Genomic DNA, 42,303 nt, shown 5'->3' on the forward strand with positions numbered 1-42,303 from the left:
TCAGTCTGGCAAATTTCGGCTCACTACCTGCAATGCGTTCGGCCACGGCAACGGCCAGGTCGTTCGACGAGATCGCTGCGATAGCATCCAGCGCCTTGCCGACTGTGATCCTTCCACCTGCAGCTATACCCAAGTGCGTCGCCGGCTGGCGCGCCGCCCGGCGGGATATCGGCAAAGGGTCACTTGGTCGTAAGCGGCCGTCGGCAAGAGCTTCGAATGCGAGATACAGCGTCATCAGCTTGGTCAGTGAAGCGGGCCGTCTCGCTGCATCCGGCGCCTCCGAAAACAGAACGGTACCGGTTGAGGCATCGACCACAATCTCAGAGACGCGAGATCGGGCATATGCCGCCTGCACAGGTAGGCCGAATGCCAAGCTGGCAACGATAAAACAGATCTGCGAACGCCGTAGAGAACTGAAAACATGCCGAAGTTGGTATCCTCAATGAGCCTTGAGGATGCCAACTCTGACCTGACTGCTGCCTTAAGCGGCACGCTTCGAAAGGTGCCTCGGAGCGACCGCTACTCGAGGTCACTTTCTGTCACTGTTATCAGATTGGCCGTTGGCCGCAGCTCGGCGAGATCAGCGCAGATATCGAGAATTTCGTCGCTGAACCGCTCGAACAGTTCCAGGGCGTCATTGTCTGGTTCGTCGCCGCTCACTTCACGCAAAACGGCGTATTTCACGGCAAAATCGCGGTCGTCGCTGTCGATTTCGGCGGTAAACTCGACCTGCTTTTCGCGGTCGTTGTCGACCAGGCTGTCTTGATCAATCGTGAGACGGTTCGCCATGTATCACTGCTTCCTCGGTTGGCAGGCTCCCCTGCCCCAAGGTTACGTGGCGCGCAAACTTAGCAAAGGCTGATCCCGCGGTACGTTGCATCGTCTACGATGATTTTGGCAGTTCCCGGCCCGACGATCGTGTTCACCTTCCCCAGCGTCGTATCGATCGTGTCCCCTGGAAACATGATCTCGACCACATGGGATTTCGGGACCGGGAGGCCATCCGCGTCGATTACCATCGGCGCCGGTAGCAATTGAACACGAAAGGTAGGAATGTCGGAATTGGTCATGGTGCCTTCTCCGGCCTAATGGATCAGTGTCAATGCCCAGGGGCTGCAACGTAGAAACCGTTCCAGCATGGGGCAGGAGTAAACACAGTCGCCTTAGAAAACTGCGATCAAAGCCGGTAAGTCGGTCATGGACTTGGCACATGACCGCCGGGCTTATAGGCATGGGCGCGTTAATCATCGACGCAATCTCGAAAGTCAGGTTTCATGCAGGTCATCGTCCGCGACAACAACGTCGACCAGGCTCTTCGCGTTCTGAAAAAGAAGCTGCAGCGCGAAGGCGTCTACCGCGAGATGAAGCTGCGCCGCCATTTCGAGAAACCGTCGGAGAAGCGCGCTCGCGAACACGCAGCGGCCGTTAGCCGGGCGCGCAAGGCCGATCGCAAACGCGCCGAAAAGGATCAGTAAGCCTCAGGGTTTGGTTAGACCGTCACCGTGTGGGTGCGTGCTGTTTGCTCAGGCGGCGTACAACAGAGACGAGCTTCGCCATCGCGGGGTCACGGATCGGCTCGGCGAGCCGCATCTCCCTGCTTCGTCCGTCGATCGTCAGGCCAACCGTATACGTGCGCGCATCCGGCCTCGCTATATCAGTCGATGGCTCGCAACCGAAGAAGTCAGCCTGGTCGGCAAGGCTGGTGAGTTCCTGACGCTCGGGCGTTGCGAGGTCGCCGAACGAAATGGCCTGTTCCTTCGCAAGCCCTGGAAAATGGGCAAGGCCTCCCTCGATCCGTACCCGGGCTTCGCCCGTCACGGTCTCGTCGCAAGCCTTGCCCATCTGCATCAGATCACTCCAACCGTTGTCCATGCTTCGGCGACGGCTGTCGTCTCGGCACTGTCCGTACCGTGCAAACGCCGCGCGACGTCGATCGTGACGCGGGCAAAGCCGGCGAAGTCCGTGTTGGCCCGCGTATTGGGGTCCAGCAGCGCATTGTACCATATCCGACCGGCACGGTCCCATGCGTTTCTACCGATCGTCGTCGCGGCCAGGTAGAAGGCCCGGTTGGGGATACCGGAGTTGATATGAACCCCGCCATTGTCCTGATTGGTGCGGACGAAATTGTCCATGTGGCCGGGCTGCGGGTCCTTGCCGAGGACAGGATCGTCATAGGCCGTGCCGGGCTCCTTCATCGACCGCAGCGCGACGCCGTTGACCGCCGAAGTCAGCAGTCCGGCACCAATGAGCCAGTCCGCCTGGTCGGCTGTCTGGCCCAGCAGCTTCTGCTTCACCAGGCTGCCGAACACGTCAGAGATGCTCTCGTTGAGCGCGCCCGACTGGTTGAAGTAGGCAAGCCCTGCCTCCCTCTCGGTGACGCCGTGGGTAAGCTCGTGACCAATGACATCGAGCGCGATCGTGAAGCGGTTGAACAGCTCGCCATCACCATCGCCGAACACCATCTGAGCGCCGTCCCAGAAAGCGTTGTCATAGTCCTGGTCGTAATGGACTGTCGCATCGAGGGGCAGCCCGGCATCGTCGATCGAGTTGCGCTGATAGGCTTCCCAGAACAACGCGAACGTTGCACCCAAGCCATCATACGCCTCGTCGACTACGATATCGCCTGTTGGTCCCTCCCCTTCGCGCCGCACGACCACAGAACCAGGCGCTTCAGGTTCGCCGCCAGCGTCTCGGATCGTTCGGAGCGGACTGGGGACAAGGATGTTGCCCGCAGCCGACCGCCGTCGGGCAAGATCTCCGTTGACGGGGCCCGCCGTACTTGCCCGGACGATCCGGATGGTCGGGTCGATCATCAGGCTGTGCATCGCCATTGCGCGCAGCGCAGGTGAACCGTTCTCGGCGATCTTGGAGAGGATGTAGGGCGGCAGGATGCAGTGAAGCGAATGCCGATGCGTGGACATGCACATGATCGTGTCTCCTTATCAATTAGCGGCGGGAGTGGCGAAGCGCGAAGGGGACGAGCGCGACCCACATGATGGTGATGAAAGCGAGAAACTGGCTGGTCTGCGCCGGGCCGCCCGGGAGGTAGCCAAAGCCCCCCAGCGAGGCAGCGTAGAGCTCGAACGAAATAACCGACACGCCGATTGCCAGCACATCTGCATCTCCCCCTCTCTCCTCCTGCGTTCCGAACCAGCGCAACGCGATGACGAACAGCGTGATGATGACGATCAGGATCAAGCGAATGACGATGTCGTTGCCCGCGATGCCTATGGCGAGGGGGTAAAGCGTTACCGCCTCGACCGGGAATAGCTTCACTAGGCTGGTGTAATATGGCTCGGGCGTTGGATCGGGCTGGCGCCCGGGTCTTACCAACGGCGTTGATGATCGTCGAAGCCGCAGCGCGCCGCGCAGGGCTGGCCGAGCGGACGCCACCCCATCATTAGCAAACGCCGCAATCGCGCGCTGTACGGCTGCCGCGTACCGCGACACCTCTGCATCGCCTGGTGTAAGTGCCGCGCCGATCGCCGTCGCCTGTTCGCAGCGATCCAGGATCGTCGCGAACGCCGGTCGGTCCACGGCCTCGGGGCTGTGCAACGAAGCGAACCGATCGCGTTCGTTACCGAGAGCCGTGCGTAAGCCGAATATCGTATCGAAGAAGCGCGGGAGATAGCGGGGGTTCTCGGTCAGTCCCTGAAGCTGATCGATAAGCGCATCTGCAGCCTCCACGGCCTGGGTAAAGGTGGTCATCGGATCCTCCTCAGGCGGGGGTGGCGATCGACGCGATCAGTCCGAGCGCGCGGGTGATGCGATCGATGTTCAGTCGAGCCGCGGCACGGCGCTGCTGCGGCGATAAGCGACCGGCCAAGGCATCCCTCAGCCCGGTCTGGGCTTTCGCGGCGAGATCAATGGCGTCTGCGACTTCAGCCGCTCGTACGGGTCCCTGCTTCGCGGCCTCGCGGGCGGCAAAAACACGGATCGCAAGCTGCTCGCGCTGTTCGGCCGACAGATTGGTGCGGTTGCGAAGGTACAAGCATGGGGCCGTCGATCATGTCGGTCATTGTCCGACTCTCCTTGTTGATCCGACAGTCGATGTTCCATATATGTTCTTTGTAGGACAGCGCTATTTGCGGCCGTTACAGCCTAATATCTTCGGCCTCGGTAATCAGCACCCGGACAGCGTCGCCGGTCGCCTTCTCCTCGTTCGAGAATCCGTCGAACTCCCGCAACGACCCAAAGTCGAGGTTCGTCAGGCCTTCTATCGCGAGGACTGATCGCTGATAGGTCTTGAACGCTCCGAACAGGAGCGACTGCGCGTCTAGATCGACATCATGATCGATCAGATAGGCGGAGGCCGATGGACGACCGTCGTCATGGATGAAGGCCACGACCTTCCAATAAGCCAGCCGAATAGCGACGCCGCGGTAAACCGGATCATTGCCCCTGAAGACTGGCCCCGTAAAAACGGTCGCACGTTCGCCGACCCGGCGCGTGTTGCTGAGAATATAGTCCTCGAGGCTCAACCAGGATCGCTGATTGAAGACCGAGAGCTGTGGCGCGCAGTTGGTGAAATGGAAGGTATCGCGGTTGGCTACGCTGGCGGTCTGGCCCCAGTTGGGATCTTCGCGCCGCACAAGATGGCCGCGATCGAAATCGTTGTCGGCATATAGCTCATCCCCCGCCTGGGCTGCTTCGGGAATGCGTCCGTCGAACGCCCACGGATCACCGCCGCGCGGTACCGAGACGCTGGCGCTTCCATCGATATTGACGGCGGTGAACAGGGCTAGACGACGGCTTTTCGACATGACGACTGAGAAATGCTCGTAGTCCAAGCGACTACTATCGCTCTCGGGAACTGACAGAACGTCCTCGGCGATGGCCGTCGCGTCAGGAAGCGACACCCTAAATTCGGTAAGAAAGTCTTCGAGGTAACCCGCGCCCACGGAACGTGCCTGGTTCGGACGTCCTGACCCCCTCCGGTTCGAACGGCAGCAAGCCAGGGTTCGAACGCCCCAGTTGCTGAAGGTCCGCCAAGCGGGGTCGATATGACAGGTTGATCATGGTGATCCTCTTTCTTTCGCTTCCATCAGTGACCAGTATGCTTGCTCCGCGGCGTCGTTGTTACATCCGGATGGGACGGCTCAGGATCAAACGCATAAGGGCGCGAAGCGGCGAACTCGCGGCATCACGTGCGGCACCGCCCGGCTTTTCACAGCATCAACCCCTACCGGATCACGGCTCTGGGAGGCCGCGTTGTAGCCGCGTTGCCACGCAGCGCGCAGACGACTGCCGCGCCGGCCGCTGGGGCTATCGTTACCCATGACGAAGCAGCGCCATCCCGCTTTCTGGGCTTCCCACAAATCGTCAACCGGCTGCGGTGAAAGCAGCACCATAGCCTTCGGCGAGCGTGCCGCCTTCGGCCTCGATCCGGATCAGGTGGCCGCGGCGCGGCGCTGGACCGACATGGCGGGCGGTGAACTCCCCGAGCTTGCCAGTCAGACCTTTTATGGCCTTGCCCCAACGGATGTGGCCGGCACCCAGATTGTCCGTGCCGTCGTAGCCTCGGTCGAGCCAGCAGCGCAGGTGCGCACGCTGTTGCAGGAGCGAGTTTTGCGATCGCTCCATGTTCGCACACAGCGGCAGTGCGCTTGCGAAGGCGTCGACGATGCGAAGGTAGTCGCCCTGTACCGCGATCAGGACGTCGTCGAAATCGTGTCCACTGAGGATGGCGCGGAGGGCATCGCCGTGGCTAGGATCGGCGATCATTTCGTCGGCGCGGTAAGCCGCGATCGGCACCTTCGTCTCGACCGGGCAGCCATTCACGACGAAGCCGTCATGGCGGTCGATCGTGACTATCGTCATGGCCTCGGTGCCGGGTCGGGCGCGGATCTCATCAACGAGGCGCAGACTCGAGACGCGCATCAACCCTGGCGTCACCTCTTCGATCGTGGCGTCAGAGACAATCAGCAGACGCCTTGACCACCGCGTTGGGCGAGCATGATCGTTTCGCTTGGGCGAGCTGCTCGGCGCCGGTCGTGCCCTCGGCGGTAGCGGCGCTGCCGGACGTTGATTATCCCGGCGAATGGCGGCGAGGTTGCTGCGTCGCGCGGCGTCGAACAGGTCGGCCTGGTCACCGCCACCATCGGCAAAACCACGGTCATAGGCCTCGCGCTTGGCGTCCTGCCGTCGCGAGCCATCGGCGCAAAAGCGATGCTCCCAACCGGCATCGGCCGCGGTCCAGCCGCTCGCGTAGGCAACGGCCAGATCCCAGTCATAGCCGTAGCGATCCCGGCCATGCAGGATCGCAATCTCGCTATCGACAATCGTCCCTTCACGGGCGCGCGATTCCATGAAGGCGAAGTTCCGGGTCTGCCGTTCGGCCTCCGTCTTGGCGGCTATCGCGTCGTTCAATGGCTTCATCGCCGCGATACGTTCGCGTCCCCTTGCCATCCGGTCCTCCAGTGGCGCCGTGGGTGGCAAATCCGGAAAGGATCGCCAGATCAGGGCCAGCTCGGTTGCCTGTTCGACCGACTGGCCACGCGTCAGCCAGCAACGCATATCGGTGGAATCAAAATAGTCCGGCTCTACGGCCTCGGCGTCACGCGGTGACCGGACAAGGGGGAACGCTCCCGCCGGGACGATCCCGGTGGGCTGCGATTGCAGCATCAGCAATGGCTCAATCCTTCAGAGGATGGGCGGGATTACGCTTCGACCAGACGTTGGCGCGCGGCCTTCGCTTGTTGCGGAAAGGCCGCTGCGAGGTGGCCGTGAAGGATACCGAAGTCAGCGATCGGGAACGTCCCGTCGGCGTTCGGCCGCGTCGTCAGAAGCGCACCGATCACCAGCTCGACGTGGTCGAGGCGTTCGATCTTGGCGACCGAACCAGCGTAGATGACCGGGGGCGTAAATCCGGCCTCGAGCCATGACCCCAGACCTTCCTCTACCGCCTCGGCATATGCCTGAACGGCTTCGTCTTCCTCGTCCTCGATGTGGAGGGCAAGCGTCCGATAGACGCCAAAGTCATGTCGGTTCGTGTGCGGTCCAAGCTTGCAGCCGGCGGGCGGCATACCGTGCCGCGCTATGATCGCCAGCTTGTAGCCCAAGACCTCGAACGTGTTCACGGCCTCGAAGTCCGGCGTCTGGCCGAGTTGGGCGCAGTCCTCGTTGGCCGGTGCGCCACCAATATCGATAATGTAGGACATGGGGTATCTCCATCGATCCACTTGGATCAACCCAAACACCATCCCTCTTCCCTCTAACCGCCGCGAAGCGTGGTGCTCAAGATCGATAAAGGAACCGCTGCGCCGGTCCGTCGACAGACCCGAGCGTCTTGAGGCGGTCGGTCTCAAGCGTAGCGCCGAGCGTTTCCGGCAGGTTGGCATAGCGGCCAGCAATCTCGATCGCCGCTGCTGCGGTCGGTAGCTCGTCGGGCTCAGTACCCTGCCATTCGACCATGTCTTCCTCGCCTTTCATGGTCGGGTGAGGACGCAGGACCTGCACGAAGAACGTCGCCAGGGGACGATCCCAACCGATCGCTACGGTGGTGCCGGCGTTGCCGGTGAATGTATGACGGCTCATCGATTAATCCCCCAATCGGTCAGGAAGCGAGCGTAATCCACGCAAGCTGCCACGGGCGCGGATGCGGCGTAAAGCGGAGTACGCCAGGGACCTGTTCAGCATCACCAGCCAGCCGCTCGACCAGCCAGTCGATATAGAGGATGGCATCGGCCATATCCCCGTCGAGCAGGTCGTCGAGCATCGCCGACTGGCGCGCGTGATCCTCGGTGAGCATCGACCAGTCGAGCGCATCAAGGAAACGCTCCCGTCGCTCGATGAAGTGCGCAATGCGCGTGGCGTCGGCTCGTGCAACCGCGAGCGCGTCTTGGATGTGCATGGGCATCACTCCTTCAGGCGGCGATCAGGACCGGGGCGACAGGCGCGACCGGGCGGACTGCGATCGACAGATCACGGCGCAGGCGATCAGCGAAGCGGTCCGGCTTCAGCAGATCGGCCATCGGCGCGTAGTGGTTGGGCTGGCTCGTGCTATCGCAGACAGCCCGGTACGCTACCTCGCGACCCTCGTGACGTGCGCCGATCCTGACGGTGACGGCAAACTCGCCGGCCGCCAGCAGGACATGGCCAGATTGATCGCGTTCCCCCTGAAGCGACACTACCTCGAATGTCCCCGGTGCCAGGCCAATGCAGACGGCGAGGGCGTTCATCGCCTCGGTCGCTTCGATATGAAAACGCTCCTTGGCGCCGGCGTCATATTCCACGCCGCGGATTGCGAGCGCCAGCAGCGTCGGGAACCGCTTCAGGTCTTCGAGGCGGCGCCTGCAGGCGTGGCGAAGTACCTCGCGGGGCGCACGATTGGTCGACACGGTTGCCATGTGACGCGCCAGCAGGACGACAGCGGGGTCGCTGTTGGGATCGACGCCGGCATTGCGGCAGTCGTCGACCGCTTTTCCCATTGCGTGCAATGTCGCAACGACGGTGGTGAGGGCGCTCGGGTCCAGCGCTTGTTGGTGGCGGAAAGGCACATCGTAAATCATCGACGCATGCTCCGATTGAGGACCGTGCGCTCTTTCGGCGCACACTCTTCACCCCCCTCTCTTCTCCCGCGACACCCGGTTTGCGCTCGTATCGTCAGCCCATCAGGGCTGGGCGCTTGGGCACGTCTCGGGAAAGATGTTGCCGGATTTGGCAACATCTTTCCGGCCTTTAGTCGGCCCCCTACCCCCTCCGTTGACCAGAGGGGGTAGGGCGACGACGCTCCCGATCGTCACGGCACCAGTTCGACATCAAGAGCCGCAAAGGTGTTGATCGGGCGGGAGCTGTCGTAGCGTCCTGCATCACACAGGCCTTTGAAGTCCGGGCCTTCATACTGTGCAAAGCCCAGATGATCGCAGCCGGTGATGCGCTGCCCAGTGACGCCGACCTTGCCCTTGGGCACCCAGTCGGCCCAATCTCCGGACGCTGAGCGTACCCCGATCTCTCCGATCGCGGCCTCGTAGAGCGCTACCTTCTTCAGGACATAGCTATCGCTTGGGCTGATAACCTCGCCGGTGAAGGCACCGTATTGCATCGGCCGCCAGTGACGTGCCGTTTGATGGGCAAGGTTGCGCTCGATGTCGAACAGCGGGTCTTTTAGCGCTGCGAACTCGGTCTCGAACCCGATGACTACCAGCGACCAGTTTACGTCTTCCTCGTAGTAGATGCTGTCGAGGCGCAGGGGCTCGGGCATCGCAGCCTGACGCTCATCCGACAGGACGAAGCCACCATGCGAGGGGGTGGTAACGAACCAGATGCCTGGCAGGCGCTGGATCGCGGTATCGGGAGCGTCCCAGAGCGTATGCACGGGCACGAAGGTCGAAGTGAAAGCGGGCATGATCGTCTCCTTGATCGATGCCCTTCCCCTCCCCCTTCTCTCCCACGCGATTCAGCGCTCTCGGCTGCTTTTGCCCCGGGCCTCGCATGAGAGGCGTTCGCCGCGACGCCATTTTGCCGGCTCGATGAAGTAGCCGGCATGCACGCCGGCATGTCTGGCCTCGGCGTTTTCATAAGCGGCGAGATAACGCTGGGCACGCTCAGGGTCACTCTTCAGGTAGCTGGTCGCCGGCACGGCAAGGCCGGCAGCGATCATGCTCTCGCCAAGGTCCTGGCCTCCGATCTCGACCGTTCCAATCGGACGACCGTAGCTTTGCTTGCCCGTCAGGCGGATCGTACTGCTTCCCGATTTCAGCAGCTTCGACGCATAGTCCTGTGCCGCCTTGCCGCACGGCCAGCAGCCATCCGTATTTCGACACAATTGCCTCTTCTCGAAGGCATCGGCCCCAAAAATCCGGACGTCGAACGATACGGTGTCACCGTCGATCGCGCGACCGTCAGCTCGGATCATCGACGGGTCTTCGGCCTGGGACGCGGCCCCTCCGCAGGCGGCAAGGGCAAAAGCGAGGACAAGGGTCATGCGCATGCGCGTGCGTCCTGGATCAGGGCGTCGGTCGTCTCGAGGATCAGCCACGGCTGCAGCGGCTCGCCCGTAGCGACGATGTCGGTGTGAATTTCGTCAAGGCGCATCCATGCGGCGACCCTGACGGCGTTGGACCTGCTGCACAGCACACGGCGCAGCGGCGAGAGGGGAGTGTCGGCAGACATGGGGATATCCATTATGGTGGTGTCGCATACGCGGTAGGGGCCGCGAAGACGGTGCGGTGAACTTTGGTTTCGGGGACGACAGACCAGGCCAGGTCGCGGAAGTGCGAGATGCGGTAGTGGCCGTGCCCCTTGTCACTCCGGAAGGTGATCTTCTCGCCGCGTTTCACGACGATGAACTCGGTGCCGGTATGGCCGTCGCTGAACGAAACCGGGCGGGGAAGTTTGATCCGCATCCCGTTATCGATTTTGCGGGCGTGCAGCCTTAGCCGAGCGAGGCAACGGCGCCGCCAATCCAGCGCGCTCTCTTTGCTGGTTGGCGACAGGAGACGCAGAATCCGGGCAGGGCATCCGGCCTGGCAGGGGCCCATAGATTCCTCCATGTCCTTGTACGCAAATACGTATCCGTCTCTGGCCTTGGGGTTCCAGCGGACCAGACACACCAGTGCGATGACGTAGAGCGGCTCGTCGTCTGAAATAATCTCAGCTGCTGCGTACCAGACGCGGTTTCCGACGAACGCGCTGTCGATAACGCGCATGCCGCGCGTGCCGCCACCATCCAGCGCACGGCTGTAGGTGAACTGGTCGTCGAGATAGGCCTTGGGGTTCGGGTGGCCGGCCATGCCGGCGCTGGTCATCGAGAGCCAACCCATGTCGTGTTCTCCGGTTCATGCGGCGGCCGTGTTTCTGCTGCAGCCTCGGTCGAGAAGGCGCGAAGGTAGGAGAAGGCCTGTTCGGCCTTGGCGGCGGCGAGGAAGATCGCGGTCTTGTCGGCACGCAGCACCCCCAACCAGTTGGCGAGGTAGGAGGCGTGGCTATCGTGCAGCTCGGTCGAGAGACCGAGATCGCCGCAGATCATGGCCGAGCCAAGCTCAGCGACCAATTCTTCGACGCAATATGCGTTGTCGCCGAAGCGCTTCCCGAAGGTGCGATCGAGCCGGGAGGCATGGCCTGCCCAATGGACGGTCTCGTGTGCCCGAACCGATGCGTATGCGTCGCCTGACTTGAAGCTGCCGGTGTGCGGCATCTGGATATAGTCGAAGGTAGGGTGGAAGAAGGCGCGGTCACCGCCGTGACGGACCTTGGCCGGGATACCGGCAAAGAAGGCGTCGATGCGATCCTGCCGTTCGGAGATCAGCAAAGGGGTCGGTGCGACCTCGCGCGGGTAGTAATAGTCCGGCAGGCCAACGATTTCGTCGGCGTTGAAGACGACATAGGAACGCAGAAAGCGGATCATCTGGTCGGCGGTCGCCCCGAGCAGATTGGGCATTCCGGCCTTGCGGAAGGTCGAGGCATAGACGGAGAAAGACGGTCTGGCATCGCGGTTGATCTCGCCGCCCAGTTCGCGGGCCTGACGGGCGGTCATCCAGTAGCGGCTGCGATAGCCATAGGTGTCGGCGGTCGCCCAGAGCCATAGGGCGTTTATTCCGGTGTACGGAACGCCCTCGTGGCGCAGTGGCCTGCCGCCCTCGCCGGTAACCGACCAGGAGCGCTGCCACGGCAGGGTCCCGGCTTCGAGCCGTGCGATGATGGCGGCGGTGATGTCGGCCGCAATGTCGCGGGTTGTAGCGGTCATGACGCTGTCCTCGTTAGCGGTGAGGAAAGGCACTGCCGGCACCGCGAAGTCGCGGGCCGGCAGTGAGGCTGCTCAGAATTGAACCGTCGTACCGCTATTCGGCCGCGACGATCTCGTTCACATCGTCATCGTTCTGGTGATCGAGTTCGATCTGGGCGCTGCCGTTCGTTTCGACCCCGTCCGTCCCGACATCGTCTGGGCCGTCACCGACCAAAGCGGCAAGATCGTCCTCGCCGGTGTCGTCGCTGTCCGCCTCGATCAGGTCCGCGAGATCGCCCTGCCCGCCTTCGTCTTCGCTCTCACCCGCGACGACAGTGTCGCTGAAGCGCATCGCGGTCGGCACCCATTTCAGGGCAGCTTCCTTGACGTCGGTCTCGACGATCGCTTCGCCAGCGAAGAGCTTCTGGCAGGATGCCGAGATCTCGGTCTTCTTCTCGCTGGCGTGGCGGCTCGACAGCGCTGGGCCTCCGACCTCGTGAAGCAGCGAGATCAACGAACCCTTGGAAACCCGGTCGAAGAAGTTCTCCGACGTCGGACGCCACCAGCTGGCGACATCGACCTCGAGGATGCTGGCCATGCGGCCGTGGAGCGGGTTCTGGCGATTGGAGCCGTAGGACTCCTTGGCCTCCAGCGACGTCGCGACAATGTAGGCCAACCATGCGCTCTTCACCTCGTCGCCGAGCGCGCGGAATGCCTCGAACCGCATGACCTTATTGTCGGACTCGCCCCACGATTCATCGAGCCCGTCCCGTACCTCGGCGAGGTAGTCGCGCGCGCGCGATCCCGGCATGTTGGTCGACAGGATCGGATCCTGCGGGGCATGGGCGCTGATCGTCGTGCCGTCGTTCGTCGAGGTGCCGCGCCGTGCATCCACCATAGCGAACAGCATATAGTCCAGCGCCAGGCCGGGACTTCCGATCAAAGACGCCGCCAGGACATCGCGACGCTGCATCGCGAGTTGGTCGCTCAGGACCTGGCTGAGTGCCTTGCCGCCCGGCGCCGCGTTGTCGGGGTCGACCTCCTTGGGACTGCCTGCCGTCACCGGCGTGACCGCGCCTTCCTCAATCCGGAAGGTCGGCTCCGCCCGGACCCGTTCCGAGCCCTCGCCCTCGCCGTCGGCAACCCCGTCGTCCGTCTCGTCGGCCTCCCCGTTATCACCTTCGACCGGTTCCGGCTCGACCACCGTCACGCGGATCGGCGTTTCGCTGTAATAGGTCTCATCCAGGACCATGGTACCGGTCTGCGACAGCGTCAGAAACGCGCCGACCCGCGACACGAGTTCAGCGGGGAGCACCGAGGGGCGACGTTGCAGCGCTTCGAGTTCCTCGCCAAGCACATCATTCTCTGCGTCGCAAGCGGTGAACGCCTCTTCGGTGAGCTCGTCGTTCTCCATCTCCTGCTGCAGTTCGGCCATGCGCTGCTCGATCTCGTCTGCGCGCTGTGCCTCGGCCGGCGACATCGGCTGGACCGGCAGGGCGATGCGATGGAAGCTGCGGGCCGCATCCCAGGTGCTGTGGCTGGCGACAGGCCGGATCCAGGCAAGACCGCGTTCCTCGCCGATACGCTTCGCTTCCGCTTCCATCATCGCGGCCGCGAGGGTCTGGGCGATCTCGGGGTTGGTCCAACGCTCGCCGGCGTTGCTGAACAGGTCGCGGTCGACGACGCCGCCAGCGGCCTCGTAAGGCTCGACGCCGACCAGGAGCGCGATCGGATCGTTGGCCCGCATCGTGTCGTTGGCGATGACGCGGCGGATTGCATCCGCATTGTAGTGAACCATCGCGCTATAGGTCTGCCAGACGCGCAACTGACGCTCGTGACTGCCGGTCGAGGCGTAGGCCTTGGCCATGTCGAGGGTCAGCTCGCCGTTCGCGAGAGCAGAGAAGATCGGCTCGGCAAGATCGGCGAGGCGGAGGCGACCGTCGATGAAACGGCGGGTTACGCCAAAGCGCTTGGCCACAGCGTCGATATCGGTGCTACCGTTCAGGAAATGCTGGAAGGCGCGGCATTCTTCGGCCGGGCTGAGCTTCATGTGATGGAAGCTGACCGCGAGCGAGGTTTCGGTCAGTTCGGCATCGTCACCCTTCAGGACACGCACCGGCACGTCATACTCGTCGGGATTGATGATACCCCGAGCTACCAGCATGTTGAGCGCACGCCAGCGCCGGCCGCCATCGAACACCTCGAACGTCCCGCGTGGCCGCGTGACCGGCGTAACGAGCAGGTTCTGGAGGACGCCGCGGGCTTCGAGATCGGCTGCGAACGGCTCGATCTGCAGCGATTCATCGGGCGCGGTGCGGACGTTGCTGGCGGAGAGGCGGAGCTTCGAGAGTTTCACGGACTGGATCATGGGAAATTACCCTTCGTTTCTGAGCATCCGAATATTTTCGGACACCATCTCCCTTCCCCCTCCCCTCTCCTTGCCGTTTTGGGTTCCTCGGTGCAGCTCAATGGTATTGTTCGATTAAGTATTGCCTGTGATGCCTCAGCTACTATCTAGCGGCGATCCTCCAAGCGTTCTCATCTAATTACGGAGAAAAATTGATGACGAATGATATCAATGCGGTCGAACTTGCAACCGAATTGACCATTGCATGGCTGGGTAACCCAAATACGCGGACCACAGCAGACGACGTTCCTTCGTTTCTACAGTCGATGCATGCGGCTGTGGCGAAGCTGAGCGATGAACAGAGCGTAGAGGCTCCGGAAGCGTCTGCGCCAGAGTACACGCCTGCGGTAACCGCGCGAAAGTCGCTTGCCAGCAAGGATCACATCATCAGCATGATTGATGGCAAGCCTTACAAGACGCTGCGTCGTCACCTCGCTACGAATGGAATGACCCCGGCCGAGTACCGCGAACGGTATAATCTCAAGGCGGATTATCCCATGGTTGCGGAAACCTACAGCGAGAGCCGTCGCGCCATGGCCAAGAAGATCGGTCTGGGTCGTAAGCCGGGCCAGACGGCTCAAAAGGCCGCTGAACCTGCGCCTGCCAAGCCACGCCGTAACACGAAGCCCGCGGTAACCACTGACGCTGAATAGCCAGCTGTGAGCATCAGCGCATGGGAGAATACCATGCGCTGAGACCTTCAGCCGTTTCACGTCGATGGGGTCAGATCACGAACGTGAGTTGCGTGTACGCCGGGAGCGAACGGCAACGACGGGTGAGTGCGGTTCGTTCGGCCTGGGGAGGAAGGTAGCATAGACGCCGTCGAGTGACGTTGCTGGCTTTCTCGAAAAGGATCGAGAAATGGGAATCGACAGAAATTTCCGATAGAGTAGTCCGGCTACGGTTTAGTGCCGACGACGCAAGCACGGTTGCCGCCACGAACGCATCGCTCCTGCCACGCATCCCAATCGGCCTTTGCTATCCCGGCGCGAATGGCAGTGGCTTTTAAATCCTCCCAGTTATGGATCGTCGGGGAAGTGAGAAGCTGGCTTATGCACCGCCATCCGCTGTTTCCCTACTTGCTGTTCCAGCGCGACCAACAGGAGGGGGCCGTAGTTATAGCGGTAATTGTCGCCAATCTGTTCTGCGTCAGTGATTTGATCAAGGGCTTTGAATGGCACATTTTCACCTGCGATCCTGTTGGCAAGCGTTCTGATCCGGTGCTGTTCGGCGGGGAGGCCGGCAATGGCGCCAAGCGCCTTAAGCGACAAGAACTCGGCGGTCGATTCAAGGAGGAACCAGCGATACGGCCCGCTTGGATCAGTGACTGTTCCGAAATAGTAATGCCCGATTTCGTGAGCAAAATACCCTAGACGACGCTCCCTGGCTTCCCCGCGCGCCATCAGCGCGGTCGCGATAGGGTGAATACTCCCGCTGAATGCAATCGTAGGCCAGGTTGCAAAGCCCCATTCCGATCCTTCGCGATCCCGCTCCGCTTGATTCAGAGCGACCACGCGGACAATTGCCGGAGTGTCATGAATTTTCTGCCCGAGATAGGCACCGTAGAATGTCTCGATACGTCGATAGGTGTCGACCAGCGCGGCTGTTTCTTCCGACGATAGTCTTTCATTGACGATCGTTACATTTGGACTTCGCGTGAGCGGGACTGTTCCCGCGGTAAGCATGACCGGCCGGATAGTTGTACTAACGAACTTACCGGATATGCCGGTCACTGGATCACTGCCGTTCAGGTAGATAAAGGAGCATTCGGCGCAGGACACATTCAAGTCATGCTTGTGACGTCCTGCCTTACCTTGTTTTTTGGATCGAACGGTAATGGCAACCATGCTGATTGTTCCGTGGCGCGTACACTGTCCCCATTGAACGCAATGACACCCTTGAAATCGAGAGGGGCATCATGAGCCGGATATACGGGGAAAGCACCAACGTAATCGATGCAAACTGTCGATGACCCGGTCTTAAGATTGTAGACGCGTGCCTCACCATCCACTCCCGGATCGTACCAGCCGTCAAACTCGACGGCCTTTCCGGCTTCATCTGTGATCTTGGCGACGTTGAGACCGGCATTTAGAGAGAACGCTTCTCGAAACCCTGCCGCCCTGTCCGCGAGGCAGATTTTACCCGCCATCCGTCCGGACGAAAGGCTGACGGTAATCGTCCCCGACGTTTTCAGGGGCTGTGCCCGTACCGGCGCTGATGCGAAAATCGTAACGGCAAGAATTGCGGTCGATACGGCTGTTCCCCAGGTTATCCGTTTCAACCAGCTACTCCCCCTGCTTCCGGCGCGTTTTATGAACGCTTTCAGTTGCTTTTGTATAGGCCGCTATCGTCGGAAAGAAGGCGTTTCCTGCCGGTGTGGCGTTCTTGAGTAGGGAGCGGGGTCGAGGCGGTCGAGCTTCCCAAAAGGATCGAGAAATGGGAATCGACACAATGGCCGCGTATGGTCATCTGCTTGCCGCCTACAGCGAAAGCGCTAAAAACGCAGGCGGAATAAGAGGATGTCGATATGAAAAAAGCGAAAAGCATCTGGATTGGTGCTGCGGTAGTTTTAGCCATGCCCGCTTACGGAGCCGACAAACTGGATCGTCATTCGGGCGAGACGTTAGCTCGACAGGCTCCAATCGGGTTCAAATCTGTGTTTTCCGGCGATCGGAATGGTGCGTCCGTTCAGGAGTTTATTCCTAAAGCAGAAACCTTAAAAACCTCGACCTCGATGGTTACCGTACAAGTATTTAAGGCAAAGCCTGATTTGAGACCGGGTAAGTTTCTAGTTGAGTTTGGAGAAAATTACGCGGCGGTATGCCCTGCGCTTTCTCATACGAATGTCTTAAACGGATCTGCAAGTGGATACGACGTATCGTTGCTAGCCATTCAATGTCCTCGAAACCCGACATCAGGCAAGCCAGAAAATCTCTATATTCGTGCGATCAAAGGTGAGGATAGCCTCTATTCGGTACAATACGCCTATGACCACGCGCTCACCGCCGACGAAAAGGTTTCGCTAGGGAAATACCTAGAATCCGTGATTGTTTGCGATACTCGGAAACCGGAGCATCCTTGCCCTGCAAAGTGACGCGACTAACGGAGGTCGACGGGGGGAGGCGGTTCGAGACTGCCCGAGCGTTCCCAAAACCGAACGACCAGCGAGACGGCGGAGCCATTCTCGGAATCGATCGAATTTCGGGAATGTCTATTCGACCGCTTCTCGTAGTTCATTAGCCTTGACCAAAACCGTTTCGATAGCATCGAGCGCCTTGCCTGAAAGTGTCAGCAGATCGTCAAGATCGCCATCCCCATCGCCGACAACGAAGCCAATTTGAGTAAGGTGAATGAGCCAACGGGATAGTACAGTGGGTGGGATCTTATTTCGATCACCGACGGCGCGTGCGGCGATACGATGCCCATTGGCATCGGCGACAAACAGTTCCAGGAGCAGATCCCATCCTGGTTCAGCAAACAACTCAGGCGGTAGTATTTCGGCTCGTATACGTCGAAATTTCAATATGGCGCCTGCTGTTGCACTCGCGCGATCCCTCTTCTCCACGTGACTCTCCGATTTGCCGCCCCTTGTTGCCTGACAGAACGCGCGAAAATCAATCAGCCTTCCTTTAGCCCATACCGCTCAGAAAATTGCACCCGCGCAGCGTCTAGCGTGGCGGCAAGAACGAAGTTTCCCTCCTGATCGGCGAACGCGATAAGCGCGTCTAGGCTCCGAGCTAGTGCCAGTAAATCAGTCGCTGGTGGCATTTCTTCCATTCGAAACCTCCGCACCCGCCCGCTCGCGCAACGTCGCATACTCTGCCGCCATATTTAGGTGCAGGGTTTTCACAATGGGGTCAGTAGCCAGCGCCGCCATATCGAGTTCCTGCTGTGCCCGCATCAAGTAATACTGGTCATCCGTAATCGCTGCCATTGCCCACCCCCAGAAAGATTCAGCGAGCCGCTGCACTGTTTATGCCTCGAATAAACCCGTTACAAGAATTATCCATGTTCCATGGATACTATATTTTATTACATTTAATATAACCTTTGATATTCGGTATAAGCGAAACCTATGATAAGAACCGAGGATGATCCCAAGTAAGTTCATCACTTTTCAAGAGCGAAAAATGGGGCGACCGCTCACACCTGAGGAAGCAAGGTGTTTGAATGAAGCTCGGTACGCTTGTGCTGGCGGAAAGCGGGATACTGTAAAAGCAATGTGGTCGGCGCTGGACGAATGCGTGGTGTTAAACCGCCAATGAGGATTAGGGCGGCCGCCTTTTTGAACTTGACCATTCTCGAAAAACGAACGGCCAGCGAGACCACAAGGCGTTCTCAGAATCGATGGGTAAACGAGAACGCCTTTGAGCCTCACATCCTCTAAAGCAGGGATCCGGAACCCTCGGGATAGCTGGAGCTAAAGGACGTATATGCTCAACATATATGGCGGACGGATAAACGACCCCATAGCGATCGATCCGGTGGAACTCGCGGAGGCCTGCGCGAAGAGGGGACAGTTGGTCGTCCAATTCAGCAGGCCCGATGCCTACACCCCAGCCAAGCTGAGCCTTCTGAACGAAGCGTGCCGGCTTGCGCCGGATAGTCTTCAAGTTCGTTTTTACGGGCATTATCAAGGGGCGTTCGACGCCACGATGCTACGTCACCTACCTGAAGTGCGCGACCTAGGAGTCGACTGCCTTACTAAGATCCTCCAGGAGGAGGAAGTGGGTAAGCTTCCGCATCTAAAAAGACTAATATTTGGCGTGTTTGAATTCGATGAACCCGACTTTTTGCAAACAATTGAGCTCCATAAATTAGAGCGGCTGGTTTTAATAGAAAACCGTAAGCGGAATATCGACCTACATCCCTTATCGAAATGTGAATCGCTCAGGAATTTGTTCATCAACAGTCACTCGAAAGGCATACATGCAATTGCTGGCTTACCGCGTTTGCGGAAGTTGAGTTTGGGCGCCTATGCGAAAACGCATCCCTTAGACTTCGTAGGCGCAATTCCAAGCCTCGAAGAGTTAACGCTCGTTCTCGGTGGGCGGTTACATATTGATGATATGTCCAGCGCCACCCTTGAGATGCTGCAAGTTCTTCGCGTGAGAGGTTTGAGCACGCTGGGCGATCTATCACGCTTCAGCTTGCTGTCAGCCCTACGCGTGGAGGATCAGCTGCAACTTGTCGAGGTAGATTTGAATGGAGCGAATCTAGAGCGGCTATGGCTTGCTAATTGCAAAAGGTTAGTCGAGTTACCCGGATTGGAAAGACAGCACAGGCTTAAAGAGTTTCGTGCATCTGTCGTTGCGCTTGACATGAATTTACTACGCGATCGCGATTGGCCTCAGACCGCACGTTCTATCAACCTTTTTTCCGGCAGTCAGAAGTGGAATGACGACGCGATCGCTCGATTAAAAGATCGAGGATTAGGCGAAAAGGGTGCCATTTGGCTGTAATTTGATTTCGCGGCGAGTGAGGCAAACGAGTGATTAGCTTTCTCGAAAAGGACGGCAATCGAGACGGCATCGGCATTCCCAAAATCGATGCTATTTCGGGAAAGGAAAGGGCTATTGCGGCGGTTTGGCCAGCGGCACGCCGGTATATTGGGCCGAAGCCATCAGCCAGCGGGTGCCAATTCGCCGCTCCACATAGGTGACCCGCACGGTGTGCTTGACTGTTCCCCCGGTTGGAGTGGGGATCGTATAATCGACCGAACCGATGACGATTGCGGTATCGCCGTAACGGCGGACGTCCTGCGTGGCGAGCGACATGGGCGGAGCGGGGGTCGCCTTGTCCGCGGCATAGAAGCCTAGCACCGCTTGCCGTCGATCGATTTCACCACGGGGCGAAACCTCGACATAATCAGGCGTGAGCAAGGCATCGAGAGCCTTGGGTTCGAAGTGGCTGCGCGCGTCTGAGAATGCTTGGACCAAGGCATGATCGGGGCGTCCGAGGGTCCAACGTTCCGTGCTTCGCCTGGGACCGTAATCGCCGTAAGAATCAACGTAAAAACGGTCAGGTGTAGCCGCATGATTTTCCCCTTTAGAGTAAGATTGCCCCACGATTTGCCGGCAAGCAACCGATCGCTTTCTTGTTGAACGATCGAGATTGGTAAGCCGGCCTATGGTTGCGGTGGCCGCGCGCGCCGGTCTATCTAAAAGTAATGAACACTGATCTGTCGTTGGGCAATCGGCCCGATCTCGCCACAGAACGCCTATCCCTCCGGCGTCCTAACGATCGCGACGTGGACGCCATTGTAGGCGTAGTCGGGGATTGGGAAGTGGCGCGCCGCTTAGCGCGTGTTCCGCATCCGTATGGCCCGGCCGATGCCCGTTTTTTTCTAGATCATGTCGTACCTGCCGAATGGGTATGGGCTATCACTCTGCGAGGGTCCGACACGCTTCTGGGCGCGATCGGCCTGACGCCGGAGGAGGGCGTTGCCGCGGCTGAGTTGGGTTATTGGCTGTCGCCTGCTCATTGGGGGAACGGCATCACGACCGAAGCCGCAAGGGCCGTCGTTGCCTTTGGCCTTGAAAGTCTCGGTCTTCCCGTCCTCACGTCGGGCTACTTCGAGGATAATCCGCCTTCGGGCCGGGTGCTCAACAAGCTCGGCTTCGTTGAAACCGGGCGGGTCATGCGGCCTTGCCTCGCAGCGGGTGGCGAGGTCCCATTGATAAAGATGGAACTTGCGCACCCGCCGGGAGGATAACGACGGGAAAACGCTGCTGATGCAGCCTTCCTGATTGGGATGGTAAAGCGGGAACGCGCAGGCTTTCCCGAAATCGGTTTCGCGCACTGAAAAGGGAAAGGATCAACGTCTGTCCGCGGTGTCACAACCGTTCAGTTATGACACCTTCGACGTTTGAAAATACCGATATCGGGTTCGTCGGGTTCTTCTCGGAAGGCCGCGCCGGCGGCGACGGGCGCCATCGGTACGCCCGCGATCATAGCCGCAGGATAGATCGTGATCCGACCGTTTTCGAGCAGGTCGCAAAGCGTCGCGGAGTTAGGCGGTCGCTTCCTTCGCAGTGCCGGCGGTGACCCGGTTGCGGCCGAAGCCAATCGCCAGCAGCGCCGCCATGACAAGCTGCGCCGCGATCCCCTCTGTTGTTGGATAGAGGCCGAGGATTTCGACGCGCGGGAAGCCAGCGACCGGGTTGACCGGAAGCCAGCCCGCTTCCTGCAGGGCGGACACACCCTTGCCGATCAGCACCACGGCCAGCAGTGCCATCAGCGCCGAGCTGTAGGCGAAGAACTTCCCGAGCGGCAGCGTGCGGCTGTAGCGCATCATCCCCCACGCAATGACGGCGAGAACCGCAACAGCTGAGGCCGCTCCCGTCAACACCGATCCGCCGTTCCCTCCCGTCCATATCGCTGCGTAGAACAGGATCGTCTCGAAGACCTCGCGGTAGACCACGACGAACGACAGGCCGAATAGGAACCACGCTGATCGCGCGTTGAGCGCCGTCGTCAGTTTCTCGCGGATGTAGCGTTGCCAGGCATCGGCGCTGCTCTTGCCATGCATCCAGATGCCAACCCACAACAGCACCAACGCGGCGAACACCGAGCCGAACCCTTCCGTTAGTTCGCGACTCGCGCCGCTGATCTCGACGGCATAGGTGGCGACGGCCCAGGTGGCGGCGCCGGCGACCAGCGCCGCGACCCAGCCGCCATGCACGTAGGGCATCACGTCGCGGCGTTCGGCCTTGCGCAGAAAGGCGAGCATGGCGACGACGATCAGCAGCGCCTCTAGCCCTTCGCGCAGTAGGATCGTGAAGGCGCCAAAGAAGCTGGACGCGCCCGACGCCCGTTCGGGCGCAAGTGCGGCTTCCGCCTCGCCGAACAGCGTGTCGAGCGCGCGTGCCTGATCGCGCACGGAGGTTGGTGGAGCGCCGTTGGCGATGCCGGCGCGTAGCGCGCCCATCGCGCCTTCGATCCGCACCATCAGCGCGTTGTCGCGCGCCGACAGCATTGGCTCGACCGGCTCGAAGCCGTCCAGATAGGCCGACAGCGCGAGGTTGGTCGCGCCCTTACGGTCACCGCGGGCATAAGCGGTAACAGCCTCGCCAAGCCGTTCGCGGGCAAGCGACAGTGTGCCGGCGTTCCGCGGCACGACCGCACCGGGGTTGCGGCGCAAATAGGCGATCACGGCATCGGCCTTCGCCTCGCCGATCCCGCCGGCGAGATCAGCCGGGGTCATCCCGACCAGCTTCTCCATGTTGATCAGGGCGCGCAGGTCCGGGTCGCTCTTCCAGATGCGCTCCCCTTCCGCGACCTTGCTTGACGGATAGGCGAAGCTGCCGGCGTAGAGCGCCAAGTCCCAACGATCCTGCGGTGCCAGATCGGCGAAGCTCACCATGCTGGTACCGTCGATCCCCTGCTCCAGCACCTGATAAAAGGCGAAGGTGCTGCGTTCGCGCGCCCGTGCCTTGTCGAGGAAGGCAATCGGCGGAGGATCGAGACCGACCGACTTCGGTCCTTCGCCGTCACCGGTGACGCCGTGACAGCTCGCGCACTTCTGCTCGAACAGCGCGCGCCCGCGTACGAAGTCGGGCGCAACGAACGGTGCAAGCGGCACCGGATATGCCTTGATGAGGTCAGCCGCGAGGGTGTGGGCCGCGGTCTCTACCGCGTCGGCGGGGGCTTTGGCCGCAATCAATCGATCAAGTGCGCCAGCTTGGCGCAAGAGGCCCGACTTGGCGGCAGAGCCGTGGAGTTCGGTGATACGCTCGCGCGCCGACGCCGAGAACTCCTGCATCTCGGCATATTCGGTGGCGCTGACGATCCGGCCGTCCTTAACCGCTCCCGGGTAATCGACCGCTACATAGTCGAGCAGTCGCCACGCGGTCTGGACTGGCGCGGCAGGTTGCGCGTCAGCTGTGCCAGGTAGCAAAATTGCCAGCATCACGAGCAGGAAGCACAACACGGTACGATTGCCCCGCGTTGGCGTTCGGGTCGTTAGGTGTGTCCCGTTCCACAACGACACGACAGCGGTGGCTGGCCCGTCCGCAGCGACCCGATTAAAGTTCATCAATCGTCCTAATGCACAACCTTTCATACTCGTAATGCGAACCGTTCGCAAAGTCTACGTAGTGGCGGTGAGTAAGGCTAGGTGTCACAACCGCCAGCGTTGATCAGGAAGGCCACGATTTGAATATCAGGCGCTATCAGGACATGGATTTCGAAAGGCTGAATGCTCTTTGGAATGAAGCCTTCCCCAATGACCCGCCTTGGAATCAGGCCATAAATGCCGTCCCTGCTAAGGTGTCTTTTCAGCCCGACTTACTGTTTGTTGCGGTAGAGGGGGCTGACGTTCTCGGGTCCGTGATGGCCGGTTATGACGGTCATAGAGGTTGGCTCTATTCAGTCGCCGTGCGGCAATCAGCTAGGCGACGTAACCTGGGAACCATGCTCGTTCGCCACGCTGAACAGGCGCTAAGCGCTCTAGGGTGTGGCAAGGTTAATCTTCAGGTTCGGACTTCGAATGAGGCAGTCGTTCGGTTCTATGATGGCTGGGCTATGCGGTTGAGGATAGAGTGAGCCTTGGCCGGCGTATCGGCTGACTTGCATCCGATGATTTCGCCTATTCTGCCACGTTGCTTGATGCGTTTTCCTACAAACGATGGTTGATCGGGAACGGCGTTTTAGCCAGTGAACGAGACCTACCCGACGTTTCGGCGTAAAGTCCTCGTGATCAACCAAAAATGGAGAAGCTGGACCGCAACAAGAGTGGCACCGGTGGCGACCAACACGGGAAGCACGAGCCCCTCCTGCCCGACCCGAGCCGGGACATTCATTGCCATGAATACCTGAAAGCCAAGAACGCCGATCGCCAATATCGGTATGAAGGCAAGCGCAACAAATAGGGGCGCGGACCAGTTTACCGCTCCAGTGATTCCCCACTGCATGGGAAGTCGGCTTTCGCTGCGGAGCGCGCGTTCGCGCGGTAAGCTAAGGCGATGAGTATCACGACGAACACTGCCGAAACGACCAGCATACCCATAGACCGGCTCCTCTATGGATCCCCATAGCATATTACAGATGCCAAGGTATCGCCTTCCCGATTGGGATACCCAAACGGCACCACGTTTATGGCAAAGCGGCCCTTCCGCAGTCGCCCAAACTCGGTAGCTAACCGGGCTGGTTGTCGATCCCGAAGCAGTCGCTGGACAGCAGCCAACGTCGCGTTCAATCTGCTTTCAGCGCCATTCGGAGGTTGAGATGAGCAACGCAGAATTGAGTGACCACCAGCTTCTAGACAAAGCTAAGACTGCGCTTCGTGTGAAGGACGGCGACCGAGCTAAGGTTCTTTTTGCCGAATTTTCAGACCGCAGCGTAGCAAGGAATAAGGCGAGGGTGGCGAACGAATCTGTATGATCTTGCGTCAGCCGATCACGACAACTTGGATAGCTTCGATTGAGGATGCTGTTTCAGGAATTGATTGTTGACGGAATGCCCGATCCACCAATTACGGGTATTTTGCGATTGAGAATAAGAGGATTAACGCGATGACCGCTAGCCCTCCCCCTCTCCACATGTGATTACGTTTGCCCGATTCTTTTGCAATGAGCAATTCCGCGATTGCGGCCACTATTGATGCGGTGACTCCAAGTATTAGAACTATGGAGTGCATCATCTGCCTTTTTCAAACGTCAGCATTGCAAAGAGCAGCTAGACCCTTAACTGGCGCTTAATTGGCTCGCTGGCTCGCATTTCAAAAAAATGGCATTCGAGAAGGTCGGCTGTCCCATTCAACGATGGCTAGGTGGGAACATTCAATGCTGAGCATCGGAGCGCATTGGCTCAAATTGCAGTGCGCCTATGACGACGATATATGAGAACTCCCGCGATCGTCAGAGTAGGTGCAGCTAGTGATCGTATAACGTTGGCGGCGCTTTCATGCTCGCTGGCCCAGCGCACGAACAGCATAGCTAAGTCGGCCCCACCCCAGACCAACGCCGTCGTGACGAGCAAGCTAGCTGCAAAGAGACCGAACCGAACCGTGCTACTCATGATCCGCTCCTCTGAGAATTAATTGGGTCTTGAAGCGAAAACACCTTCATTAAAAGGGCGGAAGTGCTTTCCCAAAAAGGAACGTCCGGCGAGAAGGCATCGGCGTTCTCGGAATCGATCGAGAAAAGAGAACGACGAACCGTTCCCAAAACTCTTCCCAAATAGCTAATGAGAAGGCCGTTAGGCTGGCGGTGGCATTGCTCGGGCCTTGATCGACGTGAACAGCAGCCATCCCACCAAGCCGGCTACGACACCAAGCACTCCCCCAAGTATGTAAGCATGGATAGCCCCGCCTGGGGCGAACAGCCCTCCGGTCATATAGCCCAGAATGCCGGCGCTGCTTGTCGCAGCGCTGTAGATCGCGGCGACCTTGCCGTGCGCGGCAGAAGGCGCTTCACGTTGTAGCATCGTTCGCACCGCTACATTGTGGGCACTATTAGCGGCACCGCCGATAATGAAGGCAATCCCTACGAAAACAAGGCTGCCGATCGTCGTCGTAATGCCGATGCCGATGCCGATCGCGAGCATAGTAGCGCCCATGATGGTCACCGAGCCAAACGCGAACGAAGCCGGCTGTCGCATGGCCATCGTCCCGGAGGCGAGGGCCCCCGCCATCATCCCTCCCGCCCAACAAGCGGTCAGCAGCCCGAACGCAGTTGGTCCCGACTCCAGAGAGACCGTAACGAGAAAAACGAAGGCGACGTCGGCAATGGCGGTCGCATAAACCCCCAAGGTTAGCGCGCCGATCATGATGGTGATGCGGCGATCTCGGAGGACGGGCAGATATTCGGATAGGAGTGTCCGATGTTGATTATCGTCATCAATCGTGACCGGCCGGCGCAAACCACTTCCGAACACAACGGCCGCTAACAGCGCGAAGCTCGCCGCATCGATCAGCAGCGCATTGCCGGTTCCGCCACACGCCACCAGCGCACCGCCCACGATAGGTCCGGCAAGCATCCCCGCGCTTCTTACGAACTCTAGCACCGCATTCGCCCGTGGCAGCGTCATGCCTAACTCGGCCCCCAGGACCGGGATGAGGGCGAAACTGGCGGTGCCCCCGATTGCGAACAGGACGCTAAGGATACTGGCACCGGTGATGGTGGAGGCAAGATCGGGATGCCACGCCATCCATGCGATGATGACGGCGTCGGCCAGAGCGGTCGCAACCAGCAGCTTGCCCGCGTCGCGAGAGTCGACCAACCGTCCGATCAGGGGCGTCGCTAGCAGGCCCGGTAGTAGTTGCGCGACGAGCAGCATCGGTACAGCGAACGGTATGGGATTTCCGGCCGTTCGAAACATCAAGGTTATCAACGAAATTTCGTCGCCGATGGTCGAGAGGGTAAGCGTGACCAGCAGCAGCCAGCCCCAACCCTTTCTAAGCCGTATCTCCACCAGCGCTCCCCTATTGATGGCGTTGTTATCCGAGCAGGCGCAGCTGGGCGAAAGCGACGACCTATACAAATTGGGATACGATCAGGCCGTGACTGCCTTCCCTCCCTTTGCCAACCAATCGCGACGGACTGCCATTCCCGATGCAAGCCAGAGTGCGCTAGCAGCCATGAACCCGGCGACCGCGCCACCCATAGGAGCCCCAATGATGAAGCCGGCGATCGCTGCAATAATCAGAGCTGCGCCCAGAGCATAGAATGGACGGAAGCCAGCGGCGAAAGCGATGGGCAAGAAATGGAGACCTACGACTAGCGCCATCGATGGCAAAAGAAGGTCGGGCCGATGCAGATTGATGACGATATTGGATGCAATGAAAAGCCCAACACCTTCACCGATGGTACTCCACTTAATAGCTCGTTCTTCTCTCGGGGACGGCTTTATTCGTTCACCGGGTGAACGGATAACATGCCTGGCGGCAAGCCCAATCAGGACAAACCCCAAAAAGGGCGCGGCCAAAGCGACTCCGGACAGATGCCATTGCCAATATAGCGTCAACGAGGCGAACACCGCTCCGAAGAAGCTCATGATAAGCGCGCCCCATGCCCCCACGGCCATTCCCCCTTAAATCTCTGCGAGACACAGTAGGTCTAGCGCATGAATTGGTCGAGATGGGCAGATCGTTATACAATCACCCATTCCCGATTAGGAACGGCCGGCGAGACGGGAAAAGGCGTTCTCGGAATCGATCGAGTTTTGGGAAAGGTCAGCGAAGCTACGGATGATCGACAGCTATTTAGCACTGGCGCGCTGCCCGGAAGGACCGCAATATAAAAATTTAGGTGCGTCGAGGGGAATTAGACATATGCGGTTCCCGATTGCCCAGTTGGTCGCGTGTGCAATCCTCCTTTTCACAACCGAGACGACGCAAGCTGCCCCCCCGGAGCGCCCGGCTGTAAGCATCGTGCTGAAGCATGACCGTGAAGGATGGACAGCAGACTATACGTTCCGCAAGTTCGCTCCGGTATGGTTCTTCCAACGCTCGAAGGACAGCATCGACAAAGTGCAATGGCGCTTGGCCAGCTTCAAAGTCGTCACTCCGGGTGTAGCCTTGTCTCACCTCGGCAATTTCGATGCGCTTTACCGCAGCGACGGACGCGCTCTGCGTCACGTACGCATTCGTGTCACGCCGTTCTCGCGACCGCTGCGTTCAGACTATGCACCAGCGCTGACCTTTTCTGATGGCGGCCTCGCCTTTTACACGCATCATTTTGTGGTTTCGCCGCTCGCCTCCGTCGCCGTGGCCAAGGCGCTGCCCGCCAGCCCCGATTGGGACGCGATCGCGGACGCGCCCGCCACGCTCACAGTGAGGGACAAGGGCAATCGGCTGCTAGTCCGGGGCCGTGTTGTCGAGGATGCGGCCACAATACCGCTCTCCGGTCCTGACACCTACGTGTACATCGGCTCCGGCCCTTTGGTCGCCACTGACCATTTTGCCGAGATAGTTGATCCTGGCCTTCCGGTCTGGGTGCGCGGCCAGCTCGACGCATTCCTGCCCCGCCTAATGGAGTATTATACTGAGCGCCTTGGCGTTCCTTCAGGCAGCAAGCCGACCGCCTTGATTGCCTGGGAGGGCGCTGAACGGCCGGGCATGTCGATCGGTGGCAGTGTGATGGACCGGCTAGTCGTCATGGCTGTCTCTGGTCGAAAGATGCTTGAGGCTGACCCTAAAACTCTCGCCACGCTACGGGCGTTCTTCGGCCACGAAACCTCTCACTTCTGGATTGGTCAGACGCTTCAATATTCAAAGCCAGAGGAGGGGTGGATTACGGAAGGTAGCGCTGATGTGCTTGGCATCAGGGCAACCCAGCATCTCGTCCAAGACTACGATCCGCATCCCAAGCTCCAACAGGAAATGGACGACTGCCTCAAGCTCAACGGGGCGGGCAAGCCGCTGTCGAGTGCCGAAAGCCGGGGCGACTACAAGGCGCAGTACGCCTGCGGCGCGCTGCTCGTTCTTGCGGCAGAGGCGGCCCTAAAGCGAGAGAATGCCTACGCCGATGCCCTGACCTTCGTTCGTAAGCTATTGGACGCCAATCGGGCAGACGGAGTGGTTACCGAGGCCGATTGGCTCGCCACCTTCTCGCAAGCCGCAGGGCCGACCGTCAGCAGTCAGGTGGGAGAGAGCCTATCACCTTCATCATTCCTGAAGCGATGCGGACGGCTCACACAGCGGGGTTTGAGCGGTTGGTCGCATCACCCGTAGCCCAGCCCATGCGAGCCGTTGAGATACCGGCCCTTCGACGTGACGGCAGCGAGGTACATGTCGAGCTGACCCTGGCCGTTCACCGTGAGGGCGATGCGGTGACGGTTGTCTCTATCCTGCGTGATGCGACCGTTCGCCGCGCCCTTCAGGCCGAGCGGGAGGCCAGCCGCGCGCTTACCGATGCCATCGTCGACAACATGCCGGCTGCGATCTACGCGAAGAACTCGGCATCCGATCGCTACGTTTTCGTCAACCGCGCTTTTGAGCAACTGAGTGGGCGTACCAAGGCTGAGATCGTAGGCAAAACATGGGGGGAAATATTCCCCCTCGACGACCTTGCTGAATATCGAAATTATACCGATCGCGCGATGGCGGCAGTAGGGCCGATCATGCTCGATCGAACCATCACCCGCCCCGACGGGATGGTCCGACAGATCGAGGCTACCAAAATCAAATCTGTTGGCCCCGACGGTCAGACTATCCTGTTGGGCTTTGCGCAGGATGTGACCGAAGAACGTGAAGCCAACGAGCGCCTCGCCTATCTCGCTCATCATGATCCGCTGACAGGTCTGCTCAACCGGACGCGGTTCGGCGAGATCGTCGATGACTGTATCGCCTCCGGCGGGACGCCGGCTGTTATCTGCCTCGACCTGGACCGGTTCAAGATCGTCAACGACCTTTACGGCCATGCGGCCGGCGACGAATTTCTGGTCGAAGCCGCGCAGCGCATCGTGACCACAGCACGCTGTCCCGTAGCCCGATTGGGCGGTGACGAATTCGCCATTCTCGTTGCTGACAGCGAGACGGCCGGACGTATCGCACGACGAACTATCGATACGCTGGCACGGCCCTTTGGCATTCGAGACCGCGGCGTTGGGATCGGTGCCTCTGCCGGCGTTGCCATTCATCAAGCGGGCGATGCCGATGACGGCGATCTGGTGCTGCGCAATGCCGATCTCGCCCTTTACCGTGCCAAGAACGATGGCCGCAATCAGTGGTGCTTCTTCGAGCCGGCGATGGACGACGCCGCACGTGAGCGCCGGCAGGTCGAGGCGGACTTGAGAAGCGCGCTCGAGCGGGGCGAAATCCATGTCGAGTACCAACCTCTTGCCGATGCCCAAACGGGACGGATCATCAGCTTTGAAGCCTTAGCCCGCTGGGATCATCCGCGACTGGGCCGCATCGCACCGGCGATGTTTATCCCGATCGCCGAAGAGAGCGGCATCATGCCGGACCTCGGACGGCTCGTGCTTGAGATCGCTGCAAACGAGGCTGTGACATGGAGCCCGGAGCTGAAGGTCGCCGTCAACCTGTCGCCGGCGCAAATGGACGATGACGGTATCGTCGCCGAGATAGGCGCGATCCTGAAACAATCGGGTCTTTCACCGACACGGCTTGAGGTAGAGGTGACCGAAGGCATGCTGATCAAGGATACCGCTCGGGGCATCCGCCTGCTTACCGAGTTGCGTCAGCTTGGCGTGTCAGTAGCGATGGACGATTTTGGTACCGGCTACTCGTCGCTCAACTATTTCCGCACCTTCCCCTTCGACAAGGTGAAAATCGATCAGTCGTTTATTCGGGACATGGACGAAAACCCGCAATCCCTTGCCATTGTCCAGGCTGTGATTGGATTGGGTCGAGGGCTTGGTATGCCTGTGGTGGCCGAGGGCGTTGAGACATCCGAACAACTCGACCGCTTACGCGCGGAGGGGTGTGATGTCGTGCAGGGCTATCACATCGGCCGGCCCGCGGTTATCGACAGCTTCAAGAATGGCGCCGTACTCGACCACCCCAAGATGGCTGCAACCGGATGACGCTCCCCCTTCAGGAAAGGCGTTTTCAACGGTCGATGAGCGCGGAATAGGTCGTCGCGGTCCCGCGTTCGGTATGCTTGCCGTGATACAGCGCGATGTCTGCCTGACGCAGAAGATCCCGTTCGGTCATGCCCGTCGCCAGCCAGCTGACACCGATCGTGCCCGACACGCAAAGCTGTTCCCCGTCACCGATATCGACCGAATGACGAAGGTCTTTGAGCAGTTTCAAGACTAAGGCCCACACCGCATCCTGGTCTGTTCCGCGGACGATAACCGCAAATTCGTCGCCACCAAGCCGCGCGGTGACACATTCGGTAAGATAAGAGGCGTGTAGCGCTGTTGCGATCGTCCGCAGGACCTGGTCTCCCCTCAGATGGCCACAGCGGTCGTTCACCGCTTTGAACCCGTCCAGGTCGATCATCAGCAGCGCAAGTGGCGTCCCGTTCGTATGGCCGCCTGCAATGCCTGCGGATAGCGCATGGTTGAAGCCGGCGCGGTTGGTCAGTCCGGTGAGCTCGTCGGTGTGGGCCGATCGCCGTAATGCCTGCTCCATCTCGTAACGACGGGTGACGTCCTGGAACACGCCGATGAGTGCGACGGGACGCCGAGTTCAGTCTGACGGCGCTCGCCTATAATCTCAGGCGGGCGATAAACCTGGTCGGCGTACAGGGGCTGATCCGGGCAGTGCAGGCCTGATCTAACGCCAAAAGATCCCTTCTGGCCGGCCTCCGCGGCTGATGGCGCTCTATCGGTGGCCCGGTGCCGCCTGTAACCCTCAGCCACTAACACCGCCCTCATCCCGTGCATTGCAGGCGCGGCATCAGCCAGCGGCGAGTTTCCGCACAGTCTGAATGGTGTAACGGGAATGACGTTTTGGTGGGCTGGCTGCCGAACGGGGTCGCGGCAGTAAACAGTCACGTTCAATTCCACTCCGCCAATCTTTTAGCATAGAGCCGTCCCGCCAATGCTAGTTCGTCCGCCGACGCTTTGTTAGCACGGTAGATCAGGAACGGATCGGCCCAGCGCCAGAAGCAGCGGTTTGCGGTGGCGCGGAGGGGTTTCAACAGTTCTTCGAGCGAGAACAGGTTAGCGCCTCCTGACGTGTAGGCGGACGGATCGTTACCGGCCGTCGCCGCGATCATTACGGGCAGGCCGCGCAGCCGTTCGCCCTCTTCCACAGGGCGCATATAATACATCCGGGTCAGCACCGTGTCCTGCCACGCTTTGAGCAGAGGCGGTGTGGAATACCATTGCACCGGAAATTGCAGCACGAGCCGATCCGCCGCGAGAAGACGGGCGACCTCAGCCTCCAACTCGATCGCCCCATCAGGATACAAGCCGCCCATGTCGACGATCTCGACGTCCGGCGACGTATCGACGGCGTCGGCCAAGGCACGATTGGCATGCGATCGCGCATAGTCTAAGTGAAAGATAAGGACGGTGGTTCTCATTGCGCATCTCCTTCATGCGCGCCGACAAATGACCCAGGAGCCTCTATACTTCCAATGGATGATTAATATGGTACTACATTCGCCACATGAATATACGCGGCATTGACCTCAATCTGCTGACGGTTCTGCATGCTCTTCTCGAGGAGGAGCATGTCTCGCGGGCGGCACGCCAACTTGCCCTGTCGCAACCGGCAACCTCGAGCGCGCTCGAGCGCTGCCGCCGCCTGTTCGACGATCCGCTGCTAGAACGGGTCGGCAGCACGATGCGGCTGACTGCCAAGGCCGAAGCGCTTCGCCAGCCACTCGCCGAGATCATAGCAGACATCGGAGGACTGGTCGCGATCGATGCGCCGCTGCTGAAGGACGTTCGTCAGACCGTGCACATCGTTATGGCGGATGCGCTGGCCACGTCGCTGGCGCCCGCGCTTCATGCGGAGGTCAGCGGGCAGGCGCCGGGGATTGAGCTCGTCCTGCACCCTTGGGGTGGTGGCGAGCAGGCGGTCCAGCAGCTCGCTCGCGGCACGGTCGATCTGGCGGTCTCGGTTTTGCCGGAAACTATCGGACCAGACTTTCACACAGAGGTTGTCGACAAGGCAAGTTACAGAGTCGTGATGCGCCGCGATCATCCTGCGGCGCCGTGCTTCGATCTCGATCGCTGGCTTTCGTGGCCGCATATCATTGTTTCGTCCCGTGGCGGCACCAGAACGTCCGTCGACGACGCGCTCGCCGCCCTCGGCCATCAGAGGCGGATCGGGATGGTGGTGCCAAGCTTCCTTCTCGTGCCCGCCATCATCCGGCGGTCCGACATGGTCGCGCTGTTGCCTACGGTGGCGTTCGGCAATCCTACGGATCTTGGATTGGTCGCATTTGATCCACCGCTGCCGCTCGACAGTTTCACCCTCCGTCTTGCATGGCATCGCCGACGCAGTCAGGATCGCGCCGTGCAATTCGTCGTCTCCAGTGTCCGGACGCTGATACGAACTCCTGCCGATGGCGGCCAGGTAGAGTGATCCACTCTTGCGCGATGTTGCGCCAAGCAACCTCGGGAACAGCAGCTTTCCAAGATCGGCTGCGGGCGGGTTCTATGGCAGGGAATGGGCGAAGGCAGTCGGCCAGCCGTTTCTGAAAAGGATCGGATTTTGGGAATGTCCGGGTTGGGAAGGAAACCGGACCGGCTGCTTTCGGGAGGGCGGGTGGCGATAGCCGACATTGGGCAGCTGCCGGCTTTCCCAAAAAGGATGGCAAAATGGGAATGTTCGCGTGCTCCCCCGTTCACCCTTGGATGAGCTTATCGATAAGCCGATCATCGGCAGGCAGTTGGCCATCAAGCATCAGCATCGCGAGACCATGAACGAGCGACCAGGCCCGTAACGCACCATTCTCTGCCTGCTCCGGGCCAGCATCCCCGGACGAAGCCGCAGCGGCATTGGCCCGTAACATCCGCAATGCCTCTATCTCACCTGTCGCCTGGAGCTGCGCGGACGAGGTGAAGATAAGCCGGAAAATGGCCGGGTTGGCGAGCGCGAACCGCACATAGGCCCGGCCAGTCGCCGCAAACGAGGCAGCGCCTTCTTTGCCACTCACCGCCTCTTGCTGCGCAACGGCGAGCCGATCCAACCCCTCGCGGGCCAGCGCCCGCATCAGCGCCGCCTTGTCCGGGAAGTGCCGGTAAACCGAGGTTGCGGAGACCCCGACCTCACGTGCCATTTCCCGCAGCGACACGCCTTCCACGTCACGTTCGGCGAGCAACCGCAGGCCGACCTCGATCAGTGCTGCGCGCAGATCGCCATGATGATAGCGCTTTTCCATGTTGACACCGTTACCTTGCCGTCTATGCTCACGGTGTAAACATTGGAGGCGGGTATGGCTAGCGTTCTGGCGAGAATGGATGATGATGAGGTCGGGGAAAGCCAGCGGACGGCCCATCGCTTCCTGACGGGTATCCATCGTCCGATGGAGCAGGAACTGACTCTGACCGAGCTGGAGGTGCGTGGCACCATCCCGCCAGCGCTCTGCGGTCGCTATCTGCGCACCGGGCCGAACCCGGTCGCCCCCGATCCCGCTTCCTATCACTGGTTCACCGGCGACGGCATGGTGCACGGTCTGGCGATCCGCGACGGCAAGGCGCTGTGGTACCGCAATCGCTGGATCGGGTCGCACGCCAATGCCGCTGCTCGCGGTACGACGCCGGCGCCGGGGCCGCGTCATGGGCCCAGCGACACGGTGAACACCAACGTCGTCGATCTGGCAGGGCGGGTGTTCGTGGTGGTGGAAGGGGGCAGCTACCCCGTCGAACTGTCCGAGACGCTGGACGTGCAGCACTATGACGATTTTGGTGGATCACTGGTCGGCTCGTTCACCGCGCATCCCCACCGGGACCCGCTGACCGGCGAGTATCACGGCATTTGCTACGAAGGCCGCCGTCCCAACGAAATCCGCCATGTCGTCCTCGACGCCACGGGCAAGGTGGTGCGCGAGGAGCCGATCGCGGTCGAGCACGGTCCGATGATCCATGACTGTGCGATCACGACGCGCTACGTGGTCATTCTCGATCTGCCGGTGACCTTCTCACTGGCGACACACTTGGCGGGCCAGCCGCTGCCCTATGCCTGGAACCCGGCGCATCGTGCCCGCGTCGGCCTGATGCCCAGGGACGGCGACCAGCACGCGATCATCTGGTGTGACGTCGACCCGGCGTACGTCTTCCACGTCGCCAACGCCTTCGATCTGCTTGACGGGCGGGTGGTACTCGATGTGTGCGCCTATCCGACGATGTTTGCCGGCGAGCCCAGCGGACCGGACGCGACCTCGCGCGGACTGGAGCGTTGGACGCTTGATCCTGCCACCGGCACGACCACGGTCGGCACCATCGACGCCGCACCGCAGGAGTTTCCCCGCATCGACGAACGTCGGTTCGGCCAGGCGTACCGCTATGCCTATGCCATGGGCGTGCAATCCGACCGCCGCTTCCAGAGCGCAGGCCGGCTCTACAAGCACGATCTGATCGAGGGTGGCCACGAGGTGCACGACTTCGGTGCTGGCCGCCATCCGGGCGAGTTCGTTTTCGTGCCCGCGCACGGGGATGCCGGTGAGGATGAGGGTTGGCTAATCGGCTTCGTCATCGATGAGCCGACCGACACCACGGAGCTAGTGATCCTGGACGCGGGCAGGTTCGAGCGCGCGCCGGTCGCTAGGGTGCGCCTGCCGCACCGCGTTCCGCCGGGCTTCCACGGCAATTGGATCAACGGGGGCACCGCACAATGAACACGATCACCACGACCATGAAGGACAGCGCTGGAATGTACCGTCAGACGGGTAGCCGCATCGGCATCATCGCCATCGAGGCGGGCGTCAATTTCGGGCTACCGCTGCTGATCTACGATCGGGTGGCACCGCACTCGGGCGACGTGGTCGCGCTGATGGCGTCTTCGCTGCCGCCCTTGCTCTGGTCGCTAGCCGAGTTCGTCCGTCGTCGTCGGGTCGATGCCTTGTCAATCCTCGTGCTGGCTGGCATCGCGCTGTCGCTTCTCGCCATGCTGGGCGGTGGCTCCGCCAAGTTCCTCCAGCTTCGCGAGAACCTCGTCTCAGCGCTGATCGGCCTGGTGTTCCTTGGCTCGGCTGCGATCGGCCGTCCGCTGATCTATCAGCTCGCGCGGGCGGGTCTCGCCCGCAAGTCGCCCGACGAGGTCGCCGCGTTTGAAGCCAAACGCGATACGCCCCGCTTTCGTCGTGTGATGACGATCATGACGCTGGTCTGGGGCATCGGCCTGCTCGCGTCGTCGGCGCTCGCCTGCGTGCTCGTGTTCACGCTCAGCATCCACGATTACATGCTCGTCAGCCCGTTCGTCGGCTATGGCTCGATGGGTGCGCTCGGCCTTTGGACCGTCTGGTACAGGCGGCTGGCGCAACGCCGTGCGGCACGATGACCAGCCAGCATTTTCTCGCAATTGATCTCGTTTCAAGAAAAACCGCGCGGCGGGCCTTGTTGTCAACCTTGGCAGAGGCGAACCTACGTGCGACGTTAGACCATGAGACTTATTTCAGCCCTCTCACTTTTGTCGATGGTCAGTCTGCCCGCGTGCTTCCACCAATCACCGCAAGCCGTTACGCCTAGAAGCGATCAGATTGCAAAAGGGCGTACCGTCTACCAAGTAAGCTATGACCTTGAATACGGTTATACCTTCGATCTTGCGGGGCGACGGAGCTTCCCGGCTATCGCAGAGACAGAACTTCCTAAATTTACAACCTTCTTTGATAACGCCAATATGGCAAGGCTCGTCGGAAAGCAGCTGTTTTGCAACTGCGAGATCGTTACGTCCCGTGACGGATCAAATCGTGTAGTCGCTGCGGACCTGTACGCCCGGTAAGTTCCGAAACGCGCCACTGTAGCCATCGCTTATCCCTATTGGGATCGAATTTCGGGAATGTCTGGATTTGGTGGTCAGGAACCGCTCGACCTATGCCCTGTAGGCTTGGCATAGAGTCGGCATGGAAGATTTCGTGTTAGTATCGGCAGGGTGGCTGCTGAATCAGCAGGTGACCACCTACGACGACGATGGCAACGTCGTGCCGGACGACGGCGAGTATCAGCGGCAAGGGGCCGAGAAGATCTACGTCTTTGCGGAGTTCATGCGAGACAAGGGGCTACTCAACGATGGAGTGCGGGTCACACGAACCCCTGATTTCGAATTGCGCTTTTCCCAGTTGACCGAGAGCGGGCAAAGGTTCGCTAGGCACGCACTGCAAAAGTGGATGCTAGCATTGGATCGAGCCGGACCGAGCAAGAAGGCTGATGCTGCGGGACTTGAACGACGATGGGTAAAATTTGCCGCTGCCTGATTGCGGGCGCAACGTCGGCAATCGTGCGAACAATACTGCCCCCATCCCCGGTAAGGATGGCATTTCGGGAACGATCGGGTTTGAGAGCTTAGCTGCCACCCGCTTGTCGGTTTGCTACTTGATCGCTGTAGCACGTACCGTGGAGGTAGATTAATCCGCCGTGTGCCTCACACCTTGTGAAGCTATCCAACCAGTACTGAATTGGCTGTGATCCATTCCACGTCAACCGGCCGATAAAATCAGCCAAGAGATATGAGCTTAATACATCCCCAAGGATATCTGGCATTGATGTAAGATCATGCAGGCTTGGATACCCCGCCAGTGCCAATGCGTCGAACGGTTTCCCGATCTGATTATCATCTTGTTTGGATTCGGCTACCCACGCCTCATAACTCGGCGTCAGGAAATTGACCATTGTGTCGGGACGAATGGCTACTGTGACTTGATGACACGTCGCGCTTTGGCGAGATGAGCTAAGGCTCATTTCCGGGACCGAAAAGATGCCAGGATCGATTAAGCGATCGCCTACCGTCAAGGATTCGATTGGGTGCACGCCCTTTTTATACCGTGAATCCGGACGCGCTCAACGTCCGGCTTTCTCGCGAAGATCGAATTTTGGGAATGGTCGGGTTTGGTGGAATGCGGACCGTCCGCTATTGGGAAGGCAGATAGCGCTGGCGGACGTGCCCGACGCTGCAGCCTTTCCCGAAAAGGATCCAGACCGTGCGAATACTCAGCGCCAACCTCAATAGGAGCGTGTTGCTCGCAATATAGTATCGCTCAGAGCCGCACCTAAGCGCCTTAGGTGGTGTGGGATCGGGGATGGCGCAGTTAAATTACCTAACAAAATTATGAGGCAAGGTTTTCACACGGTCTGGATTCTAAATTGGGAAGAAGGAGCGGGTTTATCGTCTCCCTGGAAGGGGTATAAACGTTTCCGGGGGGGGGTGTTAAATATAAATTACAATGCTTAATACTAAGATATTCTAAATAGATCGGATATTTCTTCAGAAATCGACCGATAGCGCAACCTCTCGACGTGACCTAATCTCCTGTAATTGCTTCTCGATTGTATTCACGACCCCCTCGTATCCGATCGCACCAAGGACAAGGTGATGTGGAGGGTTATCTTCCTCGGTCAGCGAGATCATAGCCAACGCGGCGCGGGCCGGGTCGCCAGGTTGGTTACCACTTCCCTGAGCGGCCTTGTCCATGCTTGCACCAACGGTTTCTGCGTAATCCTTAATTTTTGTTTTGGTCGTCTGCCCAGAGCTACCGGCGAAGTTAGTTCGGAAAGCTCCGGGCTCGACGCAGGTTACCCTGATGCCAAGCGGCTCCACCTCCGCGGCCAGAGCCTTTGAGAATCCTTCTACCGCATGCTTTGTTGCCGAGTAATATGCTGATCGTGGCATACCTTGTATCCCGGCGACCGACGTAATGCTGATGACGTGACCGCTCCGCTGAGCGCGCATGATCGGCAAGATTTCGCGCGTGATAGCGAAAAGTCCGAAGACGTTGGTATCGAACATCGCGCGAATGCGCGCCTCTTCGCCTTCCTCAGCTGACGACATGTAACCATAGCCGGCGACGTTCGCCAGCACGTCAATTCGACCAAAACGCTCGGTCGCGGCTGCAATAACGGTGGTGATCGCTTCGTAATTGGTTACGTCGAGATCGAGCGGGAAGACCTGCTCTGGTGCGCCGCCGATTCCATCGAGGTCAGCGGCGTTGCGCGCTGTGACGACAACGCGACAGCCGCGCGCGATGACGGCCTTGGCGAGTTCTCTTCCAAAGCCGGATGAGGCCCCAGTGATTAGCCATACGTGTTGGTCGGTCATCATATGATCCTTTGTGCACACAGGAAATGCTGCCTTTTGCTCACCGATAAGCTTCGGCGAGCGGTCTCGAGAACCAGCCGGGGTTAAAGCGAATGCAATAGACCAGAGAAAGCAGACGGTCCGCTTACGGGATCGGGGCGTCTTCCTTACTCGCTGGTCGCAGGGTCGTACCGTGGTGCGGTCAAATCATCCCGTTCCGTATAATTTTGTTGTCAAAAATCCGTCCTGCCAAATGGCCTGTAAGACTGGCTCGTGATCTTCATCATAGGGACAATCGTCATATCCCAATTTTTCGCTACTGGCGGCGTTAACCCCAGCGGTTCGGGCTCTTTCGCATTCCGGAACGTGATCTGCCACACACACACCGCCTTGTATAAAAGGATGGTGTGATAACGACTTATGCTAGATTCTGATGCCGCCTTTCCACTTTGATGAACGAACGTCTGCAAATGGAAGCGGGGTGAAGACCGTGAATGTCTATTTTTGGGCGCTTCCGGCCGATCCGCCGTTCCCGAAAGGGAACGGCGGGCGAGAAGGCATGAGCGAAGTTCAGCCGGCGCGCTGCCCTTACCCCTTACCAGCAGGCTGAAGCGCTACACGGCTCGCTGCTGGCGATACGCAACGCACAGTTGCCGCCCTACTCGGTGTCGACCAGGCAACGATATCACGGCTTTACCGAAGGGGGTCCAAAATGGCCGGATCATTGGGCTGCCGTGACTGAATATGCTACAAGACGATATGCAGGATACTACTCTCTATTTGGTCGGCTGGACGTTACTCGGATCGTTGGGCTGCTGGTTAACGACCTTTAGCCTCAATCGAATTCTCAAGCGCTCTCGTGACTGGTGTAATGCCGTTGGAGTAACTAGCTGGGCGTTGATGAGCAGCGGAATTCTATATGCGTATTATTTCTTCAAAAACGCGGATATGGCTGCGCATCATGAGGCGAATATTGGTTTTTTTGTAGTAGTCGTGGCAGTCTGGCTGGCATTTTCCCTGTTGGGAACCATCTTTGGCGCGCTGATTGTTACGCTTTCGCCCACTGTCGAACGTCGATAGCGCACCAAGGTACGGGCCGGTTGCGCCCCGAGACTTGAAACGGGCGAAGCTGGTCATTCCTGCCGTCGCAAAGGGAACGGCAGGCGAGAAGAGATCGGCGTTCTCGGAATCGATCGAGAAATGGGAATCCGGACGGTCAGCAATGAATGGTGGCGTCTGATAAACACCAGACAGAGCGAGGCAAGAACGGTATGCGAGCGCCATGTCAGATAAGATCCTCATCTTCCTTGGCCCTAACGAGGCGTTCGACCCTGTCGCTGTTGAGCGAGCAATCACGTCTCTTGCCGATTGGACCGTCACTCAAACTGGACCAGGTATCGGGGCAGTCAGCCAATATCTTTGTGCCCGCGACGATAGCGAGTTGATCGTTCGCCTAAGTGCGGATGTTGAAACGGTAACGGTAGATGGGTATCTTGAACGCCCCGCTGCGCTGTTTGTTCTGGCATTTCAATCAGGTATTTCAAACCCACTCCGCATCACCGACATGGGCTACAACTTCGATTTGTCGCTCCGTGATTTCACCGATGCAGAGGGGCTGCAAGCGGCTGCGTCGCACTGAATATACCGGCTGATAACGGCGGTTTTGTTTCTCAAAGGGATCGATCTTCGGGAATGAGTGCCTGATCTGCCGTATCCGCTATCTGGCACTCGCCCCCGGGAAGCTAACTTTGTACAGTGGCATACTCGTGAAGGCTAAAACCAGAGATGTCTTCTTCGTTTAATCGCGCCATTGCATGCTCACTCATCATGAGTCCGCAATATACATGCTTCTCATGCCAAAAGTGTGATCCTTTTGATTTTGTCACGTCAAATATGAGCTTATCTCCCGACGGATATCTCCATGACACACGATCAAATACCCAACCGGGACGTTCGGCGAATACGCTATCGATCCGGTTGCATACTTGCCAAAACCACCTTTTATGTAAAATTTCCCCAGTCTTTCGCACATAGTGCAACTCTATGAATTGATGCACGCTAGGCTCAATATCTTCGATCAGATATCGTAACCGATCGCTTACAGTCCGAACGAAAAGCGCCTCATAGTCTTGGAGCTTTAGGTTTGCTGGCCAAGATATTTGCGTTGGAACGCTCACCACTTGAACCGGACGGCCACTTGATGATTTGCTGACCCTTGTATTTATGCCGCCATCGGGAGTTTCGTCTTGGAGCAACAATTCGGTTGCTCCTCCGACAATTTTCCCATTGGGCTTTCGAAGGCCAGATGGCTCATACGAGGCACCATAAACTGTCATGCTGTGGTTAGGCTCCTACGGCCCCAAAGACAGCGGTGAGCGGCTTCAGGTCGAGCTAGTGCTATACGACCCTCGGTATTCGAAATGCTAACGTTGGAATTTAGAGCGTAGCGGTCTAGCCCTTCACGGCGTTGATATTAAATACAAAGCTTTTCCTTTTTGCGTCACGAGCGGCGCGTCGGGGCATTCTCGCAAACGAACCGCCAGTGAGACGGTGAGGGCGTTCTCGGAATCGATCGAGTTTGAGGAATTAACCGCAGTCTCGTATTGTGGTGTGTGGAACAAGAATATCGGATCAGGCTGTGCAGTCTTACCCTATCGGCATGATCTTACCGGTGCCAGGCTCGGGGCGTCTGGTTCTATTCGAAGCGTATCCGTCGAGGGATGTCATTCACCGCGAAATTTGGGGGCGAGAGGTGTTCCTGTTCGACGCCGGCAACCGGCCCGTTTGGCAGATCGCACCGGAACCAGGCGCGACGAACGACATGCACCGGGAGTTCGATGCGACCCGCCCCGCGACCGACACCTTCGCCGCCATTAGCAATATCGAAGGACGATTTTATGCAAGCCGCATCGGCGGTGACACCTTTTTGATCGATATGACGACCGGCGCTGCCTCTTATACTGGCTGGGCACGGACATAGCCCTTCGTAGCGATCAGATCGTGGGATTGTCGATCTTCGCGCGAGCGTTCCCACAACCGATCGAGAAATGGGAATCCCGTTGGTCCGTAACATTTGCCGATGTTAGAGACGCAAGCCGTTGCGCTACCGATCGCAATCGGTGAGGCTATCACTATGCAGATTAAGGTCATGGCCGATTACGGCTGCGCGCCATTGTGGTGGGACGGAGGCGAACGGGTTGGCAACATCACCCCCCAGACTCTGCCGCTAAGCGAAGGGCTTGTAGAGGCACTGTGGGCTTGGGCCGGCGAATACGACGCGACACTGAACATCGACGATCCGGCCAGATCCGGCTTTGACGATGATGCCGCTGCACGTGACTTCAACGATCGCGGTCGATCTCTCAGCGATCGCGTTGCCGGGGAGCTTGAGGGCGCAACCGTGCGCTTCTGGGAACCTTCCTAGCGACCGCTGTCTGTAGTCCCGGTGATCAAGACGCCTGATGCCGTCCTGAAATCGATCGAATTTCGGGAATTGGCGAGTTGGGAGCTAGACGACGCCGGTCCGCTGCCGATTGCAGGCTAGGGTCAGGACCCATTGATGTGAGAGGCGCGATCTGATTCAGGCTCTGCAAGGAGACTGGCGATGAGCGACCTGTATTGGCTGACTGACGAGCA

Annotated in this window: 50 protein-coding genes and 1 pseudogene (1 of these 51 only partly in view); 17 read left to right on the forward strand and 34 right to left on the reverse strand. The window is 59.5% G+C overall.

Annotation, left to right across the window (positions count from 1 at the left end):
- The 3 genes from BM244_RS20640 to BM244_RS20650 all read right to left on the reverse strand — a co-directional run.
- Positions 1-355 carry the 5' end (the start) of a D-alanyl-D-alanine carboxypeptidase family protein gene (locus tag BM244_RS20640; protein WP_368086098.1) on the reverse strand. Its footprint begins 422 nt before the window's first position, so 355 of the gene's 777 nt are visible here — the first part of the coding sequence; the start codon lies at positions 353-355; its stop codon lies off the left edge, out of view.
- A gap of 164 nt (positions 356-519) precedes the next feature.
- Positions 520-789 carry a DUF1488 family protein gene (locus BM244_RS20645; RefSeq protein ID WP_093400799.1) on the reverse strand — a complete coding sequence of 90 codons (270 nt, stop codon included), beginning with the start codon at positions 787-789 and terminating at the stop codon, positions 520-522.
- 59 nt (positions 790-848) lie between these two features.
- Complete coding sequence (locus BM244_RS20650; protein WP_093400800.1) at positions 849-1,070, reverse strand: hypothetical protein; 222 nt, start codon at positions 1,068-1,070, stop codon at positions 849-851.
- Between the two features lie 204 nt (positions 1,071-1,274).
- On the opposite strand from BM244_RS20650, the gene rpsU reads away from it, so the two are divergent.
- Complete coding sequence (rpsU, locus tag BM244_RS20655) at positions 1,275-1,475, forward strand: 30S ribosomal protein S21 (protein WP_056483632.1); 201 nt, start codon at positions 1,275-1,277, stop codon at positions 1,473-1,475.
- Between the two features lie 22 nt (positions 1,476-1,497).
- On the opposite strand, the gene BM244_RS20660 is transcribed toward rpsU, so the two are convergent.
- The 16 genes from BM244_RS20660 to BM244_RS20740 form a co-directional block, all read right to left on the reverse strand.
- Positions 1,498-1,848, reverse strand: a complete 351-nt coding sequence (locus tag BM244_RS20660; RefSeq protein WP_093400801.1) for a protealysin inhibitor emfourin — start codon at positions 1,846-1,848, stop codon at positions 1,498-1,500.
- Positions 1,848-2,921: a M4 family metallopeptidase gene (locus tag BM244_RS20665; protein WP_254784682.1), complete on the reverse strand. Its 1,074-nt coding sequence runs from the start codon at positions 2,919-2,921 to the stop codon at positions 1,848-1,850. Before BM244_RS20665 ends, BM244_RS20660 begins: the two co-directional genes overlap by 1 nt.
- A 25-nt stretch (positions 2,922-2,946) precedes the next feature.
- A complete protein-coding gene (locus tag BM244_RS20670) occupies positions 2,947-3,708 on the reverse strand; it encodes a hypothetical protein (RefSeq protein WP_093400803.1) in 762 nt (253 codons plus the stop codon).
- Positions 3,709-3,718: 10 nt separating this feature from the next.
- Positions 3,719-3,991, reverse strand: coding sequence for a hypothetical protein (locus BM244_RS20675; protein ID WP_093400804.1), 273 nt, complete (start codon positions 3,989-3,991; stop codon positions 3,719-3,721).
- Positions 3,992-4,094: 103 nt separating this feature from the next.
- The gene (locus BM244_RS20680) at positions 4,095-4,790 is read right to left on the reverse strand and encodes a DNA/RNA non-specific endonuclease (protein WP_217649184.1); all 696 of its coding nucleotides are present in this window, start codon (positions 4,788-4,790) and stop codon (positions 4,095-4,097) included.
- 532 nt (positions 4,791-5,322) lie between these two features.
- On the reverse strand, positions 5,323-6,630 hold the full coding sequence (locus BM244_RS20690) for a hypothetical protein (protein ID WP_139227016.1): 1,308 nt from the start codon (positions 6,628-6,630) through the stop codon (positions 5,323-5,325).
- 29 nt (positions 6,631-6,659) lie between these two features.
- Positions 6,660-7,160, reverse strand: coding sequence for a hypothetical protein (locus BM244_RS20695; protein WP_093400807.1), 501 nt, complete (start codon positions 7,158-7,160; stop codon positions 6,660-6,662).
- 76 nt (positions 7,161-7,236) lie between these two features.
- Positions 7,237-7,536 (reverse strand): hypothetical protein, encoded by a 300-nt coding sequence (locus tag BM244_RS20700; RefSeq protein WP_093400808.1) that lies wholly within the window; start codon positions 7,534-7,536, stop codon positions 7,237-7,239.
- 19 nt (positions 7,537-7,555) lie between these two features.
- The gene (locus tag BM244_RS20705; RefSeq protein WP_093400809.1) at positions 7,556-7,852 is read right to left on the reverse strand and encodes a hypothetical protein; all 297 of its coding nucleotides are present in this window, start codon (positions 7,850-7,852) and stop codon (positions 7,556-7,558) included.
- Between the two features lie 13 nt (positions 7,853-7,865).
- Positions 7,866-8,429 carry a hypothetical protein gene (locus tag BM244_RS20710; protein WP_254784683.1) on the reverse strand — a complete coding sequence of 188 codons (564 nt, stop codon included), beginning with the start codon at positions 8,427-8,429 and terminating at the stop codon, positions 7,866-7,868.
- 311 nt (positions 8,430-8,740) lie between these two features.
- Positions 8,741-9,346 (reverse strand): DUF7007 domain-containing protein, encoded by a 606-nt coding sequence (locus BM244_RS20715; RefSeq protein WP_093400810.1) that lies wholly within the window; start codon positions 9,344-9,346, stop codon positions 8,741-8,743.
- Positions 9,347-9,397: 51 nt separating this feature from the next.
- Positions 9,398-9,931 carry a thermonuclease family protein gene (locus tag BM244_RS20720; RefSeq protein ID WP_093400811.1) on the reverse strand — a complete coding sequence of 178 codons (534 nt, stop codon included), beginning with the start codon at positions 9,929-9,931 and terminating at the stop codon, positions 9,398-9,400.
- Positions 9,922-10,113, reverse strand: a complete 192-nt coding sequence (locus tag BM244_RS20725; RefSeq protein ID WP_139227017.1) for a hypothetical protein — start codon at positions 10,111-10,113, stop codon at positions 9,922-9,924. Before BM244_RS20725 ends, BM244_RS20720 begins: the two co-directional genes overlap by 10 nt.
- An 11-nt stretch (positions 10,114-10,124) precedes the next feature.
- On the reverse strand, positions 10,125-10,763 hold the full coding sequence (locus BM244_RS20730) for a DUF6927 domain-containing protein (protein ID WP_093400813.1): 639 nt from the start codon (positions 10,761-10,763) through the stop codon (positions 10,125-10,127).
- Positions 10,745-11,686: an ArdC family protein gene (locus BM244_RS20735; protein WP_093400814.1), complete on the reverse strand. Its 942-nt coding sequence runs from the start codon at positions 11,684-11,686 to the stop codon at positions 10,745-10,747. Before BM244_RS20735 ends, BM244_RS20730 begins: the two co-directional genes overlap by 19 nt.
- A gap of 94 nt (positions 11,687-11,780) precedes the next feature.
- The gene (locus BM244_RS20740) at positions 11,781-14,033 is read right to left on the reverse strand and encodes a ParB/RepB/Spo0J family partition protein (RefSeq protein ID WP_093400815.1); all 2,253 of its coding nucleotides are present in this window, start codon (positions 14,031-14,033) and stop codon (positions 11,781-11,783) included.
- A gap of 194 nt (positions 14,034-14,227) precedes the next feature.
- On the opposite strand from BM244_RS20740, the gene BM244_RS20745 reads away from it, so the two are divergent.
- Positions 14,228-14,725 carry a Ros/MucR family transcriptional regulator gene (locus BM244_RS20745; protein ID WP_093400816.1) on the forward strand — a complete coding sequence of 166 codons (498 nt, stop codon included), beginning with the start codon at positions 14,228-14,230 and terminating at the stop codon, positions 14,723-14,725.
- 366 nt (positions 14,726-15,091) lie between these two features.
- Here the strand turns inward: BM244_RS20745 and BM244_RS22850 are convergent, their stop codons facing one another.
- Together BM244_RS22850 and BM244_RS22855 are read right to left on the reverse strand one after the other, a co-directional pair.
- Positions 15,092-15,919, reverse strand: coding sequence for a gluzincin family metallopeptidase (locus BM244_RS22850; RefSeq protein ID WP_139227018.1), 828 nt, complete (start codon positions 15,917-15,919; stop codon positions 15,092-15,094).
- Positions 15,856-16,353, reverse strand: a complete 498-nt coding sequence (locus BM244_RS22855) for a hypothetical protein (RefSeq protein ID WP_139227020.1) — start codon at positions 16,351-16,353, stop codon at positions 15,856-15,858. The genes BM244_RS22850 and BM244_RS22855 overlap by 64 nt, the downstream gene beginning before the upstream one ends.
- Before the next feature lie 246 nt (positions 16,354-16,599).
- Here BM244_RS22855 and BM244_RS22860 point away from each other — a divergent pair, with 246 nt between their 5' ends.
- Positions 16,600-17,166, forward strand: coding sequence for a hypothetical protein (locus BM244_RS22860; protein WP_139227022.1), 567 nt, complete (start codon positions 16,600-16,602; stop codon positions 17,164-17,166).
- 117 nt (positions 17,167-17,283) lie between these two features.
- Here BM244_RS22860 and BM244_RS22865 read toward each other — a convergent pair whose 3' ends face one another.
- Positions 17,284-17,637 (reverse strand): hypothetical protein, encoded by a 354-nt coding sequence (locus tag BM244_RS22865; protein ID WP_139227024.1) that lies wholly within the window; start codon positions 17,635-17,637, stop codon positions 17,284-17,286.
- 186 nt (positions 17,638-17,823) lie between these two features.
- Entirely contained in the window at positions 17,824-18,006 is a 183-nt protein-coding gene (locus BM244_RS20755; protein WP_093400818.1) for a hypothetical protein, read from the reverse strand.
- 499 nt (positions 18,007-18,505) lie between these two features.
- Here BM244_RS20755 and BM244_RS20760 point away from each other — a divergent pair, with 499 nt between their 5' ends.
- Positions 18,506-19,534: a leucine-rich repeat domain-containing protein gene (locus BM244_RS20760; protein ID WP_093400819.1), complete on the forward strand. Its 1,029-nt coding sequence runs from the start codon at positions 18,506-18,508 to the stop codon at positions 19,532-19,534.
- A 111-nt stretch (positions 19,535-19,645) separates the two neighbouring features.
- Here the strand turns inward: BM244_RS20760 and BM244_RS23825 are convergent, their stop codons facing one another.
- Positions 19,646-20,140: a YybH family protein gene (locus BM244_RS23825; RefSeq protein ID WP_302847308.1), complete on the reverse strand. Its 495-nt coding sequence runs from the start codon at positions 20,138-20,140 to the stop codon at positions 19,646-19,648.
- A 101-nt stretch (positions 20,141-20,241) separates the two neighbouring features.
- Here BM244_RS23825 and BM244_RS20770 point away from each other — a divergent pair, with 101 nt between their 5' ends.
- Positions 20,242-20,787, forward strand: coding sequence for a GNAT family N-acetyltransferase (locus BM244_RS20770; protein WP_093400821.1), 546 nt, complete (start codon positions 20,242-20,244; stop codon positions 20,785-20,787).
- A 297-nt stretch (positions 20,788-21,084) separates the two neighbouring features.
- Here BM244_RS20770 and BM244_RS20775 read toward each other — a convergent pair whose 3' ends face one another.
- Positions 21,085-22,983: a cytochrome c/FTR1 family iron permease gene (locus BM244_RS20775; RefSeq protein ID WP_254784692.1), complete on the reverse strand. Its 1,899-nt coding sequence runs from the start codon at positions 22,981-22,983 to the stop codon at positions 21,085-21,087.
- 269 nt (positions 22,984-23,252) lie between these two features.
- On the opposite strand from BM244_RS20775, the gene BM244_RS20780 reads away from it, so the two are divergent.
- Together BM244_RS20780 and BM244_RS23305 are read left to right on the forward strand one after the other, a co-directional pair.
- On the forward strand, positions 23,253-23,618 hold the full coding sequence (locus tag BM244_RS20780) for a GNAT family acetyltransferase (protein ID WP_254784694.1): 366 nt from the start codon (positions 23,253-23,255) through the stop codon (positions 23,616-23,618).
- A gap of 164 nt (positions 23,619-23,782) precedes the next feature.
- Complete coding sequence (locus tag BM244_RS23305; protein ID WP_175518340.1) at positions 23,783-23,944, forward strand: hypothetical protein; 162 nt, start codon at positions 23,783-23,785, stop codon at positions 23,942-23,944.
- 1,327 nt (positions 23,945-25,271) lie between these two features.
- Here BM244_RS23305 and BM244_RS20790 read toward each other — a convergent pair.
- Together BM244_RS20790 and BM244_RS20795 are read right to left on the reverse strand one after the other, a co-directional pair.
- Positions 25,272-26,486, reverse strand: coding sequence for an MFS transporter (locus tag BM244_RS20790; protein ID WP_093400823.1), 1,215 nt, complete (start codon positions 26,484-26,486; stop codon positions 25,272-25,274).
- A gap of 81 nt (positions 26,487-26,567) precedes the next feature.
- On the reverse strand, positions 26,568-27,068 hold the full coding sequence (locus tag BM244_RS20795) for a hypothetical protein (RefSeq protein WP_254784688.1): 501 nt from the start codon (positions 27,066-27,068) through the stop codon (positions 26,568-26,570).
- 193 nt (positions 27,069-27,261) lie between these two features.
- Here BM244_RS20795 and BM244_RS20800 point away from each other — a divergent pair, with 193 nt between their 5' ends.
- Positions 27,262-28,746: a hypothetical protein gene (locus BM244_RS20800; RefSeq protein ID WP_139227026.1), complete on the forward strand. Its 1,485-nt coding sequence runs from the start codon at positions 27,262-27,264 to the stop codon at positions 28,744-28,746.
- 8 nt (positions 28,747-28,754) lie between these two features.
- A complete protein-coding gene (locus tag BM244_RS20805; RefSeq protein ID WP_175518341.1) occupies positions 28,755-30,560 on the forward strand; it encodes a putative bifunctional diguanylate cyclase/phosphodiesterase in 1,806 nt (601 codons plus the stop codon).
- 25 nt (positions 30,561-30,585) lie between these two features.
- On the opposite strand, the gene BM244_RS20810 is transcribed toward BM244_RS20805, so the two are convergent.
- Both BM244_RS20810 and BM244_RS20815 read right to left on the reverse strand, forming a co-directional pair.
- Entirely contained in the window at positions 30,586-31,143 is a 558-nt protein-coding gene (locus BM244_RS20810) for a GGDEF domain-containing protein (RefSeq protein WP_139227028.1), read from the reverse strand.
- A 337-nt stretch (positions 31,144-31,480) separates the two neighbouring features.
- Positions 31,481-32,011: an NAD(P)H-dependent oxidoreductase gene (locus BM244_RS20815; RefSeq protein WP_093400827.1), complete on the reverse strand. Its 531-nt coding sequence runs from the start codon at positions 32,009-32,011 to the stop codon at positions 31,481-31,483.
- Between the two features lie 86 nt (positions 32,012-32,097).
- Here BM244_RS20815 and BM244_RS20820 point away from each other — a divergent pair, with 86 nt between their 5' ends.
- Positions 32,098-33,021, forward strand: a complete 924-nt coding sequence (locus BM244_RS20820) for a LysR family transcriptional regulator (protein WP_093400828.1) — start codon at positions 32,098-32,100, stop codon at positions 33,019-33,021.
- Between the two features lie 262 nt (positions 33,022-33,283).
- Here BM244_RS20820 and BM244_RS20825 read toward each other — a convergent pair whose 3' ends face one another.
- On the reverse strand, positions 33,284-33,820 hold the full coding sequence (locus tag BM244_RS20825; RefSeq protein WP_093400829.1) for a TetR/AcrR family transcriptional regulator: 537 nt from the start codon (positions 33,818-33,820) through the stop codon (positions 33,284-33,286).
- Between the two features lie 54 nt (positions 33,821-33,874).
- Here BM244_RS20825 and BM244_RS20830 point away from each other — a divergent pair, with 54 nt between their 5' ends.
- The 3 genes from BM244_RS20830 (at position 33,875) to BM244_RS20840 (ending at position 36,850) form a co-directional block, all read left to right on the forward strand.
- Positions 33,875-35,275 carry an 8'-apo-carotenoid 13,14-cleaving dioxygenase gene (locus tag BM244_RS20830; RefSeq protein WP_217649186.1) on the forward strand — a complete coding sequence of 467 codons (1,401 nt, stop codon included), beginning with the start codon at positions 33,875-33,877 and terminating at the stop codon, positions 35,273-35,275.
- The gene (locus BM244_RS20835) at positions 35,272-35,937 is read left to right on the forward strand and encodes a VC0807 family protein (RefSeq protein WP_254784689.1); all 666 of its coding nucleotides are present in this window, start codon (positions 35,272-35,274) and stop codon (positions 35,935-35,937) included. The genes BM244_RS20830 and BM244_RS20835 overlap by 4 nt, the downstream gene beginning before the upstream one ends.
- Positions 35,938-36,499: 562 nt before the next feature.
- A complete protein-coding gene (locus BM244_RS20840; protein ID WP_093400831.1) occupies positions 36,500-36,850 on the forward strand; it encodes a hypothetical protein in 351 nt (116 codons plus the stop codon).
- An 88-nt stretch (positions 36,851-36,938) separates the two neighbouring features.
- Here BM244_RS20840 and BM244_RS23310 read toward each other — a convergent pair whose 3' ends face one another.
- Both BM244_RS23310 and BM244_RS20845 read right to left on the reverse strand, forming a co-directional pair.
- Entirely contained in the window at positions 36,939-37,265 is a 327-nt protein-coding gene (locus BM244_RS23310) for a hypothetical protein (protein ID WP_175518342.1), read from the reverse strand.
- Between the two features lie 592 nt (positions 37,266-37,857).
- Positions 37,858-38,688, reverse strand: coding sequence for an oxidoreductase (locus BM244_RS20845; RefSeq protein WP_093400850.1), 831 nt, complete (start codon positions 38,686-38,688; stop codon positions 37,858-37,860).
- Positions 38,689-39,233: 545 nt separating this feature from the next.
- Here BM244_RS20845 and BM244_RS23690 point away from each other — a divergent pair.
- Positions 39,234-39,409: pseudogene (locus BM244_RS23690) on the forward strand (helix-turn-helix domain-containing protein); the annotation flags it as partial.
- 173 nt (positions 39,410-39,582) lie between these two features.
- Here the strand turns inward: BM244_RS23690 and BM244_RS22870 are convergent.
- On the reverse strand, positions 39,583-39,951 hold the full coding sequence (locus BM244_RS22870) for a hypothetical protein (RefSeq protein ID WP_139227030.1): 369 nt from the start codon (positions 39,949-39,951) through the stop codon (positions 39,583-39,585).
- On the opposite strand from BM244_RS22870, the gene BM244_RS20855 reads away from it, so the two are divergent.
- Positions 39,950-40,306: a hypothetical protein gene (locus BM244_RS20855; protein ID WP_093400832.1), complete on the forward strand. Its 357-nt coding sequence runs from the start codon at positions 39,950-39,952 to the stop codon at positions 40,304-40,306. The two genes, BM244_RS22870 and BM244_RS20855, sit on opposite strands and share 2 nt — an antisense overlap.
- Before the next feature lie 103 nt (positions 40,307-40,409).
- Here BM244_RS20855 and BM244_RS22875 read toward each other — a convergent pair whose 3' ends face one another.
- Positions 40,410-41,003, reverse strand: a complete 594-nt coding sequence (locus BM244_RS22875; protein ID WP_139227032.1) for an imm11 family protein — start codon at positions 41,001-41,003, stop codon at positions 40,410-40,412.
- Positions 41,004-41,326: 323 nt separating this feature from the next.
- On the opposite strand from BM244_RS22875, the gene BM244_RS20860 reads away from it, so the two are divergent.
- Both BM244_RS20860 and BM244_RS20865 read left to right on the forward strand, forming a co-directional pair.
- Positions 41,327-41,647, forward strand: coding sequence for a hypothetical protein (locus BM244_RS20860; protein WP_175518343.1), 321 nt, complete (start codon positions 41,327-41,329; stop codon positions 41,645-41,647).
- 153 nt (positions 41,648-41,800) lie between these two features.
- The gene (locus tag BM244_RS20865; protein ID WP_139227034.1) at positions 41,801-42,091 is read left to right on the forward strand and encodes a hypothetical protein; all 291 of its coding nucleotides are present in this window, start codon (positions 41,801-41,803) and stop codon (positions 42,089-42,091) included.
- The last annotated feature ends 212 nt before the right edge of the window (positions 42,092-42,303 follow it).

Source organism: Sphingomonas sp. OK281, from assembly GCF_900115295.1.
GTDB lineage: Bacteria > Pseudomonadota > Alphaproteobacteria > Sphingomonadales > Sphingomonadaceae > Sphingomonas.

Excerpts from the sequence above, each read along its gene's own strand:
- BM244_RS20645 (WP_093400799.1), bottom strand. The coding sequence starts at position 789 with ATGGCGAACCGTCTCACGATTGATCAAGACAGCCTGGTCGACAACGAC.
- BM244_RS20650 (WP_093400800.1), bottom strand. The coding sequence starts at position 1,070 with ATGACCAATTCCGACATTCCTACCTTTCGTGTTCAATTGCTACCGGCG.
- rpsU (WP_056483632.1), top strand. The coding sequence starts at position 1,275 with ATGCAGGTCATCGTCCGCGACAACAACGTCGACCAGGCTCTTCGCGTT.
- BM244_RS20660 (WP_093400801.1), bottom strand. The coding sequence starts at position 1,848 with ATGCAGATGGGCAAGGCTTGCGACGAGACCGTGACGGGCGAAGCCCGG.
- BM244_RS20665 (WP_254784682.1), bottom strand. The coding sequence starts at position 2,921 with ATGTCCACGCATCGGCATTCGCTTCACTGCATCCTGCCGCCCTACATC.
- BM244_RS20670 (WP_093400803.1), bottom strand. The coding sequence starts at position 3,708 with ATGACCACCTTTACCCAGGCCGTGGAGGCTGCAGATGCGCTTATCGAT.
- BM244_RS20695 (WP_093400807.1), bottom strand. The coding sequence starts at position 7,160 with ATGTCCTACATTATCGATATTGGTGGCGCACCGGCCAACGAGGACTGC.
- BM244_RS20700 (WP_093400808.1), bottom strand. The coding sequence starts at position 7,536 with ATGAGCCGTCATACATTCACCGGCAACGCCGGCACCACCGTAGCGATC.
- BM244_RS20705 (WP_093400809.1), bottom strand. The coding sequence starts at position 7,852 with ATGCACATCCAAGACGCGCTCGCGGTTGCACGAGCCGACGCCACGCGC.
- BM244_RS20710 (WP_254784683.1), bottom strand. The coding sequence starts at position 8,429 with ATGGGAAAAGCGGTCGACGACTGCCGCAATGCCGGCGTCGATCCCAAC.
- BM244_RS20715 (WP_093400810.1), bottom strand. The coding sequence starts at position 9,346 with ATGCCCGCTTTCACTTCGACCTTCGTGCCCGTGCATACGCTCTGGGAC.
- BM244_RS20720 (WP_093400811.1), bottom strand. The coding sequence starts at position 9,931 with ATGCGCATGACCCTTGTCCTCGCTTTTGCCCTTGCCGCCTGCGGAGGG.
- BM244_RS20725 (WP_139227017.1), bottom strand. The coding sequence starts at position 10,113 with ATGTCTGCCGACACTCCCCTCTCGCCGCTGCGCCGTGTGCTGTGCAGC.
- BM244_RS20730 (WP_093400813.1), bottom strand. The coding sequence starts at position 10,763 with ATGGGTTGGCTCTCGATGACCAGCGCCGGCATGGCCGGCCACCCGAAC.
- BM244_RS20735 (WP_093400814.1), bottom strand. The coding sequence starts at position 11,686 with ATGACCGCTACAACCCGCGACATTGCGGCCGACATCACCGCCGCCATC.
- BM244_RS20740 (WP_093400815.1), bottom strand. The coding sequence starts at position 14,033 with ATGATCCAGTCCGTGAAACTCTCGAAGCTCCGCCTCTCCGCCAGCAAC.
- BM244_RS20745 (WP_093400816.1), top strand. The coding sequence starts at position 14,228 with ATGACGAATGATATCAATGCGGTCGAACTTGCAACCGAATTGACCATT.
- BM244_RS22850 (WP_139227018.1), bottom strand. The coding sequence starts at position 15,919 with ATGGTTGCCATTACCGTTCGATCCAAAAAACAAGGTAAGGCAGGACGT.
- BM244_RS22860 (WP_139227022.1), top strand. The coding sequence starts at position 16,600 with ATGAAAAAAGCGAAAAGCATCTGGATTGGTGCTGCGGTAGTTTTAGCC.
- BM244_RS20755 (WP_093400818.1), bottom strand. The coding sequence starts at position 18,006 with ATGGCAGCGATTACGGATGACCAGTATTACTTGATGCGGGCACAGCAG.
- BM244_RS20760 (WP_093400819.1), top strand. The coding sequence starts at position 18,506 with ATGCTCAACATATATGGCGGACGGATAAACGACCCCATAGCGATCGAT.
- BM244_RS20770 (WP_093400821.1), top strand. The coding sequence starts at position 20,242 with ATGAACACTGATCTGTCGTTGGGCAATCGGCCCGATCTCGCCACAGAA.
- BM244_RS20775 (WP_254784692.1), bottom strand. The coding sequence starts at position 22,983 with ATGCTGGCAATTTTGCTACCTGGCACAGCTGACGCGCAACCTGCCGCG.
- BM244_RS20780 (WP_254784694.1), top strand. The coding sequence starts at position 23,253 with ATGGATTTCGAAAGGCTGAATGCTCTTTGGAATGAAGCCTTCCCCAAT.
- BM244_RS23305 (WP_175518340.1), top strand. The coding sequence starts at position 23,783 with ATGGAGAAGCTGGACCGCAACAAGAGTGGCACCGGTGGCGACCAACAC.
- BM244_RS20795 (WP_254784688.1), bottom strand. The coding sequence starts at position 27,068 with ATGAGCTTCTTCGGAGCGGTGTTCGCCTCGTTGACGCTATATTGGCAA.
- BM244_RS20800 (WP_139227026.1), top strand. The coding sequence starts at position 27,262 with ATGATCGACAGCTATTTAGCACTGGCGCGCTGCCCGGAAGGACCGCAA.
- BM244_RS20805 (WP_175518341.1), top strand. The coding sequence starts at position 28,755 with ATGCGAGCCGTTGAGATACCGGCCCTTCGACGTGACGGCAGCGAGGTA.
- BM244_RS20815 (WP_093400827.1), bottom strand. The coding sequence starts at position 32,011 with ATGAGAACCACCGTCCTTATCTTTCACTTAGACTATGCGCGATCGCAT.
- BM244_RS20820 (WP_093400828.1), top strand. The coding sequence starts at position 32,098 with ATGAATATACGCGGCATTGACCTCAATCTGCTGACGGTTCTGCATGCT.
- BM244_RS20825 (WP_093400829.1), bottom strand. The coding sequence starts at position 33,820 with ATGGAAAAGCGCTATCATCATGGCGATCTGCGCGCAGCACTGATCGAG.
- BM244_RS20830 (WP_217649186.1), top strand. The coding sequence starts at position 33,875 with ATGGCTAGCGTTCTGGCGAGAATGGATGATGATGAGGTCGGGGAAAGC.
- BM244_RS20835 (WP_254784689.1), top strand. The coding sequence starts at position 35,272 with ATGAACACGATCACCACGACCATGAAGGACAGCGCTGGAATGTACCGT.
- BM244_RS20840 (WP_093400831.1), top strand. The coding sequence starts at position 36,500 with ATGGAAGATTTCGTGTTAGTATCGGCAGGGTGGCTGCTGAATCAGCAG.
- BM244_RS23310 (WP_175518342.1), bottom strand. The coding sequence starts at position 37,265 with ATGGTCAATTTCCTGACGCCGAGTTATGAGGCGTGGGTAGCCGAATCC.
- BM244_RS20845 (WP_093400850.1), bottom strand. The coding sequence starts at position 38,688 with ATGACCGACCAACACGTATGGCTAATCACTGGGGCCTCATCCGGCTTT.
- BM244_RS20855 (WP_093400832.1), top strand. The coding sequence starts at position 39,950 with ATGTCAGATAAGATCCTCATCTTCCTTGGCCCTAACGAGGCGTTCGAC.
- BM244_RS22870 (WP_139227030.1), bottom strand. The coding sequence starts at position 39,951 with ATGGCGCTCGCATACCGTTCTTGCCTCGCTCTGTCTGGTGTTTATCAG.
- BM244_RS22875 (WP_139227032.1), bottom strand. The coding sequence starts at position 41,003 with ATGACAGTTTATGGTGCCTCGTATGAGCCATCTGGCCTTCGAAAGCCC.
- BM244_RS20860 (WP_175518343.1), top strand. The coding sequence starts at position 41,327 with ATGATCTTACCGGTGCCAGGCTCGGGGCGTCTGGTTCTATTCGAAGCG.
- BM244_RS20865 (WP_139227034.1), top strand. The coding sequence starts at position 41,801 with ATGCAGATTAAGGTCATGGCCGATTACGGCTGCGCGCCATTGTGGTGG.